At 58.0% G+C, this 52,952-nt stretch carries 70 protein-coding genes and 2 tRNA genes (2 of these 72 running past the window's edge); 18 read left to right on the forward strand and 54 right to left on the reverse strand.

Annotated elements, in window-relative coordinates:
- The 27 genes from LJX92_RS17080 to LJX92_RS17205 all read right to left on the reverse strand — a co-directional run.
- A protein-coding gene (locus tag LJX92_RS17080; protein ID WP_228308681.1) for a hypothetical protein crosses the window boundary here: on the reverse strand, nucleotides 1-1,582 show its 5' portion. The gene continues 761 nt to the left of window position 1, outside the view; the window shows 1,582 of its 2,343 coding nt (coding positions 1-1,582); the start codon lies at nucleotides 1,580-1,582; its stop codon lies off the left edge, out of view.
- Entirely contained in the window at nucleotides 1,579-2,178 is a 600-nt protein-coding gene (locus tag LJX92_RS17085; RefSeq protein ID WP_228308682.1) for a hypothetical protein, read from the reverse strand. Before LJX92_RS17085 ends, LJX92_RS17080 begins: the two co-directional genes overlap by 4 nt.
- A gap of 59 nt (nucleotides 2,179-2,237) precedes the next feature.
- A complete protein-coding gene (locus LJX92_RS17090; RefSeq protein ID WP_228308683.1) occupies nucleotides 2,238-2,624 on the reverse strand; it encodes a hypothetical protein in 387 nt (128 codons plus the stop codon).
- 9 nt (nucleotides 2,625-2,633) lie between these two features.
- Nucleotides 2,634-3,074, reverse strand: coding sequence for a Bbp16 family capsid cement protein (locus LJX92_RS17095; RefSeq protein ID WP_228308685.1), 441 nt, complete (start codon nucleotides 3,072-3,074; stop codon nucleotides 2,634-2,636).
- 35 nt (nucleotides 3,075-3,109) lie between these two features.
- A complete protein-coding gene (locus tag LJX92_RS17100; RefSeq protein WP_228308687.1) occupies nucleotides 3,110-4,102 on the reverse strand; it encodes a major capsid protein in 993 nt (330 codons plus the stop codon).
- Between the two features lie 18 nt (nucleotides 4,103-4,120).
- Nucleotides 4,121-4,843, reverse strand: coding sequence for a hypothetical protein (locus LJX92_RS17105; protein ID WP_228308689.1), 723 nt, complete (start codon nucleotides 4,841-4,843; stop codon nucleotides 4,121-4,123).
- On the reverse strand, nucleotides 4,840-5,136 hold the full coding sequence (locus LJX92_RS17110; protein WP_228308690.1) for a hypothetical protein: 297 nt from the start codon (nucleotides 5,134-5,136) through the stop codon (nucleotides 4,840-4,842). The genes LJX92_RS17105 and LJX92_RS17110 overlap by 4 nt, the downstream gene beginning before the upstream one ends.
- Nucleotides 5,136-6,830 carry a portal protein gene (locus LJX92_RS17115; RefSeq protein WP_228308691.1) on the reverse strand — a complete coding sequence of 565 codons (1,695 nt, stop codon included), beginning with the start codon at nucleotides 6,828-6,830 and terminating at the stop codon, nucleotides 5,136-5,138. The genes LJX92_RS17110 and LJX92_RS17115 overlap by 1 nt, the downstream gene beginning before the upstream one ends.
- Before the next feature lies 1 nt (nucleotide 6,831).
- Complete coding sequence (locus LJX92_RS17120; RefSeq protein WP_157717971.1) at nucleotides 6,832-7,158, reverse strand: hypothetical protein; 327 nt, start codon at nucleotides 7,156-7,158, stop codon at nucleotides 6,832-6,834.
- Nucleotides 7,159-7,187: 29 nt separating this feature from the next.
- Nucleotides 7,188-8,699, reverse strand: coding sequence for a hypothetical protein (locus LJX92_RS17125; protein ID WP_060772907.1), 1,512 nt, complete (start codon nucleotides 8,697-8,699; stop codon nucleotides 7,188-7,190).
- Complete coding sequence (locus LJX92_RS17130) at nucleotides 8,677-9,210, reverse strand: terminase small subunit (protein ID WP_228308693.1); 534 nt, start codon at nucleotides 9,208-9,210, stop codon at nucleotides 8,677-8,679. The genes LJX92_RS17125 and LJX92_RS17130 overlap by 23 nt, the downstream gene beginning before the upstream one ends.
- 142 nt (nucleotides 9,211-9,352) lie before the next feature.
- Nucleotides 9,353-9,829: a DUF2514 family protein gene (locus LJX92_RS17135; RefSeq protein ID WP_228308694.1), complete on the reverse strand. Its 477-nt coding sequence runs from the start codon at nucleotides 9,827-9,829 to the stop codon at nucleotides 9,353-9,355.
- Complete coding sequence (locus tag LJX92_RS17140; protein WP_228308696.1) at nucleotides 9,826-10,341, reverse strand: glycoside hydrolase family protein; 516 nt, start codon at nucleotides 10,339-10,341, stop codon at nucleotides 9,826-9,828. The genes LJX92_RS17135 and LJX92_RS17140 overlap by 4 nt, the downstream gene beginning before the upstream one ends.
- Nucleotides 10,338-10,589 (reverse strand): holin, encoded by a 252-nt coding sequence (locus LJX92_RS17145; RefSeq protein ID WP_228308698.1) that lies wholly within the window; start codon nucleotides 10,587-10,589, stop codon nucleotides 10,338-10,340. The genes LJX92_RS17140 and LJX92_RS17145 overlap by 4 nt, the downstream gene beginning before the upstream one ends.
- Before the next feature lie 342 nt (nucleotides 10,590-10,931).
- The gene (locus tag LJX92_RS17150; protein ID WP_228308699.1) at nucleotides 10,932-11,798 is read right to left on the reverse strand and encodes a hypothetical protein; all 867 of its coding nucleotides are present in this window, start codon (nucleotides 11,796-11,798) and stop codon (nucleotides 10,932-10,934) included.
- 286 nt (nucleotides 11,799-12,084) lie between these two features.
- Nucleotides 12,085-12,471 (reverse strand): antiterminator Q family protein, encoded by a 387-nt coding sequence (locus tag LJX92_RS17155; protein ID WP_228308701.1) that lies wholly within the window; start codon nucleotides 12,469-12,471, stop codon nucleotides 12,085-12,087.
- A complete protein-coding gene (locus LJX92_RS17160) occupies nucleotides 12,468-12,755 on the reverse strand; it encodes a hypothetical protein (RefSeq protein WP_228308702.1) in 288 nt (95 codons plus the stop codon). The genes LJX92_RS17155 and LJX92_RS17160 overlap by 4 nt, the downstream gene beginning before the upstream one ends.
- Nucleotides 12,748-14,145 carry a replicative DNA helicase gene (locus LJX92_RS17165; protein ID WP_228308704.1) on the reverse strand — a complete coding sequence of 466 codons (1,398 nt, stop codon included), beginning with the start codon at nucleotides 14,143-14,145 and terminating at the stop codon, nucleotides 12,748-12,750. Before LJX92_RS17165 ends, LJX92_RS17160 begins: the two co-directional genes overlap by 8 nt.
- Nucleotides 14,142-14,939, reverse strand: a complete 798-nt coding sequence (locus LJX92_RS17170) for an ATP-binding protein (protein WP_228308706.1) — start codon at nucleotides 14,937-14,939, stop codon at nucleotides 14,142-14,144. The genes LJX92_RS17165 and LJX92_RS17170 overlap by 4 nt, the downstream gene beginning before the upstream one ends.
- Complete coding sequence (locus LJX92_RS17175) at nucleotides 14,923-15,726, reverse strand: helix-turn-helix domain-containing protein (RefSeq protein WP_228308708.1); 804 nt, start codon at nucleotides 15,724-15,726, stop codon at nucleotides 14,923-14,925. The genes LJX92_RS17170 and LJX92_RS17175 overlap by 17 nt, the downstream gene beginning before the upstream one ends.
- On the reverse strand, nucleotides 15,723-15,959 hold the full coding sequence (locus LJX92_RS17180; RefSeq protein ID WP_228308709.1) for a hypothetical protein: 237 nt from the start codon (nucleotides 15,957-15,959) through the stop codon (nucleotides 15,723-15,725). The genes LJX92_RS17175 and LJX92_RS17180 overlap by 4 nt, the downstream gene beginning before the upstream one ends.
- Nucleotides 15,956-16,333: a hypothetical protein gene (locus LJX92_RS17185; RefSeq protein WP_228308710.1), complete on the reverse strand. Its 378-nt coding sequence runs from the start codon at nucleotides 16,331-16,333 to the stop codon at nucleotides 15,956-15,958. The genes LJX92_RS17180 and LJX92_RS17185 overlap by 4 nt, the downstream gene beginning before the upstream one ends.
- On the reverse strand, nucleotides 16,330-17,079 hold the full coding sequence (locus tag LJX92_RS17190) for a Rha family transcriptional regulator (RefSeq protein WP_228308711.1): 750 nt from the start codon (nucleotides 17,077-17,079) through the stop codon (nucleotides 16,330-16,332). The genes LJX92_RS17185 and LJX92_RS17190 overlap by 4 nt, the downstream gene beginning before the upstream one ends.
- Nucleotides 17,072-17,626: a hypothetical protein gene (locus LJX92_RS17195; protein WP_228308712.1), complete on the reverse strand. Its 555-nt coding sequence runs from the start codon at nucleotides 17,624-17,626 to the stop codon at nucleotides 17,072-17,074. The genes LJX92_RS17190 and LJX92_RS17195 overlap by 8 nt, the downstream gene beginning before the upstream one ends.
- Entirely contained in the window at nucleotides 17,623-17,937 is a 315-nt protein-coding gene (locus tag LJX92_RS17200; RefSeq protein ID WP_228308713.1) for a DUF3077 domain-containing protein, read from the reverse strand. The genes LJX92_RS17195 and LJX92_RS17200 overlap by 4 nt, the downstream gene beginning before the upstream one ends.
- 276 nt (nucleotides 17,938-18,213) lie before the next feature.
- A complete protein-coding gene (locus LJX92_RS27135) occupies nucleotides 18,214-18,408 on the reverse strand; it encodes a Cro/CI family transcriptional regulator (RefSeq protein ID WP_416309122.1) in 195 nt (64 codons plus the stop codon).
- Nucleotides 18,405-18,740, reverse strand: coding sequence for a transcriptional regulator (locus LJX92_RS17205; RefSeq protein WP_228308714.1), 336 nt, complete (start codon nucleotides 18,738-18,740; stop codon nucleotides 18,405-18,407). Before LJX92_RS17205 ends, LJX92_RS27135 begins: the two co-directional genes overlap by 4 nt.
- Nucleotides 18,741-18,839: 99 nt before the next feature.
- Between LJX92_RS17205 and LJX92_RS17210 the strand changes: the two genes are divergently transcribed.
- The 6 genes from LJX92_RS17210 to LJX92_RS17235 all read left to right on the forward strand — a co-directional run bounded on the left by LJX92_RS17210 (nucleotide 18,840) and on the right by LJX92_RS17235 (nucleotide 21,893).
- Nucleotides 18,840-19,565, forward strand: a complete 726-nt coding sequence (locus tag LJX92_RS17210; protein WP_228308715.1) for a S24 family peptidase — start codon at nucleotides 18,840-18,842, stop codon at nucleotides 19,563-19,565.
- A gap of 113 nt (nucleotides 19,566-19,678) precedes the next feature.
- Complete coding sequence (locus LJX92_RS17215) at nucleotides 19,679-20,002, forward strand: helix-turn-helix domain-containing protein (RefSeq protein WP_228308716.1); 324 nt, start codon at nucleotides 19,679-19,681, stop codon at nucleotides 20,000-20,002.
- A gap of 68 nt (nucleotides 20,003-20,070) precedes the next feature.
- The gene (locus LJX92_RS17220) at nucleotides 20,071-20,373 is read left to right on the forward strand and encodes a hypothetical protein (RefSeq protein ID WP_228308717.1); all 303 of its coding nucleotides are present in this window, start codon (nucleotides 20,071-20,073) and stop codon (nucleotides 20,371-20,373) included.
- Nucleotides 20,370-20,537, forward strand: a complete 168-nt coding sequence (locus LJX92_RS17225) for a hypothetical protein (RefSeq protein ID WP_228308718.1) — start codon at nucleotides 20,370-20,372, stop codon at nucleotides 20,535-20,537. The genes LJX92_RS17220 and LJX92_RS17225 overlap by 4 nt, the downstream gene beginning before the upstream one ends.
- Before the next feature lie 31 nt (nucleotides 20,538-20,568).
- Complete coding sequence (locus tag LJX92_RS17230; protein WP_228308719.1) at nucleotides 20,569-20,781, forward strand: hypothetical protein; 213 nt, start codon at nucleotides 20,569-20,571, stop codon at nucleotides 20,779-20,781.
- On the forward strand, nucleotides 20,781-21,893 hold the full coding sequence (locus tag LJX92_RS17235; protein WP_228309918.1) for a tyrosine-type recombinase/integrase: 1,113 nt from the start codon (nucleotides 20,781-20,783) through the stop codon (nucleotides 21,891-21,893). Before LJX92_RS17230 ends, LJX92_RS17235 begins: the two co-directional genes overlap by 1 nt.
- A gap of 89 nt (nucleotides 21,894-21,982) precedes the next feature.
- Here the strand turns inward: LJX92_RS17235 and LJX92_RS17240 are convergent.
- The 9 genes from LJX92_RS17240 to thrS all read right to left on the reverse strand — a co-directional run bounded on the left by LJX92_RS17240 (nucleotide 21,983) and on the right by thrS (nucleotide 29,439).
- Nucleotides 21,983-22,059 (reverse strand) — tRNA-Pro (locus LJX92_RS17240).
- A 90-nt stretch (nucleotides 22,060-22,149) separates the two neighbouring features.
- Nucleotides 22,150-22,506, reverse strand: a complete 357-nt coding sequence (locus LJX92_RS17245; protein ID WP_003174972.1) for a MerR family transcriptional regulator — start codon at nucleotides 22,504-22,506, stop codon at nucleotides 22,150-22,152.
- Entirely contained in the window at nucleotides 22,487-22,789 is a 303-nt protein-coding gene (ihfA, locus tag LJX92_RS17250) for an integration host factor subunit alpha (protein WP_002553164.1), read from the reverse strand. The genes LJX92_RS17245 and ihfA overlap by 20 nt, the downstream gene beginning before the upstream one ends.
- 3 nt (nucleotides 22,790-22,792) lie before the next feature.
- Complete coding sequence (gene pheT, locus LJX92_RS17255) at nucleotides 22,793-25,171, reverse strand: phenylalanine--tRNA ligase subunit beta (protein ID WP_032880291.1); 2,379 nt, start codon at nucleotides 25,169-25,171, stop codon at nucleotides 22,793-22,795.
- A 26-nt stretch (nucleotides 25,172-25,197) separates the two neighbouring features.
- Entirely contained in the window at nucleotides 25,198-26,214 is a 1,017-nt protein-coding gene (gene pheS, locus LJX92_RS17260; protein ID WP_003192486.1) for a phenylalanine--tRNA ligase subunit alpha, read from the reverse strand.
- Nucleotides 26,215-26,323: 109 nt separating this feature from the next.
- Entirely contained in the window at nucleotides 26,324-26,680 is a 357-nt protein-coding gene (gene rplT / locus LJX92_RS17265) for a 50S ribosomal protein L20 (protein WP_005789679.1), read from the reverse strand.
- Between the two features lie 30 nt (nucleotides 26,681-26,710).
- Nucleotides 26,711-26,905, reverse strand: a complete 195-nt coding sequence (rpmI, locus tag LJX92_RS17270; RefSeq protein ID WP_002553160.1) for a 50S ribosomal protein L35 — start codon at nucleotides 26,903-26,905, stop codon at nucleotides 26,711-26,713.
- 60 nt (nucleotides 26,906-26,965) lie between these two features.
- Complete coding sequence (gene infC / locus LJX92_RS17275) at nucleotides 26,966-27,517, reverse strand: translation initiation factor IF-3 (protein ID WP_169851780.1); 552 nt, start codon at nucleotides 27,515-27,517, stop codon at nucleotides 26,966-26,968.
- Nucleotides 27,517-29,439, reverse strand: coding sequence for a threonine--tRNA ligase (thrS, locus tag LJX92_RS17280; protein WP_005789682.1), 1,923 nt, complete (start codon nucleotides 29,437-29,439; stop codon nucleotides 27,517-27,519). The genes infC and thrS overlap by 1 nt, the downstream gene beginning before the upstream one ends.
- A gap of 366 nt (nucleotides 29,440-29,805) precedes the next feature.
- Between thrS and LJX92_RS17285 the strand changes: the two genes are divergently transcribed.
- Together LJX92_RS17285 and LJX92_RS17290 are read left to right on the forward strand one after the other, a co-directional pair.
- Nucleotides 29,806-30,120, forward strand: a complete 315-nt coding sequence (locus LJX92_RS17285) for a hypothetical protein (RefSeq protein WP_078821838.1) — start codon at nucleotides 29,806-29,808, stop codon at nucleotides 30,118-30,120.
- 289 nt (nucleotides 30,121-30,409) lie between these two features.
- Nucleotides 30,410-30,622, forward strand: coding sequence for a cold-shock protein (locus LJX92_RS17290; protein WP_003234260.1), 213 nt, complete (start codon nucleotides 30,410-30,412; stop codon nucleotides 30,620-30,622).
- A 72-nt stretch (nucleotides 30,623-30,694) separates the two neighbouring features.
- On the opposite strand, the gene LJX92_RS17295 is transcribed toward LJX92_RS17290, so the two are convergent.
- Nucleotides 30,695-31,015 (reverse strand): I78 family peptidase inhibitor, encoded by a 321-nt coding sequence (locus LJX92_RS17295; protein WP_032880290.1) that lies wholly within the window; start codon nucleotides 31,013-31,015, stop codon nucleotides 30,695-30,697.
- Between the two features lie 144 nt (nucleotides 31,016-31,159).
- Entirely contained in the window at nucleotides 31,160-31,465 is a 306-nt protein-coding gene (locus tag LJX92_RS17300; RefSeq protein ID WP_032880289.1) for a hypothetical protein, read from the reverse strand.
- 153 nt (nucleotides 31,466-31,618) lie between these two features.
- Between LJX92_RS17300 and LJX92_RS17305 the strand changes: the two genes are divergently transcribed.
- Nucleotides 31,619-31,819: a hypothetical protein gene (locus LJX92_RS17305; RefSeq protein ID WP_032880288.1), complete on the forward strand. Its 201-nt coding sequence runs from the start codon at nucleotides 31,619-31,621 to the stop codon at nucleotides 31,817-31,819.
- Between the two features lie 34 nt (nucleotides 31,820-31,853).
- Here LJX92_RS17305 and LJX92_RS17310 read toward each other — a convergent pair whose 3' ends face one another.
- From LJX92_RS17310 to LJX92_RS17340, 7 genes are read right to left on the reverse strand one after another with little or no spacing between them, the layout of a single operon-like run.
- On the reverse strand, nucleotides 31,854-32,882 hold the full coding sequence (locus LJX92_RS17310; protein ID WP_032880287.1) for a nucleoside hydrolase: 1,029 nt from the start codon (nucleotides 32,880-32,882) through the stop codon (nucleotides 31,854-31,856).
- Nucleotides 32,883-32,909: 27 nt separating this feature from the next.
- Entirely contained in the window at nucleotides 32,910-33,314 is a 405-nt protein-coding gene (gene rbsD / locus LJX92_RS17315) for a D-ribose pyranase (protein ID WP_005789692.1), read from the reverse strand.
- Entirely contained in the window at nucleotides 33,311-34,228 is a 918-nt protein-coding gene (rbsK, locus tag LJX92_RS17320; RefSeq protein WP_005789694.1) for a ribokinase, read from the reverse strand. The genes rbsD and rbsK overlap by 4 nt, the downstream gene beginning before the upstream one ends.
- 23 nt (nucleotides 34,229-34,251) lie before the next feature.
- Nucleotides 34,252-35,274, reverse strand: coding sequence for a LacI family DNA-binding transcriptional regulator (locus tag LJX92_RS17325; protein WP_032880284.1), 1,023 nt, complete (start codon nucleotides 35,272-35,274; stop codon nucleotides 34,252-34,254).
- Nucleotides 35,275-35,277: 3 nt separating this feature from the next.
- Nucleotides 35,278-36,255 (reverse strand): ABC transporter permease, encoded by a 978-nt coding sequence (locus LJX92_RS17330; protein WP_032880283.1) that lies wholly within the window; start codon nucleotides 36,253-36,255, stop codon nucleotides 35,278-35,280.
- The gene (locus LJX92_RS17335; RefSeq protein ID WP_005789698.1) at nucleotides 36,252-37,805 is read right to left on the reverse strand and encodes a sugar ABC transporter ATP-binding protein; all 1,554 of its coding nucleotides are present in this window, start codon (nucleotides 37,803-37,805) and stop codon (nucleotides 36,252-36,254) included. Before LJX92_RS17335 ends, LJX92_RS17330 begins: the two co-directional genes overlap by 4 nt.
- A gap of 57 nt (nucleotides 37,806-37,862) precedes the next feature.
- On the reverse strand, nucleotides 37,863-38,819 hold the full coding sequence (locus tag LJX92_RS17340) for a sugar ABC transporter substrate-binding protein (protein WP_223018989.1): 957 nt from the start codon (nucleotides 38,817-38,819) through the stop codon (nucleotides 37,863-37,865).
- A gap of 554 nt (nucleotides 38,820-39,373) precedes the next feature.
- Here LJX92_RS17340 and LJX92_RS17345 point away from each other — a divergent pair.
- The 3 genes from LJX92_RS17345 (at nucleotide 39,374) to LJX92_RS17355 (ending at nucleotide 41,574) form a co-directional block, all read left to right on the forward strand.
- Nucleotides 39,374-40,462, forward strand: a complete 1,089-nt coding sequence (locus tag LJX92_RS17345; protein WP_005789702.1) for an asparaginase — start codon at nucleotides 39,374-39,376, stop codon at nucleotides 40,460-40,462.
- A 168-nt stretch (nucleotides 40,463-40,630) separates the two neighbouring features.
- Entirely contained in the window at nucleotides 40,631-40,882 is a 252-nt protein-coding gene (locus LJX92_RS17350) for a DUF1654 domain-containing protein (protein WP_005789704.1), read from the forward strand.
- A gap of 2 nt (nucleotides 40,883-40,884) precedes the next feature.
- The gene (locus tag LJX92_RS17355) at nucleotides 40,885-41,574 is read left to right on the forward strand and encodes an endonuclease (protein WP_005789706.1); all 690 of its coding nucleotides are present in this window, start codon (nucleotides 40,885-40,887) and stop codon (nucleotides 41,572-41,574) included.
- 31 nt (nucleotides 41,575-41,605) lie between these two features.
- On the opposite strand, the gene LJX92_RS17360 is transcribed toward LJX92_RS17355, so the two are convergent.
- On the reverse strand, nucleotides 41,606-41,971 hold the full coding sequence (locus LJX92_RS17360) for an SPOR domain-containing protein (protein ID WP_223019013.1): 366 nt from the start codon (nucleotides 41,969-41,971) through the stop codon (nucleotides 41,606-41,608).
- Nucleotides 41,972-42,232: 261 nt separating this feature from the next.
- On the opposite strand from LJX92_RS17360, the gene csrA reads away from it, so the two are divergent.
- Both csrA and LJX92_RS17370 read left to right on the forward strand, forming a co-directional pair.
- Complete coding sequence (csrA, locus tag LJX92_RS17365) at nucleotides 42,233-42,427, forward strand: carbon storage regulator CsrA (RefSeq protein ID WP_003192511.1); 195 nt, start codon at nucleotides 42,233-42,235, stop codon at nucleotides 42,425-42,427.
- A gap of 210 nt (nucleotides 42,428-42,637) precedes the next feature.
- Nucleotides 42,638-42,898 (forward strand): hypothetical protein, encoded by a 261-nt coding sequence (locus LJX92_RS17370; protein ID WP_223018990.1) that lies wholly within the window; start codon nucleotides 42,638-42,640, stop codon nucleotides 42,896-42,898.
- A gap of 14 nt (nucleotides 42,899-42,912) precedes the next feature.
- On the opposite strand, the gene LJX92_RS17375 is transcribed toward LJX92_RS17370, so the two are convergent.
- On the reverse strand, nucleotides 42,913-43,533 hold the full coding sequence (locus tag LJX92_RS17375; RefSeq protein WP_262416947.1) for an HAD-IA family hydrolase: 621 nt from the start codon (nucleotides 43,531-43,533) through the stop codon (nucleotides 42,913-42,915).
- 273 nt (nucleotides 43,534-43,806) lie between these two features.
- Here LJX92_RS17375 and LJX92_RS17380 point away from each other — a divergent pair, with 273 nt between their 5' ends.
- From LJX92_RS17380 to LJX92_RS17390, 3 genes are read left to right on the forward strand one after another with little or no spacing between them, the layout of a single operon-like run.
- Nucleotides 43,807-44,067 carry a DUF2790 domain-containing protein gene (locus LJX92_RS17380; protein ID WP_032880274.1) on the forward strand — a complete coding sequence of 87 codons (261 nt, stop codon included), beginning with the start codon at nucleotides 43,807-43,809 and terminating at the stop codon, nucleotides 44,065-44,067.
- 42 nt (nucleotides 44,068-44,109) lie between these two features.
- The gene (locus LJX92_RS17385; protein WP_122734617.1) at nucleotides 44,110-44,781 is read left to right on the forward strand and encodes a heavy metal response regulator transcription factor; all 672 of its coding nucleotides are present in this window, start codon (nucleotides 44,110-44,112) and stop codon (nucleotides 44,779-44,781) included.
- Entirely contained in the window at nucleotides 44,778-46,178 is a 1,401-nt protein-coding gene (locus LJX92_RS17390; RefSeq protein WP_223018991.1) for a heavy metal sensor histidine kinase, read from the forward strand. Before LJX92_RS17385 ends, LJX92_RS17390 begins: the two co-directional genes overlap by 4 nt.
- 12 nt (nucleotides 46,179-46,190) lie before the next feature.
- On the opposite strand, the gene LJX92_RS17395 is transcribed toward LJX92_RS17390, so the two are convergent.
- From LJX92_RS17395 to LJX92_RS17415, 5 genes are all read right to left on the reverse strand, one after another.
- Complete coding sequence (locus tag LJX92_RS17395) at nucleotides 46,191-46,688, reverse strand: anti-virulence regulator CigR family protein (protein WP_223018992.1); 498 nt, start codon at nucleotides 46,686-46,688, stop codon at nucleotides 46,191-46,193.
- 78 nt (nucleotides 46,689-46,766) lie between these two features.
- A complete protein-coding gene (gene pcp / locus LJX92_RS17400; protein WP_228308720.1) occupies nucleotides 46,767-47,381 on the reverse strand; it encodes a pyroglutamyl-peptidase I in 615 nt (204 codons plus the stop codon).
- 7 nt (nucleotides 47,382-47,388) lie between these two features.
- Entirely contained in the window at nucleotides 47,389-48,339 is a 951-nt protein-coding gene (locus tag LJX92_RS17405; protein WP_032880266.1) for a DUF979 domain-containing protein, read from the reverse strand.
- Entirely contained in the window at nucleotides 48,336-49,052 is a 717-nt protein-coding gene (locus tag LJX92_RS17410) for a DUF969 domain-containing protein (RefSeq protein ID WP_005789724.1), read from the reverse strand. The genes LJX92_RS17405 and LJX92_RS17410 overlap by 4 nt, the downstream gene beginning before the upstream one ends.
- A 638-nt stretch (nucleotides 49,053-49,690) precedes the next feature.
- Nucleotides 49,691-49,767, reverse strand: a tRNA-Val gene (locus LJX92_RS17415).
- Between the two features lie 184 nt (nucleotides 49,768-49,951).
- Here LJX92_RS17415 and LJX92_RS17420 point away from each other — a divergent pair.
- Entirely contained in the window at nucleotides 49,952-51,235 is a 1,284-nt protein-coding gene (locus LJX92_RS17420; protein ID WP_032880262.1) for an NAD(P)/FAD-dependent oxidoreductase, read from the forward strand.
- A gap of 63 nt (nucleotides 51,236-51,298) precedes the next feature.
- Here LJX92_RS17420 and LJX92_RS17425 read toward each other — a convergent pair whose 3' ends face one another.
- Nucleotides 51,299-52,534: a c-type cytochrome gene (locus LJX92_RS17425; protein ID WP_223018995.1), complete on the reverse strand. Its 1,236-nt coding sequence runs from the start codon at nucleotides 52,532-52,534 to the stop codon at nucleotides 51,299-51,301.
- A gap of 2 nt (nucleotides 52,535-52,536) precedes the next feature.
- Nucleotides 52,537-52,952: the 3' portion of a (2Fe-2S)-binding protein gene (locus LJX92_RS17430; RefSeq protein WP_005789732.1), read on the reverse strand. The gene runs 124 nt beyond the window's last position; only the last 416 of its 540 coding nucleotides appear in the window; its start codon lies off the right edge, out of view; the stop codon is at nucleotides 52,537-52,539.

Genomic DNA, 52,952 nt, shown 5'->3' on the forward strand with positions numbered 1-52,952 from the left:
CATAGGTCAGGCCGCAATCAACAAAGAAAGCGTCTTCGATGCTGGTTATCTGCCGGCTTTCCATGCGCTCTATGTAGCGCTTCTGCACGCCGTTGATGTTGCGGCGCACCACCATGTACAGCACATCTTCCTGGCCTTCCGGGATGCAGGCGATCGACTCGACGAAGCCGTCAGTGTCGTGCCAGTGCCAGCCCACCAATTGCTGTTCGGGAACGTAGGTCAGGCCCAGCAGCACACCGTCATCGCGCACATACCAGACAATCGAATCGGGCACCTTCTGGTAAGCAACGTTCGTCAGTTCCTTGCCCTTGAACAGGTGAGCGCTGAATAGCGTTAGGTCGTCAGCGGCGAACCCGTCGGCATTCAGCGAGTAACCGAACGATGAAACCCGGTTACCCCGTGCCTGGACATACACGGCGCTGTTGCCCACTACCACGGGCGGAACAATGGCTGTGCCGTCGTAGCCCTCTGGAACGGCCTGCACGGTCTTTGCCGACAAACCTGTGTCACCGCCCGAAATGGTGAACTCTGCGCCCGTGGTGAGCGCCAGCAGCTTACGCAGCCCCAGCAGATGGCGAACCCGGTTCACCTTGTTGCTGCTCAAGGTGAAGGTAATAGCGTCATCATCCTTGTTGGGGACGGAATAGCCGAAGTTCTTGAAAAGGCCGGTCTTGCTCGTCCACACAGTCTGTGGCTGCAAATTGCTACCGGCGAATATCAGGCGCTGCTGGTAATACACCACGGCGCCCGGGAAGTTACCGGCGCCGACAAAGGGGTCGTTGCCGTTCGGTGGTGTGTCGGTCTTGACGGCCGTGATGTTCTGGTCCGTGAAGGTGGTACCGGTGGCACGCCCGATGAATCCGTAGATCCCGGCGCCGGCGTTGTCCTTGTAGATGATGTAGTACGTCGCACCGGTAACGGCGGGCCAGGTGATGGTTGCTGACGCAACGTCTGTGTGGGTCGTGACGGGGTTGGACGTGGCAGGCAGGGACTCATCCAAGGTGTTGCCGTCATCCAGCACAGCGGTGACCTGGTAGCGCCAGGTTTGCGCCGTGCCAGTGCCCCCACCACCTACCGCCGTGGCAGATGCCGGAGCGGCAATGCGCGGGGCCAGGTTGATATCGGCGGTGGTCCAGTTGTCGTGGGCCAAGCGGTTTAGTTCACGCGGCTTGTATCCTGGCTGCGCGAACGTCATCACGTCAGCAGACTGGGTGTAATTCAGGGATGCCAGGTCATATTGCGTGTACGGCATGGCCAGTTCGAAGGGCGTACCGATGCTGGGGCCGGCGCTGTACAGCACCTGTCCACCGTCCTTGATAACCCGCATGTTCAAGTCGCCAAACGCCAGGATGTAGGTCTGCACGTCGTTGAACTGGAACGGGACCAGGCGGCAAAGCTTGGTCGAATCCTTTACCTCGGCCACAAGGCGCGTGCCGGCACGGTTACGCACGCCACCGTAGGGCATGACCATGAAGTTGCGGCACAGCTTGAGGCCCGTGTAGTAGCGGGCAATGTCGGTACGCGCACTGGCAGACGGCGAAAGCTCACCCGCCGCGAAGGTCGGTTGAAGTATCCCGCTCATGCTCGCACCGTAATGAATTCAGATTCAGGCTCGGGATCGTCCTGGGATTCCTCAAAAGCGGTGCCCTCAGCAAGGGTCAGCGCCATTTGGTATTGCTGGGCAGCGAATTGCTGGAGGTCCGGCTTTGAACTGAGCGGTAAGGCCAAGTCCATGGCCAGGCGCCAAGCCAGCACGTCGACAAATTGAGGGTCGAAGAACGTTGAATCCTCGACCTTGAAGGTGAATCGGCACGCAGCCTCTGGCTGGTCGGTATGAATCACCCGACCGCCAGCGTCGTACCCAACCCCGTAGGGAATTTCCATATCGCTGGTGAGCGAGCGGCGGAACCCTGGCTGTACGATGCCGCGAACTTTCAGGCAGTTGGCCGGGTACCGATACCGGAACGCCCAACCAGGCGCAGGACTGCCCAGGCTTGCCAGTGCAACTACGGATTCCGCGAATGGCCAGGGAAACGCCTGCAACACCAATTCACGAAGCGGGGCGTAGAACACACGGCACAGTTCGGCCGCTTTGCTCTTTTCCGTGAACGAAACTATCGGTTGCGTGTGTGCAACCCGCGACAGCGCCATGTTGCAAATCTCTACGTCGCTGGACATTCGGGAACCTCAGAAAAAGAAAAGGGCCCCGAAGGGCCCGTAAGGTGTGTTGCTGGTTATCAGGCGTCTGGCAGTCCGTTGCCGTCGGTGTTGTCCGTATCGTCTCCATCACCACCCAGGTCATTGCCGCCCGCATCCTGCTGGCCCAGGTGTTCCGGCTTGGTGATGTCGCCACCTGCATTCAGGCGAGCCGCTTCCGCTTCGGCATCTGCCTTATTGCCGGTGAAGGTGCCAACCATCTGGCCCGCCGCGTCCTTGACGACGAACTTGCCGGCCGCGCCGCGCGCAGCCACGTAGCCGGTGTACTTCTGCGCCATCACCTCGGACAGTTCCTTACCTGGTTGCATCCAGCTACCCAGGTGTTCCGGTTTGGTGATGTTGAAGGTTTCGCCAACCTCCTTAATGCTTCCGCCGTAGAAGCCTTTTTCTTTTGCTGTAACTTCCATGACGCCCCCTTACAGAATCGCGAAGCCGCTGGCGTACTTGATGTCGTCCTGTACGTCTTTGACCAAGCCAGCCCAGAATCGACCAGCGGTGAGTGGTCCGGTGCCAATCACGTAGTTCACGCGCAGGTAGCGACGAACGCCACGCGGAACGGCGACCTGTACCGGGCGGGTGCCAGCGGTCAGGCTGGACAATCCCAGCGAGCCAGAATCGAACAGCGTCACCCAAGTGGCGTTATCGTCGCTGGTCTGCAACTGGATGTTGGTGGTGGCGGCGCCGGCGGCAGCGGCGGCAATCAGGGTTGCTACCACCAGGTAGATAGGCTCGCCGGCGCCGATATCGCGGCGGGTGTTGCCATGGGTCAGCGGGCCCAGGTCAAGTACATCAGTCGATGCAGCCGAAGCGGTAACGTCTTGAGCGGCGCTGAACGTGTTCAGTTTGTCGGTGATCATGTTTCGGTCTCCAATGAGCCAGGGGACCAGCAGTCTTAGACTACTGGCGCCTCGGTGTTGAGAAGGGCATCGACGGTACGGAAAGGCACGCCGCGCAAGCTGGTGCGGAACTCACCGTCGTATTCGTCGATCTTGAGTTGGACGTTTTTCTTGTTCATCGCCTGAATGTCCAGGCACTCACGAATGGTGCGGTTCATGTAGAACGCAGCACGACCCATTTTCAGGTTAGGGATGCGGTGAACAGCGCGGATCATGTTCTCGATCAGCTTGACTACAGACCCATCGGTATCGGCCAGCAGGTCGGACAGATCGATGTTGCAAATGCGTACGGCATAGCGCCAGTCACGCAACGCAACACCGTTGTCCCAACCGTAGTGGTCGCGGAATGCGCGGAATTTCTTACCGGTACCGTCGTCAACCAGTTCAATGCCCATGTCCTGGTGGTCCAGACCCGCCTTGGACCCCTTCGGATAGATGCCGTGCACGGTTTGGTCACCCCAAACAACCAGCCAGATCGACGTGTTGTCTGAACCGGAACCGCCCATCTTGATGATGTTTTGGCCGTTCTTCGCTGTACTGTCGCTGTAGCGCGGCGCCAGGCCGAGCGGCTGCGATGGGTTCAAAGCGCTGTTGCTGTAGAACACAGCCGACGCCATGGTCTGATTCATACCCTCAACGAAGGCGGCGTTTTCGGAAAGACGGAAAGCGGCGGTGTTGCCGTTCAGCATTGCCAGCTTTTCGTCCACAGTGCCGAGCGCTTCCAGCATTGCGCAGGTTTCATCTACCTGGGCGGTGGTCGACTTTTCGGAAGGGATACCGGCGTTCAATGCACGCCAAGCACCAGTCGGCAGACCAGTACGCACAGTGGTGCGGTGACCGGTCGGCAGGTTGCCCTCGATCCAAAGCATGTCGGTTAGAATTTCGTTGGTCTGCGTCAGCATCTCAACTATTCGGGCTTGTTTCTGGTCCGGGTCTTGACGCTTTGCCCAGTCGGCAAGGGTCAGCGCGGTAGTGGCAATAATGGCCATGCAGTAATACTCCGTTGGTTAGTTGCTGTTGCCGTAGAACACCTCTTCGTTCGACTTACGGCCGGTGGTGGTTTGGCTGCCAGGCAAGACAAACTTGTCTTCCGAGATAGCCGCGCTGATGCGATGGCAGAACTTGAACAGCGCCGGGTGGTTGCCCAGCCCGGAGGTATTCAGCAACTCGGTCAATGCCGGGTCACCGAAGGACTGAATGACCTTGATAGCGCTGGCTACGCTCTTGTCGTAGTTCTCACCGCCAATTTCAGGGTCGTTCTTGATTTCAGCGGCCCAGTCCTGGGCCTGCTTGGTGACGGCGGCTTGGTATGCCTCGGCCTGCTTGCTCGCCAGTTGCGATTGGAAGTCGATGAGTTGCTGGGCCTTGGCCTGCGGGATGTTCAGTTCCTTGGCCAGGTTCTTGAACTCGCCCAGGATTTCCACATCCATCTCCATGCCTTCTGGGAGGGTGAAGTCCTCATAGGCTTCCGGGGCGCCTGTTGGCTTGTCCTTGCCATCAGCATCCTTGCTTTCGTCCTTGGGCTTGTCCGCGTCTTCGGGCTGGGCGTCATCCGGCTTCGGTGCTGGAGCATCTGTAGGAGCGGGCGGGGTCAGTACCGAGCTTTCAGCTGCTGGGGCCGGGGCTTCAACTGTGGGAGCGGGAGCCGATACATCACCACCACCGCCACCACCTGCATCAACCTCGCTCATGTACACGCGGCCAAGCAGCTTCATCATCAAAGGGCTCATTCATCTGTCTCCTGGGGTTGTTCAGCAATCGGCTTTGGCGCGTTCTCGGCAGCCATGACCGCGTACAGCGATGGGGTCAGGTCGTTGACCTGGCTCAAAAGAAGAAGGCCAACATTGCGTTGGCCTTCGTTGAAGTTCGTGATTGCGTCGGTGGGGCCTATTGAGCCTTGGAAAATCCTGCAACGGCCCATGGTTCGCCACATGAAGCGGCGCCCTCGGCTGTCGTCCATCAACCACTTGAAGTCGGCGATATCCTGCAATTCCTGCTCGGTTGGCTCCTGTCGATCGGTCATCACATCGCCCCTACAAGTGCGGTCAGGGCGTTATCCCCTCCCGTGTCGGTCTGGCTAAGCGCTTGGGCGCCCTGGATGACGCTTCCCAGCTCCTGCTGCATCTGCTGGCTTTGTTGCGCCTGGGCACGCTGCTCGCGGATCTGAGCAACCATGTCATCAGCCCGTACCAGCGTTGGGGGCACGCCGATCAGTTCGAAGTACTGGCGCATTGCTTCGTCGGAGTCGAGCAGGTCCAGCGCTTCAGTACTTTGGGTGACGGTGGCCACGGTGCCGGCGAACCCAATAGCGCGTTCAATGCTGGATACGCCGATGGCCTTCTGTGCCTGGGCCAGGATGCTGGTGAACTCGATGCGCAGATCCATGTTCGCCAGTTCTTTCGGTGGCGGCGGCAACAGTGGCGTACCCGGCAACATGCCGGTCCAGCGCGGAATCGACTGCTCCAGCATCTGGTTGAAGTACATATCAACCAGCGGGTCTAACAGGTCATCGGTCTGGCGTTCCAGCACTGGGCCGAGCATCAGCAACTTTTCTTCCTTGCGGGTGGCAATCTCGTACGCGGTGCGCACGCTGTCCATTTGGCTGATCATCAGGAACAGATCGACGAAGAACGCGGTGTCGATGATCGAGCTGTCAGCGGCAATCTCACCACGCAATTGGCCGAGCCAGGCAGGCTGAACCTCATACAGCGGCGCGAACTTGGCCCCAACCTGCATATCGTTCAGGTAGGTGATGCTGCCCGGCAGGATCGAGGCGCGTTGATTCTTGAGGCTGGCCGGCGCACCCATTGGCGGGCGCACGCCCTTCTCCAGCAGTTCGGCCTTACGGCGCTCCATCAGCTGGATGGCCTTGGTGGTGCCGATACACATAGAGCCGGGGCCGGAGCCATACACATCCTCGCCCAGCACGTCCCAGCGCGGCGCCATGACCGGGAACACCTTGAACCCGGATTCGCGCAGCATCGAATCCTTGTCGCCGCTTTTCTCCCAGTACACAGACCGGAACGGCATGTTGGTGTTGTCCTTGCGCCCTTTCTCGCGGGTGTCGTTGGGTTCGATGCCGTGGCATATATCAACCCAGGCGTCCGGCTTACTGCTCAGCAGGTTGCGCGCCGTGGTGCTCATCTTGTCTTTGCCGAACTGCTGTTCCATCTGGCGGGCAGTCATGCGGAAGTCGCGGTAGAGGGTGTCCACCTGGTTGCGGCTGTTGTTGGCGAGCATGTAACTGCCGATAGCCAGGGGGTACGAGCGCAACAAATCGCTGTCGTCCGGCATCACCACCATAGGCGCGGTGCCGAAAATGCCTTCTTCGCTGTAGCGGTTGGGCAGAACGCTGTACAGGTTCGACCTGGCCATGACTTCGCGCATGGACGTCTCGGCGGCGTAAAGCCAAGCCTTGACCGGTCCATAAGCCATCAGGCCAGGATCAGGCGTGCCGAACTTCACCCAGGGCGATGCAGGGTTGGTCATGCCGGTGTGCATACCGGCGCCAAGCGTGCGGGCCGCAAACGTCGCTTGCGGGTTGATGATCTTCTGATCGCGGCGCTTGCCGTCGTTGGTGTCGGTGTTGTTCCAGCGGCCAGAACGCGGGCTGATGAAGTCGCCCAGCTCTTTCCAGTCGGGCAGCCAGTTGCTGTCGCGCTCGCTCTTGAGAGCGGTGTAGCGCTTCTCGCAGCGTTCGCGCAGGGAGTCGGCCAACTTACACCCCCAACAGCGTTTTCTGGCTGGTGTTGGCACCGCCAAGCACGCCAGACGAGCCGGTCAAGATGGTACCGTTCTGGCCGGATTGGGCCAGGCGGCGCTTGCGTTCAGCTTCTACAGCGGCCTGCACTGAGTCGCTGGAGGTGGTTGGTGCAGCGCCAGGGGACGTTGAGCCCGCCGCTTCGGCCGCTGCCTTTGCCGCTGCCTTCTCGCGCTCGGCCTTGTTGAACATGCCGGTGTTCTCGCCAAACATGTTCGGCAAGCCCATACCTTCAAGCAGGACGTCACCGCCGCGCAATGGGTCGAGCTTGACCACCTTGTTCACAAGTTTTTTGATTCCGCTTCCACACATGGTCAGTTACTCGCGTAAGGGTCGTATTCGGATTCAAGGCCGTTGTTGCTGGCCCCGGAACCGCCGTATTCGTTGTATTGGCTTTTCATCACCGGCATGGCGTACGTAAGCGCCAAGGCGTCACCGTCGTCCGGGGAGATACCCAGGCGCTTCTTGATGTCGTCCTTCTTCTCCAGGGCGATCTGGTCGCTGGAGTTGTGCGTGTACATCGGCGAGGTCAGCTCGGCTTCAAGCTCTTCGTTGCTGTCAATGGCCAGGCCCGCACGTAATGCTTCGCGCATCTGCCACCACATGTAGGTGCGCATGTTCGCGTAGTGCCGGTCTGGCGCCCTGCTGGCGAAGTTGACGTCAATGATTACGATGCCGGGCAACAGGCGACGCAATTGGTCGGCAACTGGACCGCCAACGCCGGTAGCGTCAACGAACACCGCATCCGGCCGATGCTCCATCACCACCGTGCACACCTTGGCGATGAACACCGTGGTGTTGCGGGTTTCGCTGCCGGGGATCTTGATTGGCTTGATGGACTTCGCGTCCAGGCCTCGCCGGAACCTGATCACGTTGTTGTCAGCACCGCCCCGGGCGATGTCGATACCGCAAACCAGGGCGTCGTCCATGCCGTAGACCGCTTCACGCTTCATCGCGTCAGCAACCCAGTCAGTCGGGATCAGTTGCAATTCGGAAGCCCTCGGGAACATGCCGCGTACACGGATGCGGAAAAAGTCGCTGTCCTCGCCGTAGTCCTGCTGCCACTTGGCGATTTGCGTTTTGTTGGTGCCTTCAACCGTGCGGCTATCAACCTGGCGGTGTCCCCAGCGGTGTTTGTACCGTGTGAAGCAAGCCCGGAAGCGGCCGGTGGTTTTGGTCGGGTTACCGAAGGCCGCCCAAATGATTTCGGTGTTCTCGTCGGTAAGCGCACCTTCGGCCACTTCCCACACAAGGTCAGCAATGGCTGATGCCTCGTCGAATACCAGCAGAAGGCGCTTGCCCTCGTTGTGCAGGCCGGCGAATGCCTCGGTGTTGCTCTCCGACCAGGGCACCGCGTCCACACGCCAGTTCTTTTCATGCTCCGGGTCAGTGCTGATCAGCGCCGTGGCCGTGATGCGGAACCAATGCGAGGTGATGGAAAGCCGGTTCCACTTCGCCACCTCGGGCCAGGTCTTGGTCCTGAGCTGGGTTTCCGTGTTGGCAGTGACAACGCCGCGTGCATCGACGCAGGTGTCAACGCACCACTTGATCAGCCAGGACACCAGGGCAGACTTGCCGATCCCGTGGCCGCTGGCAGTGGCTTCGTGGATTACCTCGCCCAGGTCCTTGGCACCGGCGCGTAACTTCTTGCCGATGGAGTCGAGGACTTCAATCTGCCAATCACGCGGGCCGGTCTTGTTCGCCAGCTCGGTGCCTGGCTCGCCCCATGGGAAGGCGTACCAGACATATCCAAGCGGGTCTTGAGCAAACGAAAGTATGTCCTCGACCAACTGCTGCTCAAGGTCAACCGTTGCTGGCTCGCTCACGTGCTTTAGCCATCCGCTCAGAAAGGGTGTGGGTTACGTTTACTTCCACCTGTTCACGGAAGGCGCTGACTGCTACGTGCTTGCCGAGCAGTTCAAGATTCTTGACCTTGTCCGGCCACTTGATCTTTTTCATCAGGCCGACCATCGATCGATCTTCGCCCGAACCTTCGAACATCTCGGCGATATCGAAGCCCACTAGGTACTGGCGCCAGCCCTTCGGCCACTCCGACAACGGCTTAAAGCTCATGTCATCGCGCAGGATGTCCAGCACGTCGAGTTGATCAATCTCGACCAGGCGATTCAGTACGTAGTCAGCATTGATCTGCACACGCTGGCTGCGAGAATCCATCGCTTCCTTGATGGCCTGGGCAATTTGAGGTTTTTTCAGGTTCTCATCGCCTATCTGACCGGCCGTCCTTTTGCTGTACCCCGCCCTGATAGCGGCCTGGGTTGCATTGAGGTCAATCAGGTACTCATCAACGAATAGGCGCTGTTTTTGTGTCAGTGCCATGGGAATACTTACTCGCCAGCCAGTTCAGGCTTTTCAGTAGAGGGATCACCCTCCACGACTGGAGCAGTCACAACAGGGACAACCTTGAGCCAATCGAATGAACCGAAGATGGCTACAACTGCGGACTTGATGTGGTACTTAATCATTGGGATGCCCTCATGGAGTCGTAGGAGCGTTCGCAGGCGAAACCGGCCCGGCGACTTGCGTCAAGCGCTGCTGCCAGTTCGCCCGCATGGTTGTCAGCTTCTGTGCGCAGCTGGGCGAGCAAATCGGTAAGGTCGTCGATTGTCTTGCCTCTTGCGGTAAGGCGGGCACGGAGGGTGGCGCGGTCGGAAAGAAGGCTGGTTTGTTGCTCGCGCAGGCTGACACCCACAGCAAGAAGCTCAGCAACGTGAGCGTCATCGCTGATCTTTTGATTGGCTGCATCGGTGCGTACCTGGTCAATGTCTCGTTGGTGTTTCTGTTCGGTCTGGCGGGCCTTCTCGCTGGCTTCCTGGGCCTGGGTAGCGATGCTGGCCACGTAGTCCGCGTGATCGGTCTGCGCATTGTCCAGGCGGTGCGTCTGGATGCCCGCCACGATCACCAGCAACGCAACGGCGGCGATCAGGTAGCGAGTCATTGCACAGCCATGCACTTAGCGTGACGCTCAAGCTGTCGGTTCCAGACGCCGGCACAGCGCTTGTTGCCCGGGGTGGAGCAGTCGAAGCCCGCGGCGAAACGGTACTTGAGCAGGTCGTGGCACGCCTGGGCATAGTTGCCGGCCAGCAGGTCACGGCGCGGCGAACCCTTGAGCCAGGTGCCAATGCCGTACTGGCCCACGAAATCCATGTACACATCGAATTCGGCCTGGTGCAGCTTCACGCCCGGTAGCGACGCAGCGAATTGCTTCTCTGCCTGGCTGTTAAGGTTTCGGGCCAGGACTTCGGCGCGGGCCGGGGTGATGGTATCGCCCATGCGGACTGGCTGGCCGCTCTCGTAGCGTGTCGAGCCGTGGCCGATAGTGGGCACGTCGCCCTTGGTGGGGATCACAGCTACCGGGGTGTAGCCCTCGCTCGCCTGCCAGGTGGCGAAGCCGGCAGCGCTCAGGCTCAACACTGTTACGGCGATGCGCTGACGAATGACGGGATTCATGCCCGTGCCCGCTCTTTCAGGGCTTCCAGGCGCGCAGCGCTTTCGATGGACTCGCGGCGATCCTTGCGGACCTGGAAGAACAGATTGATCAGCAGGCCCACCACCGCGACCACCACACCGGCAATACCTATCCAGTTGACTTGCGACAGCCAGCCAACCATGCCAGCAGCACCACCAACCAACATGCCCTTATTGGCCACTGACGCACCCACCACCTCTACGATGCTCTCGGGCGTCGGGTTGGCCATGTTTCTACTCCTGTCCGGGGCTGCCATACGGGCCTCCAGATACGAAAAAGCCCCGCACAGTGGCGAGGCTTGGAATGGGTGCGGGTTATGTAGGTCCAGTTACGTCCCTTGGTTTCCCGCGCTGCAGATGACCGGTGCTGATTTTCGGTTTTACGGCTTTAGAACTGTCGGCTCGATGTCCGATGGTCAGTATCCTGAACGCCTACTAAGAACTGCGCATCAGCCTGCGCATTCACCTACATAGAGCTTTCCAGCCAACAAAAACCCCAACTTGGTGGGTCCGTATAGGGCTTGACGTAAACTTACAACGTGTAACCCCTGACAAAACCGCACAAAAAAACATCAATCACATAGGTGATTTGTATCCAGACTCATCTTATCGCAGATGTACTCCGCCATGTCTATCTTAAAAGGAAACCTAGCTTTTATTAGTTGAACTTTCTTTATCATATGCTCACTTGCTTGAGGCTCCCCCTTGAGCCGCATCAAGGCAATATGAAGAGAAAATTTCGATTTCTCCTCATCTGATAGAGTATTCCAAAACAATCTAGCATCATTCATTTTTGAGAAAGCATCTCGCAAATCAGATTTACTCTCATCGCTTCCGCGAACAAATCCAACCACGCAAAATGAGAAAAGAGACTCTACCACCCCATCAAACTTAACATTAGGAAGCTGTTTAGGCTCAACGTCCTCATGATATGCCCCATGACACAAACGAGATAGCCTGCTGAGAATTCGCCTTTTAGAGACTTTCAGTAGATATTTTTCAGAAATACGAGTTCTTTTATCATCGTCCGTTTCCATATTACCAATCGGGGATTCGAAAGGATCCGGAGTTAACGACTCACTCTCGGTAGTATGAGATTCTTGCTCTACGTCTTTAGCAGCAAAAACTTCAACTTCTGATGAGATTTCAGAAAATGGTATATCTACCTCACCCTCACTATAATTCTTAAAATGCGCCTGCATAAAACTCTCATCCTTCTGAAAGTCGGACGGCGCATAGAGAACAGTATGATCTCGCCAAAGAGTTTTATAAAAAAGATAAATCATCAACACAGGGAAACCCATCAAAAACCAAACGTACACTTCTTGAATAGGCTTTTCTAGGAATGGCAAAACTACGGTTCCGCTCAACTCCGCGATCCCCGCAAACATTGCGATAACAGTTAGAGGGTTTTTAATATGTCCAATCTTTTCGAGCATCGTCACTCCCTTGGCAAGTCGATGGCACAAGGCCGGCATTATGCCGTCCCTTCGCAGACTCTCCTAGAAATACTTCTCGAATAGCAATGAAACTTCACACAACCTCTGGCCGTCTTGCCGTCCAAGAAATATGAAAGATCAATTCACGAATCAGCCCCAATGACAACAAAAAGCCCGGAAAAGCATTTCTGCGACCGGGCTTTTGTTGAGTCTGACTAGGTGTCGCGCTGGAACAGCCAAACACGGTGCCATGAAAACAGGTCGGCATCCGGCATGAAAGAACTTTTTACGCAGCCTCACTCATTCCATGCAAATACCCGTCAATGAAACCAACGCCAGCCTTGATGATCTCCCTTGCTGAACGCTCAGAAATCCCAGCCGACTCCCCTACCCGCACCATCGTCCACTTGGCGCCGAAGTAGAGCCAGAGGAACAGGCCCATCTGTCCATTGCGCTGTGTGAGCTTGGCCATAGCCGAGTCCACCGCAAGCGCCTGATCGTCAGTAATCACGTAGCTAGCGGTACTCGGCATTTGGACATTGTCCCGCATGAGCGCCAGTAGCGGTGACACGTACCGAGGCACGCCCATCCCATCCATCCGCCACCAGCCCCATTGCTCCAACAGGTATTCCATATCGCCCAGCGGCTTGTCGACATACGTGCGCTTCTTCATGCGGCTTTCCTCGGATCTGGATCACTCAGGCCAAACAGGTCGCGCAGCAACCGGTCGGCGGTTTTGTTCTTTGCATTGCCCTCTATCAGCCAGCGCTGCCCGAAGTCATGGAAGCCGATCTGTGCGCGACTGCCGTGCCAACTGGCGACCATATCCAATAGGTATGCCAGTGCGCTTGGCCCACCGACTTTGACGTTGGCCAGCTCTTCACCAGCGATTTTCAGAAAGCGCCGCTCTAGGTCGCTCATGCTTTTCCGAGGCAATGCCGCTGTGACGTTACCCATGATTCTTTTTCCCCTTGTACTGGTCGGCGAAGGGGCGGCCGATCTCCACCTCTTCCTGGGTGGGCTCGCGGCCCGCAAAGTTAACGAATCGGCCGAATTGCCCCTGGCGCTGTACCAGGCAAGTGCCGGCCTCGGCTTGTCGGCCCTTGTCGAGAATCAGCTCTGTGACGCCCTGTTGACCCATTTCAGAATCCCGGTCGTAATGCACCAGGATCACCGCGTCGGCGTCCTGCTCAATCTGGCCGCTCTCCTTGAGGTCACTGGCTTGGGGCTTCTTGTTGGGTCGATTGGCCGGGCCACGGTTAAGCTGCGCAAGCACCAGGATCGGAATCGCGAGCTCACGGCTTAGGTTCATGATGGCGATCGATACCTTGGCCACCGCATCCGCACGGTTCTGCGATTTTCCGTCAGTACCGACAATCTGCACGTAGTCGATCATCAGGATGTCGAGCCCGACCTCCCGCTGGAGCTTCAGCGCCTCGGCGCGAATCGCTGGCATGGTCAGGCCTGGCGTGTCGAGCAGGTAAAGTTCGGCCTCTTTGATCTTCCCCGCTGCGAGGCCGATCCGATTCCACTCCTCCTGCTCCAGGCACTTGACCTCATCCATGCGGCGCAGATCCACGCCGCCCAGGCTTGCGATAGTCCGCAGCGTCAACTGCTCGCCCGGCATCTCAAGACTTACGACAAGGCCGACGCCCCTGCCCCGAGTAGCAACGTGATTCATGATCTGCAGGCCGAGCATCGTTTTCCCGCTACCCGGCCTACCGCCGATGACCACCATCGACTTCTGGCGCAGGAAGCCAATCAGCTTGTCGAGGTCCGCCAAGCCCGTGGAGAGTTTCGGCGGTGCCTTGTCATTGAGCACGTCATCCATGTGATCCAACACCAGCGGAAGTACGTCGCTCATCCGCTTGTAGCCGGCCTTGCCAGATGCCTTCAGGTCTCGCAGGTCTGCCAGCGCGAGATCACACTGGTCAAGGATCTCATCTGCTGGAAGATCGTCATAAACACCGCTGTCCACGATTCGCCCAAGATCACGAAACTGACGCACGAGCGCCCACTTTCTGACCTGCTGGGCGTAGCTCTTCCAATTAGCCGCAGATGGGACGCCTCTGCAAAGGTCGATGGTGTATTGCAGGGTGGATGTTCCGCTGGGCAGGTAGCGCTGGATTGCACCGAGCGTCACTGCATCAACGGGCATCCGCTGCGCGTGACAGTCGCAAATCACATCGAACAGTGCAGCGTTGTCCTGGTGCCAGAAGTCGCCTGACTTCATCTGCGAGATGATCTCGTCCAACATTCCTGCGCTTTCGTTGAGCGAGGCGATCATGATCGCACCCAGTACGCCCTGCTCGGATTCGAGGCGGTAATACTTATCCTCGTGGTTCATTTGCGCCCCCGTTCCGATTCCCAGGTGAAGCCGACCAGAAGCGCTTTGTTCTCGCGCAGACGGTCAAGGGCTCGCTCGCCGATGTAATGGCCCAGGTCCTTGGCATTGAGATTGGACACCACCACCGTCGGGCGGATCCGGTTGTAACGGCGGTCCAGTACCTCATGCAGGACCGACAGTTCGTAGTGAGTGCCCGCCTGGGCGCCGACCTCATCAATCACAAGCAGGTCGAAGGACGCCAGTTCGTCGATCACATCGCCCTCGGTATAACCGGCGTTGCGATCCATTGAGCGCTTGAACACGCGGATGATCTCGGCGGCAGTGGTGATCACGGCCACGGCCCGGTGCTGACGAATGACGTGCTGGACGATGCCGCTGGCCAGGTGCGTCTTGCCGTTACCGACATTCCCGCATAGCAGCAGGTTGCGACCGGCCTGGAAGTGTTCGCCGAAGTTGTCGGCATAGCCCTGGCAAGTTTCCAGCGCCAGTGTCATGGCTAGGGTCGTGGAGCGGTAGGTCGCGAAGGTGCTTTCGGCAAACCGAGGCGTGATGCCAGAGCCTACAAGCGCGCTGTTGACGCTTTCGGCTTGCAGGTTGGTCAGCGCCTGCGAATGTTCGTCGCTGTCCCGTGGCGCTACGCGCAGACCGTGGTACTGACACTGCTTGCATGGGCGGACAGCCATAGAGCCGTCGAACAGCTCAACCTCGGATCGATCAACCGCGCCGTGGACCGGGCACTCGCCAGCGAAGGTGCGCTGCTCAGGCTGGCGGCGGAAATTAGAACGCTGGGCCATTTTCGCCTCCTTGGTACATATCCGGGGTGTGGTTGGGCAGGTTGTTGAAAGCCGACGGTTTACCGTTCTTGGTGCCAGCACCAGGCAGCACCGATTCTGGGTAAATGTCCGACCAACTGCTGGTGGTGGACTTATCCAGCACCGCGTCGGGCTCTGGATGGTTGGCCAGCTTCTTGGCGATCAACTCACAGGCTCGCAGGGTCAGTGGTGCGCGCTTTGCCTTCCGCATTTCGCAGAAGTCAGCCCATGCCTGATCCGATGCATTTACTGGTTTGGCAGTCAGCGGGTCGAACTTCTGAGCCTTGCCCTTCCCAACCTTATCCGGTGCCTTGGCGCCTTCTTTTTGGTTAAGGATGGTTAATGGGTGGTTAGAGGATGGATTGGGTGCACGGTGTGCACCCCGTTCGGTCGTGCTGTGCACCCCGTCCTGTTCTGGCGTGCACCCCGTTGCGTCCTGGCGTGCACCCCGCTCTACACGGGGTGCATCCTGTGCACCCCGTGAAAGGTCGAGGTCGTAGCACACTGGAACACGATCTCGCTGGGTGATGTAGGCTGCGGCGACGGCCTGATTACCGCGCTTGATCAGCCCAATCGCCTCCAGCTCACGAAGGCGATATTGCACAGTGCGCGGCGCCAAGCCCGTATCAAGCGCTAGGCTCGATACCGCCGGGAATGCCGCCCTACCGATCTGGTCTGCGTAGTTGGCCAGGCACAGCAGGACATGCCGTGTATGCGACTCCGTGACAACCTGTTGCGTCAGGGCCCAGGACATAGCTTGAACACTCATATGTTCAGCTCCCGCGTTACCCGGCGAACGAATTCGTCATAGCTCTCGTCCATGACAATGCCCCTTTCTTCCAGGGCTTCACAGCCAGCTTTGGCAAGCCCGTAGATCTCCCATCGCTCGCGCTCCGGCAGGTGGCGGCAATTGGAATAGTTGGGCCAGGGGCCGGCGACCACTTCGGCGGTTGCTGCCTCACTTACGGGGATTACCGGAGTTAATTCGACAGGGCTGGTCATTGGAGTGTCTCCCCATAGATGTTGGCGCGAGCTACAAATGGCTTCTTGGGCACTTGCACTGTGTCGCCAGAAAACGCCATCAGCGCGCGCACGGCAGTCTCCAGGCGGCGCTTGGCATTGTTCTTCTGGCGTTGAGCATCGACCAGGCGCTCATAGGCCGGATTCGTGAAGTTGACTACGCCTTCATAGGCCGGGTCATCGGGCTTGATCCGGTGGTGATTGGGCTCTGGTTCACCGTTAACCTGGAAGTAGCGGCGATACTCATCGTTGAGCTGGGCTCTGCGTGCTTTGGCAATAGCCTGGGCTCTGTACCACTCAATGGAGAGATGAGCAACGCGACCGACGAGTTGGTGATTGGAGGGTTTCTTGTTCATGCTTGCTCTCCATAGGCGCCAAACAGTTCAGCCAGGTCAATGTGGTAAACGGCTGCCCAGGCAGCAGCAGGCCAGGATCGAACCCAGCCATAACGCGGATCGTGGACTTTCGGGGCTTGAATACCGTTTTCAGCGCACCAATTCTTCAGCGGTCGGAAACCCTGCTTGCCGAACTTGCGCTTGGCGATCTTCTCCACCGCGGCGACGGTGGCTTGCCGCAGTCCGCGCCCAAGTTCTTCCTTGAGCTGGTTGGCCTGCCGAACTGCCGCCGAAGCGGTAGCCATCGCAGTCGCTTCGCGCCGTGAACCGATCTCGGCCTTGGTTTCGATGGCGTAGTCACGCTGCTGGGTGACGCGCTTGTTTTCAGCGATCAGGGCAAGCTGCTTTGTTGCGAGCCCTTGGATCACCAGAAGCTTGCCTTCGTCGGTGTCGAGTGAAACGTCGGCTTGCTGCGCCTCCAGTTTTTGCCAACGATCTACCAGCGCGCCAGTGAACTCTGGACTGAGTTGGGCGACCACGACGAGGCTGTCGCGCTTACCCTTCTCACCAGAGAACAGGTACTCAGTGGCCGGTCGGCCGAGGCCGTCGAGGTATTCCACCATTGGTGGAGAACCAATTACTTTTCGCTCGGCCAGCCTTTCGATGGTGCGTTTCACGCTATCGTGGCGAGACTCGACCAATTCGGCGATCTCGCGGGAGGACATCGTGACGGAATCGCCGCGTTGATTGATGATTGAGTTATTCATGGGGAATATCCAATTCGCTGGCCAGCTCATGCATGTCGCGACGGGACATATCCGAAATAAGCTTGATGGCGGTCTGAATACCTTCCTCACGCAGCAAATCAATCTGAGGCGGGTGATCTCCGCCGGCCGCCCCATTTTTGTAGGTGCCGTTGTTGATCAGTGTTTCGGATAAAGACTTGATGGCCTGCAGTGACTTGTCCAAACGATTGGTCAGCGTGATGGCGAACCTGGAAGCCTTTGCTGGGGTTGAATCTCGCGCCACGGTTTCCACACTATCAAATCGTGGCGCGGGCTCTTCGGGTTCTACGCTGGGGACAATGCTTTCCAGCAGCGCAAGCACACTATTAGTTGCGAAATGAAGCAGCGTCGCTTGAGTTGAGACAGAGTTTTCCTGCATCAGGTCTGCCAGACCATCAACTACCGAGGAAAGAAGGTCCGTGGCCGCGTCAAGCGACTCATGAACCGGGACGCCGCCCTCGGCGCTGAACACGGCATGATTGAGTTGCACATGAAATTCATGCGCCACGGTGAGGATAGGAGTTTTCATTCTGCACCCCCGCGGTTACCAAACTCGACGGGAGAAGTGCTGGCATCGATCAAGGCCTTGGCGGCGCCGATCACAAAGCGGATCAGATAGATTTCATTTGCATCGAGGTGGCCGTCCTGGAGCTTGCTGGCCACGCTATCAACGGCACCCAAGAGGGTGCTTGCTTCGTTGAGCGCGTCAGAGAGCAGAACGCCTGTCGTGACGGCGAAAAAACGCTCGCCACCAGTTGACGTTTCCAGAAAATCAGCCGACTGCGTAACAAGTTGGCCTTGCAGGGTTGCTGCTGTGATGGTATTTTTTGCTTGCAACATAATCTCGTCCTCTAGACGAAGAAGTACAAAGCGCTTGCGTCAACAAGTGCTGATTGAGAACCCGCTGCCAGGCGGGTTTTCTGCTTTCTGGGCTACGCCAAAAACAGAATTTGAAGCAGGCGCACTATCAGGGCGGTCCTGTTGTTTGTTGCTCTGGTGCGTCTGCGTGCTTCATTCTTTAATTCCTTCTACTGGGTGTATATCCAGTTCGCATAGGTTACCAATGGTATCCAACCAAAGGGCGGCCAGACCTGCGTATCCGAGGAACACACCTCATTAGCGAATTGGAAATTTGCTGATTTCTGTTGCCGATGACGATCCATCTGCCGCTACCTTCACAAAAATTGTCCTACTCGCTGCGATAGCTTTAGATAAAGCAGGTCCAGTGCAACCCAGATCTATCGCAGCCCTATTTCTACCCCTGCGCTTGATGAAATCCTCAAGTGGAATGCTGCTCGATATGGGGGTCATTGGGCTGCCTGCTTAGCACTGGATGGATTTACAGCATCTGTAGTGGACTGCGCTGATGATGAAATTGGGCGTAGATTTGGGTCCAAGGTCGCAGCAACATGTGGTCCTTTTTTCTCAGGACGCCTTGATGTTGCCCACTGAATATCTGGGCGAAGCTCTTCTCGACCGACCAACCCTGCAGTCGCCTCTTCGAGTTGTATCGCTCTTTCAGCAGTAATCGAACGATCGCCCGAAATCAGTCGAGACAGGTAAGAAGCACTTACGCCGAGCCGAATCGCGAAGAGCTTTTTACCGCCTCTAGGCAACTGCTCCATATAATTTTCCAACTTCATGGAAGTTTACCCATTGGTACATTTGATGCCTAGATTACCCTTAAAAAATACCATTTCAAGGTAATTTTCCAGATGGGAAATAAAAGGTAAAATTTTGGTATGGATATCAAAGAAATACGCCGATTCAGGCTCAGAAAATTAATTCGCACTAGATTCTCTGGAGTCAGCGCGCGCTTTGCCGAACATATCGGCAAGCAGCCGTCGTACATCGCTCGGATTTTTTCCGACAACCCACAACACTCTAGGAACATCGGGGAAAGCCTTGCCCGAGAAATTGAAAGAGCGTGCGATCTCGAGGCGGGATATTTGGACCAGCCTCCAACCAGTACCGAAGGAGAAGGATTCTTCGATCATGAAATCAATCCCGCCTACGCCAATCTAGCTCCTGCGGGCTCATTCATAAAAATCCCTTTGCTTGATCTGCCGAACAAGCTCCATGCTGCTGGCGATCGGGAGAGCTACAGCGAAGGATCAACCATCAGCTCGATTAGCCTGGACTCAAAATGGATCCAAGCAACCTTACGCGTTAGCGACCTCGAGAATATGAGAGTGTTTTCTGCGCGCGAGGAAAGCATGTCTCCAACGATCAAACGTGGCGACTTAGTAATGGTGGATGTCGGCGTAACCAATGTCGCGGATGATGGCGTCTTTATTTTGTATCTCGGCGATCAGCTCGTGGTTAAGAGGATTCAGAGAGCACTGGATGGCTTACGCTTGATTTCTGACAATGACCACTACCCAGAGCTTCTCATTCCGAACGAATTAGAGCCTAGGATCAGTGTGCGAGGTCGGGTGCTGTACATATGGAGTGGCGCCCAGGTCTGAGCATCCGGGAGATGCCTCATCGGCCCGCCTGGAAAAATTACCAAAATAGATTGACCATTATTTACCATTTGGTACTCTTACCTCCATCGCACCCCGCCATGGAGCTTCTGAGCATGAACGCAGCAAACACAATCACAGCGCACGGCCTAACCGGTTTCCTCGGTCGTGGCGCAGCTCAGCGGGAGATGGAGTGTTTGTTGGCTGTCGCTGGGGGCGCCACTGGCAAGGAGGCTGCTCGAGCGCTCGGCGTAACCGAAGACACCATCAAGAAACGCCTCCTATCTCTGACGACAAAGCTTGGTGTCACTCGCCGGGCAGCACTCGTAGCGAAGGCTTTCTCTCTTGGCCTGATTCAAGTGTCCGGTGTAATCGCTCCGAATCCTGGCCCTCAGGATCAACGCGATATCGACCAGTTCCAGGGCATCTTTATCGCTTAACCCAAACCGATTTTCGCGAAAGCCAACAACGCGGCCGGGATTCGTTCGGCCTGGAGAAAGTGAAGCCCATGAATCGACACGAGTTGAATCGTGCAATGCTGCAAGCGTTAGTCCTACTAGTGTTCACCGGCCAAGCCACCGCCAGCGACCAAATCATCAGCGTCCAGCACGACAGAGCCCGCGGCGCCACCTGCTGGATCTTGAACAACACCGGTATAAGTTGCTTGCCGGACAGCTCGCTCCCGCAGAAGCCGGCCAACAGCACCATAGACGAGGCTCAGGAAGCATCGCCGGTACAGGCAAAATCCATGTGCCGAAACGATCAATTGCCCTCCGCCCAGCTCCTACTCGACGAGAAGTTCCAGCTATGAACCGCCATAACGGAACCAAAGGCCAACGACTGATCGAGCTGCTCAACGCCCTGCAGCACAGCGAAACTACTTTTGGCCAGATCTACGCCATGTCGGCCTCGTGCGGCATTGATGCTCGCCAGATGCTGGTAGATCAGTTCCTACGAGGTTCTCGCCATGGGTAAGAATGAGAACGCAGACCGGAGGGAGGTAGGCATGCGAAAAGAACTCATCAAAATCAGCGAATTCCAGCGTCGTCGCTGGGGTGAGAACGGCACCCCACCCTGCTCCCAGGCAATTCGGAACTACATCCGAAACGGCATGGTACCGGGCGAACAAATCGGGAAACTCTGGTACGTCGACTGGACCGCGTTCACCCGGTCGAACGGAAACGACTTGGTCGCGATGGTATTGAAAGGAGCTGCATGATGGTGCCTAGGCCGCGGAACAAGGCGAATAAGAGCCTCCCGCAGAACCTGTACTTCGATGCGAGACGGTCGACATATCGCTACCGCCGGCCTACCGACGGCAAGTGGTTCCAGTTCGGCGGCGACCGCATCAAAGCGATCGATGCCGCCAAACAGCTGAACCTGGAGTTTATGCGCGGCGCTGACCTGGTCGGCGCTGTGCTCTCCGCATCGTCGGAGTCGTTCGCTACCTTCCTTGATACGTATGAGCGGGACGTACTTCCCCCGCGCGAGCTGGCAAAAGGGACCCTAGGCCTTTATGCCGTGCACTTCCGCCGTTTCCGGAAGCAGTTCGAAGGTAAAGCGGTCGACCAGATCACGATCCGCATGATCGCGGAAATGCTGGACGCCATAACTCCGCGCTCGGCAAACCAGTCTAGGGCGCTGCTAATCGACATTTTCAACCATGCGGCAGCCAAAGGCTTATGCCCTGACAACCCTGCAGCCAGCACCATCAATCGGATCGAGAAAAAACAGCGCAAACGGCACACCGTCGAGGGACTGAAAGCGATCAGGGAAAAGTCGCCAGCCTGGCTACGGAATGCAATCGACCTGGCGCTGATTACCGCTCAACGGCGCACGGACATCCTGGACATGCGTTTTGATGGCGTTCGGGAGGGATTCCTGTATGTCGTGCAGAAGAAGACGGCCAAGGCGACAGACGCGGCTTGGATTCGATTCCGGGTCACGCCAGAGCTGCAGGCTGTCATCAGCCGGTGCCGCGACGATGTCGTGTCGCCGTATCTGGTACACCGCAAACCGAATCGACTGAAACAGAAGCAGGCACAGACAAAGGACCACTGGACGAAGGTTGAAGAGCGGTATTTGACGCGAGCATTCAAGGAAGCCAGAGAGTCGGCAAACTGTTACGCGGGGTGGAAGGAAGAAGAGATGCCAGGATTCCATGAAGTGCGAGCACTGTCGCTGCACCTGTACAAGAAAGCCGGTAAAGACGGGCAGAAAATTGCAGGCCATGCGAGCGAGGGCATGACCAGGAATTACCAGCGAGACCACGAGGAAATCATCTGGTCCGAGGCAATTCCGGACCTGAATATCAGCGAAATCACCGGGTAGTTTTGCGCAAGTTTTGCGCGGGTTTTGCGCAGGCACAAAAAAGCCGATCTAGCTGATCGGCTTAAGTGTCTGATTTTACTCAGGAATAATGGTCGGGACGGAGTGATTCGAACACTCGACCCCTAGCACCCCATGCTAGTGCGCTACCGGACTGCGCTACGCCCCGACTAGGCGTGTTACTGGGTTCGCTTCTTAACGAAGCGAACCGGAATATACCGCAAGCTTTTGAAATGTGGAAGTATTTTTAAAGCTTGAATCATTTCTTCAGCACCACCAGCACATCTTCCAGTTCGGAGATCATCTGGCGGATCAGTTGCTTGTATTGGGTGGTGTCGTCTTTGGCTTCATCACCGGACATACGCTGGCGTGCGCCGCTGATGGTGAACCCCTGGTCGTACAGCAATGCACGGATCTGTCGGATCATCAGCACGTCCTGGCGCTGATAATACCGACGGTTCCCGGTGCGTTTGACGGGGTTAAGTTGAGGAAACTCCTGCTCCCAATAGCGCAGCACGTGCGGTTTTACGGCACACAGCTCGCTGACTTCACCAATGGTGAAGTAGCGTTTGCCTGGGATGACGGGTAGTTCGTCGTTATGACTTGGTTCCAGCATAAGCCTCAACTCGGGCCTTCAACTTCTGCCCTGGACGAAAGGTGACCACACGGCGAGCCGTGATCGGGATTTCTTCTCCCGTTTTTGGATTGCGGCCAGGCCGCTGGCGTTTGTCCCGCAGGTCAAAATTGCCGAAACCGGACAATTTGACCTGTTCGTTGTCTTCCAGAGCGTGGCGGATCTCTTCAAAAAACAGCTCGACCAATTCCTTGGCCTCGCGCTTGTTCAGACCCAACTCTTCGTACAGACGTTCCGCCATCTCAGCTTTCGTCAAAGCCCCCATACGTCACTTCCTTAACGTGGCGTTCAACCTTTGTTCGAGCGAGGTGAGGATATTTTGCGTCGTGGTATTCACCTCATCATCATTAAGAGTGCGCGATGGATGCTGCCAGGTCAAGCCGACTGCGAGGCTTTTTCTATGCGGATCAATGCCTTTACCCTGATAGACGTCAAATAGCCTGAGGTCTGTCAGCCATTCCCCTGCATTTTCACGGATTACATCCAGAACGGCAGTGGCGGCGACGTCACGGTCGGCGATCAGCGCCAGGTCGCGACGCACTTCAGGAAAGCGCGACAACTCGCTGAATTTAGGCATCTTGCCCGACGCCACTTCAGCCAAGACTAGCTCAAACACGAAGACTGGACGGTCCAGCCCCAACGTTTTCGACAGTTCCGGGTGAATGGCGCCCACAAAACCTACCAGGCGACCTTCGCGCTCGATACGCGCAGTCTGGCCTGGATGCAAGGCTGGGTGACTGCCCGGCACAAACGTAAAGGCATCCAGCGCGCCGGCAAAGCCCAGTACCGCTTCCACGTCAGCCTTGACGTCGAAGAAGTCTACGACGTCGCGGCCCTGCGCCCAGCCTTCCGGCAGGCGGCTACCGCAGACCACGCCAGCCAGCATCGGCTCTTGCTTGAGGCCATCGAGCTGACCCACGAAACGCAGGCCGCTTTCGAACAGGCGCACGCGGTCTTGCTGGCGGTTCAGGTTGTGGGAAAGCGCTTTCACCAGGCCCGGCCACAGCGACGAACGCATGGCGGCCATGTCGTTGGAGATCGGGTTGGCCAACAACAGCGGCTCAACACCCGGGTTGAACAGCTCAAATTGTTTTGGATCGATGAAGCTATACGTCACGGCTTCCTGGTAACCACGAGCAACCAGCAGGCGGCGCAGCTCAGGCAGGTGCGCACGCGCTTCGGCCTTGGGTTGCGGCGCGAGGCGCGCTTGCGGGTAGCGAACCGGCAGGCGGTTGTAGCCATACAGACGTGCCAGCTCTTCGATCAGGTCGACTTCCAGGCTGATGTCGAAGCGATGGCTAGGAACTGCAACCTGCCACTGCCCTTCCCCATTCGAGGAAATACCCAGGCCGAGGGCGGACAGCAGTTGCTCGATTTCAGCCGGCACAATGACCAGCCCGAGCATTTGCTCAACGCTTTTGGCACGCAGGGTGATCGGCGCAATCGACGGCAGGTGCTGCTCGCTGACGGTTTCGGTGATCGGACCCGCTTCGCCACCGGTGATTTCCAGCAGCAGGCCGGTGGCGCGCTCCATGGCTTCACGGGCGAGATTCCAGTCCACGCCACGCTCATAGCGGTGCGAAGCATCGGTGTGCAGGCCATAGGAACGGGCCTTGCCTGCGATGGCGATCTGGTCGAAGAACGCGCTTTCAAGGAATACGTCACGAGTGGTCGCGGATACACCGCTGTGCTCGCCCCCCATCACGCCGGCAATTGCCAGGGCGCGAGAGTGGTCGGCGATAACCAGGGTGTCGGCACGCAGGCTGACTTCCTGACCGTCGAGCAGCACCAGCTTTTCGCCTTCCTCGGCCATGCGCACGCGGATGCCACCGTTGATTTCGGCGAGATCGAAGGCGTGCAGCGGCTGACCCAGCTCCAACATCACATAGTTGGTGATGTCGACCGCGGCGTCGATGCTGCGCACGTCGGCGCGACGCAGGCGCTCGACCATCCACAGCGGGGTCGGCTTGGACAGGTCGACGTTACGGACCACACGCCCCAGGTAACGTGGGCAGGCGTTCGGCGCGAGCACTTCGATGGAGCGAACTTCGTCATGCACCGGCGGCACAACAGCAACCGTAGGACGGGTGACGGGAGCGTTGTACAGCGCGCCCACTTCACGGGCCAGACCGGCCAGGGACAGGCAGTCGCCGCGGTTCGGGGTCAGGTCGACCTCGATGCTGGCGTCTTCCAGTTCCAGGTAAACCCGGATGTCCTGACCCACAGGCGCGTCTGCCGGCAGCTCCATCAGGCCATCATTGCCCTCGCCTACCTGCAACTCAGCCTGAGAGCACAACATGCCGTTGGACTCGACACCACGCAGCTTGGCCTTCTTGATCTTGAAGTCGCCAGGCAGTTGGGCACCGATCATGGCAAACGGGATCTTCAGGCCCGGGCGCACATTAGGCGCTCCGCACACGACCTGAAAGGTTTCCGAACCGTTACTGACCTGGCACACACGCAATTTATCGGCATCAGGGTGTTGCTCGGTGCTCAGCACCTCGCCCACTACCACGCCGCTGAAAACACCGGCGGCCGGGGTAACGCTATCGACCTCAAGACCGGCCATCGACAGACGCGCAACCAGCGCGTCGCGATCTACCTGCGGGCTTACCCAGCCACGCAGCCATTGTTCACTGAATTTCATCCTGCTCTCCTAAAGATTCGTTACGACTAGCGAAATTGCGCGAGGAACCGCAAGTCGTTGTCGAAGAACAGACGCAAGTCGTTCACGCCGTAACGCAGCATGGCCAGACGCTCAACGCCCATGCCGAAGGCAAAGCCCGAGAACTCTTCCGGATCGATCCCGGACATGCGCAGCACGTTAGGGTGGACCATGCCGCAACCCATGACTTCCAGCCAACCGGTCTGCTTGCAGACGCGGCAACCTTTACCGCTACACATCACGCATTCCATGTCGACTTCAGCGGACGGCTCGGTGAACGGGAAGAACGATGGACGGAAACGCACGGCCAGCTCTTTCTCGAAGAACACCCGCAGGAATTCTTCGATGGTGCCCTTGAGGTCGGCAAAATTGATATCGCGATCCACCAGCAGGCCTTCGACCTGGTGGAACATCGGCGAGTGGGTGATATCCGAGTCGCTACGGTACACACGGCCTGGGCAGACAATGCGGATCGGCGGCTTGTTCGCTTCCATGGTGCGGACCTGTACCGGCGAGGTATGGGTGCGCAACAGCATGTTCGCGTTGAAATAGAAGGTGTCGTGCATCGACCGGGCCGGGTGATGGCCTGGGATGTTGAGCGCCTCGAAGTTGTGATAATCGTCTTCTACCTCAGGGCCTTCGGCAATGCCGTAGCCGATGTGGGTGAAGAACTGCTCGATACGTTCCAGAGTCCGGGTAATCGGATGCAGGCCGCCCGAGGCCTGACCACGGCCAGGCAAGGTCACGTCAATGGACTCGGCGGCGAGCTTGGCCGCTAGATCGGCCTCCTCGAGCGACGCCTTGCGCGCATTGAGCACCTCTGTGACACGTTCCTTGGCAACGTTGATCAACGCACCGACTTGCGGACGTTCTTCAGCGGGCAAATTTCCCAGGGTCTTCATCACCTGAGTCAATTCACCTTTCTTGCCAAGGTAGTGAACCCGGATTTGCTCCAGGGCATTTACATCTTCAGCGCTTTGCACGGCCTCAAGGGCTTGGGCAACGAGCGCGTCCAGGTTTTCCATGTACAGACTCCAGATACAAAATAGGGGAAGAGCTTGAAGGCTCTTCCCCTATTTATGACGTTTACCACCTTGGGCTACAGGAGTAACCCAGGATGACTGTCGGGGGTACTTAAGCCAAGGAGGCTTTAGCTTTCTCGACAATCGCAGCAAACACCGCTTTTTCGTTCACGGCCAGTTCAGCCAGAACCTTACGGTCGATTTCGATGGACGCTTTCTTCAGGCCAGCGATGAAACGGCTGTAGGACAGACCGTTAACACGTGCACCAGCGTTGATACGAGCGATCCACAGAGCGCGGAACTGACGTTTTTTCTGACGACGGTCACGGTAGGCGTACTGGCCTGCCTTGATTACCGCTTGCTTGGCAACACGGAATACGCGTGAACGCGCGCCGTAGTAGCCTTTAGCAAGTTTCAGAATTTTTTTGTGACGTTTACGGGCAATGACGCCACGCTTTACACGAGCCATGAGTTACTTCCTCTAGTCTTGATCCAAAAATTAACGAAGGCGCAGCATGCGCTCGACTTTTGCCACGTCAGACGGATGCAGCAAGCTGCTACCGCGCAGTTGACGCTTACGCTTGGTCGACATTTTGGTCAGGATGTGGCTCTTGAAAGCGTGCTTGTGCTTGATACCGTTAGCAGTTTTCAGAAACCGCTTAGCAGCACCACTTTTAGTCTTCATCTTTGGCATGTTCGGATACTCCGCATTCAGTTGATAAACATAATCAGAAGGCCTGCCGTGCCCTGTTGATTACTTCTTCTTTTTCGGGGCGATGACCATGATCAGTTGGCGTCCTTCCATCTTAGGATGCTGTTCGACCGAACCGTACTCGAGCAGGTCAGCTTCAACCCGCTTGAGGAGTTCCATCCCCAGCTCCTGGTGGGCCATCTCACGGCCGCGGAATCGCAAGGATACCTTGGCCCTGTCCCCATCACTCAGGAAACGTACCAGGTTGCGCAGTTTTACCTGGTAATCCCCTTCCTCCGTCCCTGGACGAAACTTGATTTCTTTAACCTGGATCTGCTTCTGGTTTTTCTTGGCTGCGGCAATCTGCTTCTTCTTCTCGAAGATCGATTTGCCGTAGTCCATCAGCTTGCAGACAGGCGGTACAGCATCGGCGGAAATTTCCACCAAATCGAGCTTGGCTTCTTCAGCCTTAAGAAGCGCGTCTTCAATTGACACAATCCCAAGCTGCTCACCCTCAGCCCCAATTAACCGAACCTCGCGTGCCGAGATATTCTCGTTGATCGGGGCTTTCGGTGCAGCTCGTTTATCTTGTCTCATTTCACGCTTAATAATAATTACTCCGAATCTGGGCGACCACGCCGGGAAACCGCTTGCGCGAGGAACTCAGCGAACTGGGCGACGGGCATCGAGCCCAGGTCAGCACCTTCACGAGTACGCACAGCGACAGTCTGCATCTCGACTTCCCGATCTCCGATAACCAAAAGATAGGGAACCTTGAGCAAAGTATGCTCGCGGATTTTAAAGCCGATCTTTTCATTTCTCAAGTCGGACTTGGCACGAAATCCGCTTTCGTTGAGAGTTTTTTCAACTTCGGCGGCAAAATCTGCCTGTTTATCAGTGATATTCATGATCACTGCCTGGGTCGGAGCCAGCCACGCAGGGAACGCTCCCTCGTAGTGCTCGATCAGGATACCGACGAACCGCTCGAACGAACCGAGGATCGCCCGGTGCAGCATAACCGGGTGTTTACGGCTGTTGTCTTCGGAGACGTATTCGGCTCCCAGACGGATCGGCAGGTTAAAATCGAGCTGCAGGGTACCACACTGCCAGACACGGCCAAGGCAATCTTTGAGCGAGAACTCGATCTTCGGACCGTAGAACGCGCCCTCCCCCGGCTGCAGGTCGTACGCAAGGCCCGCACTGTCGAGTGCTGCGGCCAGTGCCGCTTCGGCGCGATCCCACAGCTCGTCGGAACCAACGCGTTTTTCCGGACGAGTGGACAGCTTCATTTCAACTTCGGTAAACCCGAAATCGCGATAAACGTCCATGGTCAGCTTGATGAACGCGGCGGATTCAGCCTGCATCTGCTCTTCGGTGCAGAAGATGTGGGCGTCGTCCTGAGTAAAACCGCGCACACGCATGATGCCGTGCAGTGCACCGGATGGCTCGTTGCGGTGGCAGGCACCGAACTCGGCCAGGCGCATCGGCAACTCGCGGTAGCTCTTCAGGCCTTGATTGAACACCTGCACGTGGCATGGGCAGTTCATCGGCTTGATGGCGTAGTCGCGGTTTTCCGACTGAGTGGTGAACATGTTGTCGGCGTAGTTGGCCCAGTGCCCGGATTTCTCCCACAGGCTGCGATCAACGACCTGCGGGGTCTTGATCTCCAGGTAACCGTTGTCGCGCTGAACCTTGCGCATGTACTGCTCAAGCACCTGGTACAGGGTCCAGCCATTCGGGTGCCAGAACACCATGCCCGGCGCTTCTTCCTGAAGGTGGAACAGGTTCAGGCGCTTGCCGATCTTGCGGTGGTCGCGCTTTTCAGCTTCTTCAATGCGCTGGATGTAGGCGGCCAGCTGTTTCTTGTCAGCCCAGGCCGTGCCGTAGATCCGTTGCAGCTGTTCGTTCTTGGCATCACCGCGCCAGTAGGCACCGGACAGCTTGGTCAGCTTGAACGACTTGAGGAAACGCGTGTTCGGCACGTGTGGGCCACGGCACATGTCGACGTATTCTTCGTGGTAGTACAAGCCCATGGCCTGCTCGTCCGGCATGTCTTCCACCAGGCGCAGCTTGTAATCTTCACCACGCGCGGTAAACACGTCGATCACTTCGGCACGCGGGGTGACTTTCTTGATGACGTCGTAATCTTTTTCAATCAGCGCGTGCATGCGCTGCTCGATGGCCGCCAAGTCGTCCGGTGTAAAAGGACGCTCATAGGCGATGTCGTAATAGAAGCCTTCTTCGATTACCGGGCCGATCACCATCTTGGCGGTTGGGTACAGCTGCTTGACCGCATGGCCAATCAGGTGCGCGCAAGAGTGGCGAATGATCTCCAGCCCCTCTTGATCCTTGGGCGTGATGATTTGCAGGCTGGCATCGCAAGTGATCAGGTCACTGGCGTCGACCAGTTTGCCGTCGACCTTGCCGGCCACGGTGGCCTTGGCCAAGCCTGCACCAATGGATGCGGCGACTTCGGCTACGGAAACCGAATGATCGAATGAACGTTGACTGCCGTCGGGTAGAGTAATAGTTGGCATGGCGCCTCCTCTCCTAGTGGTGACCCCTACCAAAGGTCACGTGGGTTGGGATGAGCCAGTACAAGATCCAACACCAGGCCGTTCAGTGATGAACGCCTGCCTTACAGCGGCAGGAGCCTTTCGGCCAACCGATAATCGAACCAGAGTGACTGGATTGAGCTAAAAAGAAACATGGCAAGGCGGTAATTGACGCGCCTGAAACTAGCCAAGCCCACGATGCTAGCACAGATGAACGGTCATCGCGCCGACGAAGCTTTGTGTATAGCGCAATTCAAGGCTTTATAGCTGCAAAGTGAACTTGAGCTGTACGTCGGGCCTCCAACCCACTGAGAATCGCCGTTCGTCCTCGACCCAAAGGAGCATCCCATGATGCGTTTCACCTCTACCCTCGCTGTCGCCGCTACCCTGAGCCTCCTTTCCCTTGGCGCGCAGGCTGCAGCCCCTTCCAACTGGCCAGCCGGCGCCCGTGACAGCTTTGTGAGCGACTGCAGTGCCGCCGCGAGTCAGAACGTAGACGCCAAAACTGCCAAAGCTCACTGCGAATGTGGTGCTGACAAGATCAATGCCGAATTGAGCACTGCCGAGATCAAGGAACTGATGACCAATCAGAACGCCAGCCCTGAGCTTAAGAACAAAGCGGTAGCGGCTATTTCGTCCTGCAAAGTCGTGAAGAAAAAGTAAGATTGACCACTGATCTGACGACCATATCGCTGGAAAAATGGCCTGAAAACTGCCATTTCACACAAATTATGCAGGTTTTACGGCTTTTTTTAACAGTTGATATTTCAGCGCAAAGCCCCGTAGATCGCGGCTTTGCGCCGATCCAGGGATCAGATGCAACGCGATTGATTAGCAAACAATGCCTTGGGGGGGCTCCCAAGTCGAACATTTCGACTATGATAGCCCAGTGTGCCCAGTTGGCCTGAGCAGCACAGCACTACTGAAAATATATGTTTCTTGGAGATACACCATGTCTAATCGCCAAACCGGCACCGTTAAATGGTTCAACGATGAAAAAGGCTTCGGCTTCATCACTCCTCAAGGTGGCGGTGACGACCTGTTCGTACACTTCAAAGCTATCGAAAGCGACGGTTTCAAAAGCCTGAAAGAAGGCCAAACCGTTTCCTTCGTGGCTGAGAAAGGCCAAAAGGGTATGCAAGCTGCACAGGTTCGCGGCGAGTAATTCTCCGCTGAGCTAAAAAAAACCCCGTCCATGTGACGGGGTTTTTTATGGGCGATGCAAAAGCCGAAGCTGTCAGCCGCAATTGACCCGCGTGATCACCAGGTTGTTGTCAGTGTTGAGGTTCAGGCGGTCAGAACGATATTCCAGGGTAATCATATCGTTGGGCTTGAGGATGCGTGCATTCTGCGCGCCAGCACGGGTACGAGCCTGCTCCAGCAACTGCGGCGAGGCTTTCTGGCCGATTGCGAACTCGGCGGCCTTAGACTCACAGCGGCTATGACCGGCATCGGTCACGGTGGCGTCTTTGCCTGGCTCAGAGGCACCCGGGGTGCTGCAACCCGCCAATGCGAGTGCTGCCAACAAAGTACCGAATGAAGCGAGCTTCCAAGGCATGAAGCCTCCTATGATAAAAAATGGACAGAGATCGTGCGACAGCGATATGAACGATTGGTTTCAAGACGTTAATCGCCTGCGCGCAAGTCTGCCTGACTCGCGCGGGGCAATCGCCCAGTCAATCGTGACTAGATATGAACGCACTCAGTAGATGTCGATGTAGTCAGATGGTGGGTATGGCCAGTTCTGTTTCAGCGCGTTGAAGATCTGCATGACCCAGACCTCATCGCTGGCCGCCACAATACCGACATAGCCAGAACCCTTGGCCCAGGTCTCCAGACGAAACAGCAGGCCATCTATCTGAGCTCCACCGACTACGCCGGAAGAAATATAGGCAATACCAGCCCTGGTTACCCGAAGCTGGGTATGTACGTCGTCACTGGCGTGGGCAAGCAGTTGGCGCACGGCATCCAGCGTCAGGTTCTCAGGCTTGTTCAGATCGATCTGCACGCGGTGTTTCCCGGCTGTTAAACAAGCCAACAGTGTCGCATACCCCCTCCTTCATGCCTAAGTAGCAGTGCCAAAAGCCGCGCAAAATGGTTAACTGCGCCGCTGGAACCGCGTTCCAGCGCATTGCCCAGTACTTTCAGCCGTGAGATTTCCATGACCACCGTAACGCTCCAAGCCGATATCAAAGCCAAGTGGCCCCAGGGGCAAAGCTCCTATAGCCCCGGCAGCCCCGAAGAACTGGCGATCATTGGTATCGATCTGTTGGTCAAGGAACTGGGAACCCAGGCGGCACAAGCGTTCATCGGCCAGGTATTCGAGAAATACCCGGCCGACTACATGGGCGCACAAGAATAAGAACCGGCCGACGAACGCCGACCGGTAAAACGTATTACTTCAAACGCGCCAGACGCTCGGTCAGCAGATCGAAGAAGCCCTGGGCGTCGCCGTTCTCGACCCAGAACACATTCTTCTCCTGCTTGAGGCCGTCGTACCAATCGACGATGGTCTGGCCAAAGGTTGGGCCTTCGCGGCTGTCAACGACCATATTGGCCTGACGACCGCTGAACAGCGATGGTTTGAGCAGGTAGGCAACCACGGTAGCGTCGTGGACCGGGCCACCCGGAATGCCGTAATGCTCCATGTCGCCTTTGACGTACTCATTCAGAATACTGCTGACGACCTTGCTCGCGTTGTTGTTCAGGTCCGCAATCTTCTTCAGGCGGGCGTCGCTGGTGAGGACTTTATGGGTCACGTCCAACGGCAGGTAGGTCAACTTCACTCCACTTTTGAGCACAATCTCAGCGGCCACCGGATCGGCGAACAGGTTGAACTCGGCCACGGGCGTGATATTACCGCCATTGAAGTGCGCACCACCCATCACCACCACTTCCTTGATGCCCTGGGTGATTTCCGGCGCCTGGGTCAGTGCCAGCGCGAGGTTGGTCTGCGGACCGAGCATGGCGATGGTGATGCTGTGCGGTTTGGCGGTGCTCAGCGTCTTGATCAGGTAGTCAACGGCATTACCTTCGGCCAGGCCTTTTTTCGGCTCGTGCACGGTGACGCCGGAGATGCCCTCTTTGCCATGGATATTCTCGGCGTAGATCGGCTTGCGCAACAGAGGCGCCGGCGCACCTGCGTACACCGGAATGTCCTCACGCCCTGCCCACTCGCGCGCCAGACGCGCATTGCGGGAGGTCTTGTCCAGGCGCACATTACCGGCGACGGTGGTCAGCGCACGAATGCTCAGCTCCTCCGGCGAGGCCATGGCGAACAGCAGCGCCACCACGTCATCGGCCCCAGGGTCGGTATCGATGATCAGGTCGATTTTTTCCGCCGCCTGGGCGCTTGCAGCTGTGAGTGCGGACAAAAGCAGAACACTCCGGAACAGGTTTTTCAGGATGGGTAGACCACGTTGCATAAAGCACTCCTTGTCATTGGGGGGACGCTAAAACGTTACGCCGGATACCAGCGCGATATTGCAGTAAGGCTGGCACTCGCCGGTACGCACAACCGCGCGTGCTGTGCGGCTCAGTTGCTTGAATTCTTCATGGCTGAGCAGCCGCCGCTCACCCAGCGCTGCCTGCTCTGTCAGCGCATTGAGCGCGCTCAGCGCCGGCGGTTGCTTGAGCAGGATTTCTTCCGCGAGCACGTGGCTTTCAACCTGCATCTCACTGAGCACAATGCGCAACGTGCTGATGAAATCCGGAATGCCCTGGGTCAGTGCCAGGTCGATCAACTCCACGCCGGGCGGCACCGGCAAGCCGGCATCGCCGATGACCAGCACATCACCATGGCCCAGGGATGCGATCACGCGTGACAGGGCGATATTGAGCAAAGGTGTCTTTTTCATGAGGGCACAAAACCTTGTACGTCGTGCAGCGTAGGAATGGAAGGCTGAGCGCCGGCGCGGGTCACAGACAACGCCGCCGCTACCTGGCCAAAACGGATCGCCTCGGCTTCGCTCTTGCCCGCGGCCAGTGCAGCGGCAAAGCCACCGACGAAGGTATCGCCAGCGGCTGTGGTGTCCACCGCCTTGACCTTCGGCGCCAACAGATGCTCGAAGCTGCTACCGTCGGCAAACAGTGCCCCCTGGGCGCCAAGCGTAATGATGACTTTACCCGCCCCCGCCTTGATCAGCGCTGTTGCGGCGACCTTGGCGCTGTCGAGCGAGTCGACGGTGACGCCGCTCAGGGCGGTGGCTTCACTTTCATTGGGGATCAGGTAATCGATCGAGGCATACCACTGAGCGGGCAAAGGCCCACTCGCGGGCGCCGGATTGAGGATGACTGTCTTGCCCAGTTCGCGGCCGCGCTTGAGCGCATGACCAACGGTGTCCATCGGCACTTCAAGCTGGCAGATGATCACGTCTGCCGCCTGCAGCACAGCGTCGCACGCTTGCAGAGACGCGGGCGTCAACTCACCGTTGCTGCCGGCCACAATGACAATCGCATTCTGGCTGCTGTCATCCACCACGATCAATGCCACACCACTGGAGCCCTCTACGGTGCTGACCGCCTGGCAATCGATCCCTTCCACCAGCAGTGCATCACGCAATTGACTGCCATAGGCATCGGTGCCCACGCATCCGATCATCGCAACACTGGCCCCCAGCCGCGCCGATGCCACCGCCTGGTTGGCGCCCTTGCCACCCGCAACGGTGGAAAAGCTCTGGCCGATCAAGGTCTCACCGGCACGCGGCAAGCGACTGGCCCGGGTGACCAGGTCCATGTTCAAGCTGCCTACTACCACTACTTTTGCTGGCATACATCAGTACTCATCAATTCGGTTCAGCGGTATTGGGCGAACACACCGGCCAATGGCGCCGTCGACTCACGCAAAACGATACTTGGCGTCACGATGCGTTGATCGATCGACCGTTGGGGTGTTGCTATTCGTTGCAATAATAATTCGGCCGCCGTCTCGCCCAATTGCAGGATCGACTGCCCAACCGTGGTCAGCGCAGGATAGACGTAGCGTCCCATCTGAATGTCATCGAAACCGATCACCGACAACTCGGCCGGCACGCGGATGCTGCGTTCTGCGGCTGCGCGCAGCACGCCGAAACCAATCATATCGTTGCTGGCGAAAATCGCGCTGGGCGGGTTTTGCGCTAACAATTGCACGGCTGCGGCATGCCCCCCCGTGCTGGTGAAATCGCTTTCCAGGATCCGGCTGGCCAACACCTCGACACCCGCCTCGCGCAATGCACGCTGGTAACCCGCCAGGCGCATTTGTGCCACGCGGGTATGCCCCGGGCCGCCGATACAGGCGATATCCCGATGGCCCAACTCCAGCAAGTGCCGGGTCGCGAGGTAGGCGCCCTGTTCGTGGTCGATGCGCACCAGGTCGACATCGATTCCATCCAGGGCCCTGTCGACAATCACCATGGGCGTGCGCACTGCACTCAAGCCCGCCGCCAAGCCGCTGTCATCGCCGCCCACCGACGTCACGATCAAGCCGTCGACGCGTTTTTCGAGCAACACGCGCAAATAACTGCGCTGTTTTTCTGCGTCGTCGTCGGAGTTGCAGAGGATCACGCAGTAGCCATTACGCTCGCAATAATCCTCGATGCCCCGCGCAAGCTCGGCAAAATACGGGTTGAGGCTATTGGGCACCAACAGGCCAATGGTGGCCGTGGTCTTGGCCTTGAGCGAACGCGCCACGGCGCTGGGCACGTAGTCCAGCTGTTTGATCGCCGCCTCGACCTTGATGCGGACCGGCTCGCTGACCGGACGCGTCTTGTTCACCACATGGGACACGGTGGTGTAGGAAATACCTGCAAGCGCTGCCACATCCTTGATCGTTGCCATGACTCAGCCCCGCCGACTGGCGCGCTGGCTGCGGTAAGTATCGAGGACCACGGCGATCACGATCACAGCACCGGTAATGATGCGTTTGGTGGGTTCCGTAGCGCCGATCTGCGCAAGCCCCGCCGCCAATACCGAAATGATCAATACACCGAAGAACGTACTGATGACCGAACCGCGCCCGCCCATCAGGCTGGTGCCGCCGATTACCACCGCGGCGATTACCTGCAGCTCCAGGCCTGAACCTGCATTCGGGTCTGCCGCCTCCAGGCGCGAGATCTGGAACAGCGCAGCTACACCGGCCAACAGGCCCATCAGGCTGAACACCAGAATCTTGTATGGCTTGGGATTAATGCCAGCCAGGCGCACTGCTTCTTCGTTAGTGCCGATGCCGATCAGGTAGCGCCCGAAGACAGTGCGGGTCAGCACCAACTGAGCCGCAATGATCACCAGCAGCGCAATGATGAACGACGGGGAAATACCGAAAGCAATCGGGTTGGACAGCCAGGCAAACGAGTCACCGATATAAGCGGTGCGCGAGCCCGTCATTTGATAGGCCACGCCCCGGGCCATCTCCAGCACACCCAAAGACACGATAAATGACGGGATACGCCAGGCCACGGTGATGGAGCCGGTGATGGTCCCGGCCAATGCAGCGCAGCCCATGCCCAGTAGCGCAGCCGGCAACACGCTCCAGCCCCAGCCCAGGATTGCCACGCTGACCGCCGATGCCGCCAATGCCAGCACCGAACCTACCGACAGGTCGATACCGCCGATGATCAGGATGAAGGTCATGCCCACCGCCAGCACCATCAGGTCCGGAATCTGGTTGGCCAGGGTGCTGAAGGTGTCGTAGGACAGGAAGTGGTCGCTGAGTACCGAGAACAGCGCAATCATCGCCAGCAAGGCACCCGCCAGCCCCAGGTAAGTACCCAGGCCATAGAAGTTGCCGCCAGTTTTACCGGAGGAAATGCTTGTTTTCATGGGGTATTCCTAGGCGCTGCCTCATTGAGCAGCGCATCACGTTTCTGATAGCCGGCAAAGGCGGCGGCGAGCAATTCGTCCTGGGTCCAGCTGTCACGCTCGAAGGTCTCGATCAGGCGCCCCGCGGACAACACCCCGATGCGATCACAGATCAGCATCAGTTCACGCAGGTCGCTCGACACCACCACCAAGGCTTTGCCCTGGCGAGTCAGTTCGCCAAGCAACGCATAGATGTCGAACTTGGCGCCGACGTCGATGCCTCGGGTGGGCTCATCGAACAGCATCACCGCGCAATCGCGCTCCAGCCAGCGGCCAATCACTACTTTTTGCTGGTTGCCGCCCGACAACTCGGACACCAATTGCCCCGGGCTGGAACTGCGGATACGCATGGCGTCGATCTGGCGTTTGGCCAGAGCGGTTTCGTTGCGGCTATTGACGACGCCACCGCCGGAAATTTCCGGCATGTTTCCCAAGGCTATATTGGCGCTGATCGATTGGGTCAGCAGCAGGCCCTCGCCCTTGCGGTCCTCGGTGATCAGGGCAATACCATGACCAACCGCATCCACTGGCGAGCGAATACTGACCACCCTGGCCGGCGATCCCAGGGCCACGGTGCCGCTGTCGGCCTGGTCGGCACCGAAGATCAGGCGCAGCAACTCAGTGCGGCCGGCGCCGATCAGTCCGGAAATACCGTAGATCTCACCGGCGCGCACTTCAAAGGACACGTCGCGAACCTTGTCCGAACGGCTCAGGCCCTTCACCGTCAGGGCCGGTTCGCCGATGGTGCGCGGGCCCAGGTCAATGTGTTCGCCCAGCTCGCGACCGACCATCAAGGTCACCAGTTGCTCACTGTTGTAATTGGCCATCGGCTCGACGCAGACCAGCTTGCCGTCGCGCAGTACCGCAATGCGCTGGGCGACACGGGCCAGTTCTTCCAGCCGGTGTGAAATATAAATGATCGCCACGCCCCGGGCCTGCAGACGGGTAATTTGCTCAAACAGCATCTCGACTTCACGGGCGGTGAGCATGGCCGTGGGTTCGTCGAGAATCAGGACGTGGCAGTCGCCGATCAGGTTGCGCGCAATCTCGACCATTTGCTGGTGGCCAATGCCCAGGCTGCCAACCAACGTGTCGGGGTCGATCGCATCCAGGCCAACTTGAGCCATGGCCTCGATCGCGGCTTTGCGCAGTTGCTTGCGGCTGATCCAGCCACAGTTGCTCGGCAGGTTATCCAGAAACAGGTTTTCAGCCACCGTCAGGGTCGGCAGCAGGTTGAGTTCCTGCATGACCATGCGCACGCCCAAGGCTTCGGCCTGGGTGCGGCTGGCGGGGCAGTACTCCTGACCGTTGAACTGCATGTGCCCGGTAGTCGGTGTGACCAGGCCGCCGATGATCTTCGACAAGGTACTTTTGCCTGCGCCGTTCTCACCGGTCAGCGCGAGCACTTCCCCGCGATTGAGCGTCAGGGTGATGTCGGACAGAACCGGCTGAGCATAGGTCTTGCCGATACCGCTGACCGAGAGGACAGCGTTCGGGGCGGAAGATGACATAGGAAAATCTCCAGGCGCCCGCTCAGGACGAGCGAGCGCTGTTGGGTACTGCCGGGATTACTGCTTGATGACGAGTTCGACCGGGGTTTCGATCACGCCATCTTTGGCATCGACCTTCTCACCCTTGACCAGCTTCAGTGCGTTCTGGATACCGAATACCGCTTGTTGCGCGGCAGCCTGGTCAGCGGTGGCCAACACACGACCATCCTTGAGCATTGGCTTGATCGCATCAATGTTGTCGTAGCCCACCACCAATACCTTGCCGGCCTTGCCTGCCGCACGCACGGCGGAGACAGCGCCCAGGGCCATGTTGTCGTTACCGGCCAGCAGAGCCTTGATATCCGGCGTTTCGCTCAGCATCGCTGCAGCAATCTTGTTGCCCTGGTCGATTTCCCAGTTGCCGGATTGGGTGGAAACAATCTTCATGCCTGCTGCGTCCATCGCATCCTTGAAGCCTGCGGTGCGCTGCTGGGCGTTAGTCGTGGTGGGTACGCCTTCGATGATGCCAACCTTGTCACCCGCGGCCAGTTGCTTGGCCAGGTATTCGCCCACCAGCTTGGAGCCTTTGCGGTTGTCCGGACCTACGAACGGGATATCGAGGTTTTTGCTTTTGAGTACCTCCGGGTCCAGGCGATTGTCGATGTTAACGACCTTGATACCGGCATCAGAAGCCTTCTTCAGCACACTGGCGAGTGCCTTGGAGTCGGCGGGAGCAATGACAAGCGCGTCTACCTTGGAGTTGATCATCTCGTTGACGATGGCGATCTGCGCACTGGTGTCTGTTTCGTTCTTGATCCCGTTGGAGATCAGCTTGAACTCTGCCGGGTGCGCTTTCTGGTAGTCCTTGGCACCGTCGGTCATGGTGACGAAGAACTCATTGGCCAGGGACTTCATGACCAAACCAACAGTAGGTGTTTTGGCAGCGTCATCAGCAAGTGCAGAAGAGAGAGGCAAAGCAGCGGATGCGGCAAGCACAGCGACAGCAAGAAGACGTCCAGCGAATGGCAGCTTCATGGGTTCACTCCGATCTTATGATTATTGTGAGCAACGCTTGCACCGAAGACCTCTTCGGCGGCCCTCCCACCCGGGCGGCTGATGCGAGCTGTCACGATACTCCTGGAGCGCTCGTGAAACATCTCGCAAACGTTTGCGTTGAGCAAACTATGAGAACCTTGTCGGGATTTGTCAACGGTAGAAACTGGCCTTTCAATCCCATGCCCTCGGCCTGGTCCAACCAACCTTGGGGCCTGAAACGTTTAAGGCCACCTCTTTCTCGCACTCTCTAAAACGACAGGTGTTGACGCTAATCGCACTCGAATTTTGTGACAGCGCTGTCGGACAACCGAACACACTACCCCTCAACCGTTCGGAAAGCCGGACGCCACTCACTCAAAACAAGTTTAAAAAATCTCATAAGTTGTTTTAAATCAATACGTTAATTTAAGAAGAACCACACACTCGGCCTGGTACAAATCCTGCTTTTCCCCTGCACCTCGCGGCGTTCAGAACCGCCCGGGTGTTCTAGATGAACCGGCTACAGCACTCATCAAAAACCAGAGAGAAAAATAATGAAATCTGCATTGAAGAACTTTGTCCCGGGCGCCATGGCCCTGCTGCTGCTGTTCCCCCTTGCCGCACAGGCAAAAGAAGTCGAAAACAAAACCAAACTGTCCAACGTAGTGATCCTTGCCACAGGCGGCACCATTGCTGGCGCCGGCGCCAGTGCAGCCAACAGTGCTACGTACCAGGCAGCCAAAGTCGGCATCGAACAACTGATCGCCGGCGTTCCTGAGCTTAGCCAGATCGCCAACGTACGCGGCGAACAAGTGATGCAAATTGCTTCGGAAAGCATCAACAACGAAAACCTGCTGCAACTGGGTCGCCGCGTCGCAGAACTGGCTGACAGCAAAGACGTGGATGGCATCGTGATCACTCACGGCACCGACACCCTTGAAGAAACTGCCTACTTCCTGAACCTGGTAGAAAAAACCGACAAGCCTATCGTCGTGGTCGGCTCCATGCGTCCAGGTACCGCCATGTCGGCTGACGGTATGCTCAACCTGTATAACGCAGTCGCTGTCGCAGGTAGCAAGGATGCGCGGGGCAAAGGCGTGCTGGTGACCATGAACGACGAAATCCAATCGGGTCGCGACGTCAGCAAGATGATCAACATCAAGACCGAGGCATTCAAGAGCCCGTGGGGCCCGCTGGGCATGGTCGTTGAAGGCAAATCCTACTGGTTCCGCCTGCCGGCCAAGCGTCACACCATGGATTCGGAATTCGACATCAAGACCATCAAGAGCCTGCCTGACGTTGAAATTGCCTACGGCTATGGCAACGTGAGCGACACTGCCTACAAAGCACTGGCCCAAGCTGGCGCCAAGGCCATCATCCACGCCGGTACCGGTAACGGTTCGGTATCCTCGAAAGTCGTTCCCGCGCTGGTCGAATTGCGCAAGCAAGGCGTACAGATCATTCGCTCCTCCCACGTCAACGCCGGCGGTATGGTTCTGCGTAACGCTGAACAACCAGACGACAAATACGACTGGGTTGCGGCTCTGGACCTGAACCCGCAGAAAGCTCGCATCCTGGCCATGGTAGCCCTGACCAAGACCCAGGACAGCAAAGAACTGCAACGCATGTTCTGGGAATACTGATTACTGCTGATCGACCTGTGGGAGCGAGCTTGCTCGCTCCCACAATTGCTCCCCCTTCTCAACAAACTTCCCGAATCGCTGTCAGACGAACTTCTTGAAATTTAAGCAGTTGCGAAATCGCCTACAGTTAAATACTGTATGTGCGTACAGCAAATTAAGGAATGCTCCGTGGCAAAGCCCTCTTCCGCAGCACCTGCAGCGCCTGACGCCTATCAGCGCCTGGCTATTCGCGTGCAAAAGATCATCAATTCGACCAACGCACAGAAAGCCAAAGCAGCCTTGCTCTTCCGTTTACCCGATGAGCCGGAAGACGTGTGGCAACGTCTACTGGAAGAAATTGCAGAAAACGACAACGTCACCCTCGCCTATCGGGATGACGGTGGCGTGCAGATTTTTTGGGTTGTGCCGAAGGAAGATTGATTGTGAGTGCCCGTTTTATTGCTGTGTGCTGTCTGTTTTTAAGCGTAACCGCCAACGCCCAAGCCCCTCGGACCTTTAGCGAAGCCAAGAAAATCGCCTGGAAGCTTTACGCCCCCCAATCGACCGAATTCTATTGCGGCTGCAAATACACCGGTAACCGCGTGAATTTGAAAGCCTGCGGTTACATCCCGCGCAAAAACGCCAATCGCGCCGCGCGCATCGAGTGGGAACACATCGTGCCGGCCTGGCAAATCGGGCATCAGCGCCAATGCTGGCAAAACGGCGGGCGAAAGAACTGCACGCGCCACGACGATGTGTTCAAGCGCGCCGAGGCGGACCTGCACAATCTGGTGCCGAGCATCGGCGAAGTGAATGGCGACCGTAACAACTTCAGCTTTGGCTGGCTGCCCGTGCAAAGTGGGCAGTACGGCTCGTGCCTGACCCAAGTGGATTTCAAGGCCAAGAAGGTCATGCCACGCCCGTCCATTCGCGGCATGATCGCACGCACGTATTTTTATATGAGCAAGCAATACGGCCTGCGCCTGTCGAAGCAGGATCGACAGCTGTATGAAGCCTGGAACAAGACTTACCCGGTGCAAACCTGGGAGCGCCAGCGCAACCAGACCGTGGCTTGCGTGATGGGACGGGGCAACGAGTTTGTCGGCCCGGTGAATCTCAAAGCCTGCGGTTGAACGTGGGCGGGGTTGCCGCCCACTTGGCACGTCACTGCGCGGCGTTGTGTTCGATAATTTCAGACACGGTGTCGGTTTTCTTCGCGCGGGCCATCTTTTCGTTGAGCAAGGCTTGTTTGGCCTCGGCCTCGGCCTTGGTTGCGAACGGACCCAACAGCACCTCATCCTTGCCGTCGGCCTTCACGATATAAAAATTGAAACCATGCTCCAGCAACCAGGCGGTCAGGTCGGTGATCGCCTGCAGCTTGTGGTCTGGCGGGCCGACGCGCACATCCCATTCCTGAGCGGCAATCGCGCCGGTTTGTGGCAGGCTTTCGGTCACGGCAGGCTTGGCCTTGGGTGCATCGACCGATTTACCTTCACCGCATCCGGCCAACGCCAACACCACAATTGCCATCGCTACTTTACGCACTGCCCTGCTCCTTTGAGGATAAAGAGGCGACTTTACCATTCACTGTCTATTCTGGCCGTCATAAACGTTGGCTTAAACAATGCGAATGATGTATCGCGACCTGTATGATGCCGCCATGGGAATTAATGTCGCCTCTATGCGTCCTAAAAGAGGCAGCCACAGGGAAGCGCTTCGCAGTAAGCTACACACATCCGACACCTGCCCTGTCTGACACATGTGTCCTTAAAAGTAATCAAGGAGAAGTCCATGCTTATACTCACCCGCAAAGTTGGTGAAAGCATAAACATCGGTGATGACATTACGATCACCATTCTGGGCGTTAGCGGCCAGCAAGTACGAATCGGCATCAACGCACCCAAGGACGTTGCCGTGCATCGCGAGGAGATTTACCAGCGCATCCAGGCCGGCCTGACTGCACCCGACAAAAACCAGACGCCTTGAAACGCCTCCAGTAGCCAGCCCTTTCGTTCACTGTAATGGCTGGCGAAAACCCAATCGGCCTGCTCGCGTCTTCCAGCCTGACCAGTGCGCTTTGAGCATGCCCCTTCGCTGCAAGATGAAACTGTCTGGGCATCTGGAACTTGTTGAAGTATTCGCAGCCCAATTTCTGACACTTTATCCTGCCATCCGTGTGCATTCAGGAATACGTCGATGAGGCCAGTCGCGACGCCACCTCTTGTTTCCAGATCCTGGATGATCGCCCTGCTGATCGGGCTGGCCTTCCTGGCGCTTGGGTATGGGCTGAGAGTCGAAGTCGAGGGCGCCGATCCCGACGCCCATTCCTGGCTGGACCTGGCGCTCCTTCTCTGCGGCTACCTGCTGGTGTTCTGCCTCAAACCCATCCAAAAAGTTATCTTGCGCAAGCTATGCCAGCGCGCAGCGCATCGTGCCCATCAGAAAACCACACGCTGAGGACCTGCTGCGTATCACGGCGCCAGCTTGCGCAAAGACAACAAGCCATCAGCGCCATGCTCGGTGCATAAATCGCCATAGTCGTTGATGCAAGCGTGTGCAGTCACCATGGGCTCCAAGTGTGCCGAGGTGACAACCACAACATCCGCCCCCGCTGCTTCACCCGCTCGAATGCCCACCGCGGCGTCTTCGAACACCAGGCTGTCCTCAACCGACACCCCCAGGCGTTTCGCGCCCAATAAATAGCACGCAGGGTCGGGTTTACCGTTGGCCACATCTTCGGCCGTCACCCACACGGCCGGCACGGGAATGCCTGCCGCTTGCAGTCGACGTAACGCCAGCGCCTTGGGGGCAGACGTGACCAGTGCCCATTGATCCGCGGGCACGCCTTTCAAAAACGCCACTGCGCCGGGAATCGCTACAACGCCGTCGACATCGTTGAGCTCCGCGTCGGTAATCCACTGGGCTTCAACTTCTGGATCGACACCCGGCAACGCCTGGCGGGTGATCGTATCAATCGCGCGCGCGCCATGAATGGTAGGCAGAAACGCTTCCACATCCAGACCATGGCGCTCGGCCCAGATGCTCCATACACGTTCGGCCGCAGCGATGGAGTTGAGCAGGGTCCCATCCATATCGAACAGGAAAGCGCGGTAACGCCGGTTGAACACGGATGAAGTTGAGATGGACACTGCGCGGCTTCCTCATGAGCTGGACCCCTGCAATCTACGGATCACCTCGGCACTTGTAAACGTAGAGCCTCCTCGACCGGACACTCATTGCCCACGCGCCAGGCTCGAACCAAGAATGACGAACTTGTCATGATCCTGTTGGTTGGCTGTTGGGGTCGCCTGGTTACTGTGAACTCACTGCCAACCCGGCAGCCCCCAGCCACGAGAGAGACCGTCATGAAACTGTTCGCCCTGGGCTTTGCCGCCTTGCTCGCCACCGGTACTGCCTTCGCTGCCGACGTAACGTCTGCCAGCGATGTCATCCACGACAAAACCGGCTTCTTCCTACACCTGGATGTCGACAAGGTGCTATCGAGCACCGACATCTCTGGCCAATGCGGGATTGTCCCCGCGCACTTGCGCTACCTGGACCATCAGGGCCGCGAACACCTACTCGATTACCAAGTCCAGGGCGTCGGTTGCGCCAGTGACAATTGATCGGGCTACACTTGCGCCACTTATTGAAGCAGGACACTTTCCATGAACATCCTCGTAGTCGAAGACGAACCCAAGGCCGGCAATTACCTGCTCAATGGCTTGCAGGAGCTGGGCCACTCGGTGAGCCTGGCGCGCGACGGCGTAGAGGGTTTGCACCTGGCCCTGGAAACACCATACGACGTGATCGTGCTGGACGTGATGATGCCGAAAATGGATGGCTGGGAAGTGCTGCGTCGCCTGCGCAAAGAGGCCGATACACCGGTGCTGTTCCTCACCGCTCGCGATGACATCGCCGACCGCATCAAGGGCCTTGAACTGGGCGCCGACGACTACCTGATCAAACCCTTCTCCTTCGCCGAACTGGTTGCACGCCTGCGCACCCTCAACCGACGTGGCCCGAGCCGCGAAGAAGAACAGCTGCACATCGCCGACCTGCACATTGACGTGCTCAAGCGCCGTGTGACCCGCGCCGGTACGCGCATTACCCTGACCAACAAGGAATTCGCCTTGCTGCACCTGTTCGCCACCCACCAGGACCAGGTGCTGTCGCGCTCGCTGATCGCTTCACGCGTATGGGACATGAACTTCGACAGCGACACCAATGTGGTCGATGTTGCCGTACGCCGCCTACGCCTGAAGATCGATGACCCGTTCCAGCTCAAACTGATCCACAGCGTGCGGGGCATTGGCTACCGCTTCGATACCCAACCATGAAGCGCGATCGCCATTATTCCCTGACCCTGCGCCTGGCATTGATCTTTGCCCTGCTCGCCTTCGCCCTGCTGGCCACCCTGGGCGTGACGCTATACCACGAGCTGGAGCGTGAGCTGATCAAGCGTGACGACGCCGCGCTGATCTCGCGCGCCAACCAACTGCGCAACGTGCTCAATGACGGCAATACCCGCGAGCTGATCAAGACCAAGCCCCAGCTGTTCCAGAACATGCTGGGCAACAGTGAGTCGGTACTGAGCATCGCTGCACCTGGGCAGACTCCGTTATTGCTCGTCAACCCGGGCAACATTCAAATACCGGCCGTGCCGGCCGTGGCAAAAGACCACGACCTTGGACTCGCCGACGTACACCATTTGCCCGGCGTAGATGGCGTGCCCTTCGCCACCGTGGCGGCTTTCATCGACACCGGTGACCTGGGGAGCCTGCAAGTCACCGTCGGGCGCCTGATGGCTGAACGCACAGCCATGCTTGCCAGTTATCGCTTGAGTGTTTTTATCCTGGCCAGCATCGCGGCGGTCATTCTCGCCTTGGTTGGTTATGTGCTGGTACACCGTGGGCTGGTGCCCTTGCGGCGCCTGGCCGGACACGCACAGGGCATCGGCGTGAACAACCTGGCCGAGCGCCTGGGCAGCCAAGGCGCGCCCAAGGAGCTGCTGCCGATGATTGACGCCTTCAACACCATGCTTGAACGGCTGGCCAAAGGTTTTATTCAACTGGGCCAGGTGTCCACCGATATGGCCCATGAACTGCGCACCCCCATCAATAACTTGCTCGGTGAAACCCAGGTCGCGCTGCAACAGAGCCGCACTATTGAAGACTATCAGCAACTGCTGGCCTCAAACGTTGAAGAGCTTGAACGCCTGGCACGGATGCTCGACAACATGCTGTTCCTGGCCCGCACCGACCCCGCCAGCGCCCTGCGTCAGCGCCAGGCGCTGGACGCAGCCGATGAAGTGGAGCGCATCGCCGATTATTTCGAGGGCCTGGCCGGTGATGTGGGTATGCACATCGTTGGCGTGGGCGAAGGTGTGATCTGGGCGGAACCGATGCTGCTGCGCCGGGCCCTGGCGAACCTGTGCGCCAATGCCATCAAGTATGGCGCGCCGAACACCGAGCTGAGCATCCGGGCCGTCCCGACAGTCGAGGGCACTTGCATCAAGGTCAGCAACCAGGGTGCAACCATTGCCGCGGAGCATTTGCCCAGGCTGTTCGAACGCTTTTACCGGGTGGATGAATCCCGTGAATGTTCATCCCAGTCCAATGGACTGGGATTGTCGATTGTGGCGACCATCATGCAGCTGCATAACGGTCGGTATGGCGTCAGCAGTGAAGACGGCGTGACGTGCTTTGAATTGTTTTTCCCCGCGCAGGAGACGTGAGGGTTTTTCCGTTCAATCAAAGGCGCCATTAAGTACTTCGTAGATGATGCCGCTGGCGATGGCGACCAGAATCAAATCGGTTCCCACTTGCTGCCATTCATAACCGTCGTAGTGAGGCAGCCGCCCCAGCAGGCGACCATCGAGTTTCTTGGCGATACCGGGTGGCAGCGGCTTGCCGCGCGCCAGGTTCTTCTGGATCCCCGGCGGCAATGCAGGCCCTGGGCTCCAGTAATCGCGATAACCGCCGAGCACATTCAATACGCTCCCTCGGTCAACGCTGGGGCCGGGACCACCTGAGCCGCCCTTGCCCTTGGGCTTGTCGTAGGCCTGCCCTGCGGGGTTATTGCCTTTGTTATTGCCCTGCCCCTGACCGCCCTTGTTACCCTGGCCCTGCCCCCCTTGGTTATTACCCTGCCCCTTGCCATTACCGGGATCGGCCAAGGCAAGACCGCTACCCGCAAACAGCGCGAGGGACAACACGACAGATACGAACTTCGGGTACTTGATCATGATGGTTTTCCAAGGTGGATACACCTGTGAACTATAGTCGAAGTTGCCCCACGAATGACTCCATTCACAGCCCGACCGTCAGCTCACCTGCCCGCCTGTTTCCCGCACATCCGTTTCGGTTAGCCAGGCCGTCGAGACCGCCAGTCGCAAGGCCTCAACCAAAGGCGGCTGGTCGGCCGGCGGCGCGCTCGGCACATGGATAAACCCACTGCGCACCCCGGCCTCGACCAGCCGGTGCTGCAAAAGGTAGAACACCTGATTGCACACGAACGTGCCCGCCGTTTGCGAAACGGCAGCCGCCACCCCCGCGTCACGCAGCGCCTTGACCATGGCCTTCATCGGCAATGTCGAGAAGTATGCAGCCGGGCCACCGGCTACCACTGGCGTATCAACCGGTTGCTGCCCGAGGTTGTCGGGGATGCGTGCGTCATTGATATTGATCGCTACACGCTCGATAGACATCTCGCTGCGCCCGGGCGCCAGGCCGGTGGCAATCACCATTGCCGGATTCAACTCACTGATCAATCGGGCCAGGTGTTCACCCGCCGTGGCAAATGCACAGGGCAGGCAATGCGCGACAATGCGTGCACCCTCGCCCAGTTGCACGCCATCCAACTGGCGCGCAGCCTCCCATGACGGGTTCACCAGGTCGTTATCAAAGGGCTCGAACCCCGTCAGCAGTACAGTTTGCATAGTGACCTCACATCAACAGGTAAAGCAGCACGATATTGACCACCAGCATCATCAGCGCCGTGGGGATCTGCGCCTTGATCACCGCGTTCTTGTCGGGCAACTCCAGCAACGCCGCCGGCACGATATTGAAGTTGGCCGCCATCGGCGTCATCAACGTGCCGCAGTAACCGGAAAACATACCGATCGCCGCCATCACCGCAGGGTTGCCGCCATAAATCCCTACCAGCACCGGCACGCCGACGCCGCCAGTCATCACAGGGAAAGCCGCAAAACCATTGCCCATGATCACCGTAAACAGGGCCATGCCCAGTACATAGACCATCACCGCCACCAGCTTGTAGTCCAGGTTGATGTAGGTGGTGGTGACGTGGGCGACTGCCGTGCCCACCCCGGCCTCGTTGAACAACAATCCGAGCATCGCCAGCATCTGCGGCAACACCATGGCCCAGCCCAGGGCTTCAGTCAGGCGACGGGATTCGCGCAGGGCTTGTACCGGCGTATCGCGGGTCAGCCAGCAGGCCAGGCCCAGAGCAATCAGGCAGCCGATGCCGAGGGAGACGAAGGTGGTGTTCTTCGGGTCCAGCAACGGTACACCGCCGATTTCGGTGTGCTTGAGCAATACCGAGCCAATCACCGTAGTCAACGGAATCGCCAAGGCCGGGATAAACAACTTGTGGCCCAGGCGCCCGGCGCTGGCGCGGGACGCCTTGACGTGCAATTCGGCGTGCTGGCCGCGACCAACGCCACCCAAGCCGGCGATCAACGCCATCACCACCACACCGATGCCGATGGCCACCGAGGGCAGACGCTCCCCCACCAGGAACGGAATGGCGAACAACAACCAGAACAGCGCGCTGGACCAGCGTTTGGGATGGGTGCGATCGAGCAGGATCATGCCCGCAGTGATCAGCAACAGAACACCGGCGAGCCAATAAAGGTATTGAATGGAAATAATCATTGAGCAGCCTCCACGGACGTGGTGGCCGGGCTCATTTCGCGGGTCAATCGTCGATCAAAGCGATGCAGGCGGATCGCATGAATGATGAACGCACAAATCGCCGTCGGAATGCCCCACACCGCGATGTGCAGCGGCTCCACATCAATGCCCGAGCCCAACAGGAAGGTGTGCATCAACGCAATAGCACCGAAGGCGACAAAGATATCCTCACCAAAAAACAGCCCGACGTTATCGGTGGCCGCACACATGGCCAAGACCTTGTGGCGCAGCTTGTCTGGCAGCTTGCCGTAGCGTTTTTCCGCGGCACCTTCGGCCATCGGCGCCAACAGTGGCCGCACCATTTGCGGATGCCCACCCAGGCTGGTCAGCCCCATGGCCGCCGTGGACTCACGCACAAACAGATAAATGATCAACAAGCGCCCGACCGTTGCCCGCTCAAAGCGCGCGATCCAGTTCTGCGCATGCAGGCGCAAGCCATGACGCTCCAACAGGCCAATCACCGCCAGCGGCAATAAAAGAATCAATTGCAGGGCACGAGTCTGAAGGAAACCATCGCCCATGGTGGCGAGAATTTTTTCCAGCGGGAACTGGGCAGCAAGCCCGGTGGCGATGGCGGCGGCGGTGACCACCAACAGCGGATTGAAGCGCAATACAAAGCCGACCACGATGACAAGCACGCCGATCAGCGGCCATAGGTTCACAACTGTTTGCATGGCACAGAGGTCCTTTAGTGCGCGCTGCGGCGCCATAACAGCAGGATGTGGGCAAAGGGCTCACAGCTTGGAAGTGGCGTGCAGTCGGCTCGGTTTTTTTATTGTTGACCCGGAAGGTCGAGCGTCAGTGGCGGCAACTTTGCTGTCTGGAGACCGGGAGTGTCCAACAAGAAAAATTGTTGCTGCACACCAATAAATTTTGTGGGGGGATGGCGCCGACGGTCGGGCGCTATCAGGAGAAAGCGTCCAGGCCTCAAGGGGAAAGTCGCGCAGCCAACCTGATGAGGAGCTCAAAATCGTTCAACCGTGTAGATTCTCAATCAGAACCTATACTCCATCATGCAGCTGTGTGTACCTGCAGTTCGTTCACGGTGTTATACCGACAATGAGGGCTCGCGCTATGTATGCCGGACAAATGAGTGATATGGCGACCACGTTTGGCGAAATACGCTGCCAGGTGTTCGTCCAGATAATTTGCCTGCTGTCGGTGGCTACGCTGTTCTGCTGATCGAGCGTTCAAACCCCTGAATACACGCCTTGAGCCGTGTAGGGATGGCTATTGCCCAAATTCCAGACAACAAAAAAGGGCCCACCTTTCGGTGAGCCCTTCCAGACCGCCCAGCAGAGCGGATTTTGTTTGGTAGGCGCGATTGGACTCGAACCAACGACCCCCACCATGTCAAGGTGGTGCTCTAACCAACTGAGCTACGTGCCTGCTGTGAGGCGGCATTCTACGGAATTCCGGAGGGGTGTCAACATCTTTTTTGCAGCTAAGCCTATGAATATGCGAATTTTTTATTTATGCCGGGTACACCTGGGATTTCCGGGTGGCTGGCAGGCAATTTTCAACTCAGGTAGGATCGCCGCACTCGTAAAAAATATAAAACAGAGGTTCCAGGATGGCGAACACCCCCTACCCCCAGTCCTATTACGCCGCTTCCGCGAATGCAGCCCCACCTCGCCCGACGCTGCAAGGTGAGGTCGAAACCGATGTCTGTGTGATTGGTGCCGGCTATACCGGGCTTTCCAGCGCGCTGTTTTTGCTGGAGAACGGCTTTCGCGTCACGGTACTGGAAGCCGCCAAGGTGGGTTTTGGTGCCTCGGGTCGTAATGGCGGGCAGATCGTCAATAGCTACAGCCGTGATATCGATGTGATCGAGCGCAGTGTCGGGCCCAGACAGGCTCAGTTGCTGGGGCAGATGGCCTTTGAAGGCGGCAAGATCATTCGTGAGCGCGTGGCTAAATACCAGATCCAGTGCGACTTGAAGGACGGCGGTGTATTTGCCGCACTCAACAGCAAGCACATGGGTCATCTGGAATCGCAGAAGCGCCTGTGGGAGCGCTACGGCCATACGCAGCTTGAGTTGCTCGACGAGCGCCGCATCCGCGAAGTGGTGGCCTGTGACAACTATGTGGGCGGTTTGCTGGACATGAGCGGCGGGCATATCCACCCGCTCAACCTGGCACTGGGCGAAGCGGCGGCCGTGGAATCCCTGGGCGGTACGATTTATGAGCAATCGGCAGCGGTGCGCATCGAGCGCGGCGCCAACCCTGTGGTACACACCGCCGAAGGCAGGGTCCGGGCCAAATTCATTATCGTTGCCGGTAACGCTTACCTGGGCAACCTGGTGCCGGAGCTGGCGGCCAAGTCGATGCCATGCGGTACCCAAGTGATCACCACCGCACCCCTTGGCGATGAATTGGCCAAGACGCTGTTGCCGCAGGACTACTGTGTCGAAGACTGCAACTACCTGCTCGACTACTACCGCCTCACCAGTGACAAGCGCCTGATCTTCGGCGGCGGCGTGGTGTATGGCGCGCGGGACCCGGCGAATATCGAGGCAATCATCCGGCCAAAAATGCTCAAGGCATTCCCGCAACTCAAAGACGTGAAGATCGACTACGCCTGGACCGGCAATTTCCTGCTGACCCTGTCGCGCCTGCCCCAGGTCGGCCGCCTTGGCGACAACATCTATTACTCACAGGGCTGTAGCGGCCATGGCGTGACGTACACGCACCTGGCAGGCAAAGTACTGGCGGAGGCATTGCGCGGGCAGGCTGAGCGTTTTGATGCGTTTGCGGACTTGCCGCATTACCCGTTCCCGGGCGGGCAGATGTTGCGCACGCCGTTTGCAGCGCTGGGGGCTTGGTACTACGGGTTGCGCGATAAATTCGGAATGTAAACACATCCGGTGTGAGAGCGACTTGCTCACTCCCACACCGGCTGTACGCTTCATACGCTGCCGTCAATGCGCCTTGTGTTCGACGGAAGGCGCCTCGGCTTGCAGCTTCTGCACATCGCCTACGGCCAGCTCAGCCGATTGGCCGCCCCAACCTTGACGCAGGTAATTGAGCAGATCAGTCAGCTGTTGCGCACTGAGCTTCTCGGAAAACCCCGGCATCGGTTGCATGTGCTCGAATCCGGAAAATTTCTGCTCGCCAATACCGTCCTCAATCACACGCAGCAGGTTGCGCGGGTCTTCCAGTCGCAACGTGGTGTTGCCGCGCATGGCCACCGCGATGTGCGGCTTGCCTTCGCCACCCGCGGCGTGGCAACCGGCGCAGACGTTCAGGTATTCCTGGCGGCCGCGCTGAGCGCTCTGGGTGAGTTTATCCACCGGCACGTCGACCAGCGCTTTGGCGGCTGGCGGGTTATCACCCAGCAGGAACGTGGCCATCGCGGCCAGATCCTGATCGCTCAGGCCCTGGGTGCTGTTGTGGAACACCGGGAACATCTCGTTGAACATCGTGCCCTGGGCGCTCATGCCGTGCTTGAGGAATGTGGCCAAGTCCTGTTCATTCCAGCCGCGCGCAGCCAGGTCAGTGGCGAGCAGGCTGGGCGCCAGATAACCATTGAGGATGCCGCCGGTCAGGCGCTTGTCCAGCTCCATCGCGCCCGGCAGGCCGCGTGGCGTGTGGCATTCGCCGCAGTGACCAAGCACTTCGACCATGTACTGGCCGCGTTTCCAGGCTTCGCTTTTACCTTCGGCCGGCTCCAGTTTCAGCGCTTTGCCGTACAGCACATTCCAGCCCATCAGGCCCAGGCGCACGTTGAACGGAAAGCTCAGGCTCGTCACCGGCCCTGCACGTTCGATCGGCTCGATGGTTTTGAGGTACGCATGAATCGCATCCGAATCTTCGCGCGGCATCAGGTGGTAGGAGGTGTACGGCATCGCCGGGTACAGATTCGCCCCATCGCGACGCTTGCCTTGCGTCAGCGCAGCGAAGAACTCGTCATCGTTGTACAAGCCGATGCCGTGCTCTTTGCTCGGCGTGATGTTGGTGCCGTAGATCGTGCCGAACGGCGAGACGATCGGCAGCCCGCCCGCAAACGGCGCGCCGCCCGCCGCAGTGTGGCACGCCATGCAGTCGGCGGCGCGGGCCAGGTATTCGCCGCGCTTGACCTGATCATCGGCATGAGCAAACAGCACCGGCGCAGCCAGGCCGACCGCCAGGGTCATTCGGGTCAGAAAAAGCTTCATGCTCAACCCTCCTTGACCAGGCCGAGATCGGTCAGCACGTTGCGGGTAGCGTTGTAATAACGCACGTATCCAGTGCAACGGCAGACGTGATGCCCAAGGCTGTCCTCGATGACTTGTTCCAGTTTGCTGTGTACGGTCGGCTGACGTTGCAGCTTTTCCACCAGCACGGTCGCTGCGTTGACGAAGCCCGGCGCGCAGTAGCTGCACTGGAACGCAAACTCATCCACGAAGCGCTGCTGGATCGGGTTCAGTTCGATAACCTGCCCCGACTCATCGCGCTTGGCGTGGGATTCGATGGTGCGCACTCGCTTGCCTTCAAAGTAATGCGCGCCGGTGATGCAAGTGCGCACTTCTTCGCTGGTGCCGTCCGGGTTGTCGACGATGACCACGCAAGCGTGGCAAATACCCTGGCCGCAGC

This window comes from Pseudomonas sp. HN8-3 (assembly GCF_020790195.1).
In the GTDB taxonomy this organism is placed as follows: domain Bacteria; phylum Pseudomonadota; class Gammaproteobacteria; order Pseudomonadales; family Pseudomonadaceae; genus Aquipseudomonas; species Aquipseudomonas synxantha_A.

Bases quoted from the DNA above. Each gene is read 5' to 3' on its own strand.
- LJX92_RS17085 (WP_228308682.1), bottom strand. From the start codon at position 2,178: ATGTCCAGCGACGTAGAGATTTGCAACATGGCGCTGTCGCGGGTTGCA.
- LJX92_RS17090 (WP_228308683.1), bottom strand. From the start codon at position 2,624: ATGGAAGTTACAGCAAAAGAAAAAGGCTTCTACGGCGGAAGCATTAAG.
- LJX92_RS17095 (WP_228308685.1), bottom strand. From the start codon at position 3,074: ATGATCACCGACAAACTGAACACGTTCAGCGCCGCTCAAGACGTTACC.
- LJX92_RS17100 (WP_228308687.1), bottom strand. From the start codon at position 4,102: ATGGCCATTATTGCCACTACCGCGCTGACCCTTGCCGACTGGGCAAAG.
- LJX92_RS17105 (WP_228308689.1), bottom strand. From the start codon at position 4,843: ATGAGCCCTTTGATGATGAAGCTGCTTGGCCGCGTGTACATGAGCGAG.
- LJX92_RS17110 (WP_228308690.1), bottom strand. From the start codon at position 5,136: ATGACCGATCGACAGGAGCCAACCGAGCAGGAATTGCAGGATATCGCC.
- LJX92_RS17130 (WP_228308693.1), bottom strand. From the start codon at position 9,210: ATGGCACTGACACAAAAACAGCGCCTATTCGTTGATGAGTACCTGATT.
- LJX92_RS17135 (WP_228308694.1), bottom strand. From the start codon at position 9,829: ATGACTCGCTACCTGATCGCCGCCGTTGCGTTGCTGGTGATCGTGGCG.
- LJX92_RS17140 (WP_228308696.1), bottom strand. From the start codon at position 10,341: ATGAATCCCGTCATTCGTCAGCGCATCGCCGTAACAGTGTTGAGCCTG.
- LJX92_RS17145 (WP_228308698.1), bottom strand. From the start codon at position 10,589: ATGGCCAACCCGACGCCCGAGAGCATCGTAGAGGTGGTGGGTGCGTCA.
- LJX92_RS17150 (WP_228308699.1), bottom strand. From the start codon at position 11,798: ATGCTCGAAAAGATTGGACATATTAAAAACCCTCTAACTGTTATCGCA.
- LJX92_RS17155 (WP_228308701.1), bottom strand. From the start codon at position 12,471: ATGAAGAAGCGCACGTATGTCGACAAGCCGCTGGGCGATATGGAATAC.
- LJX92_RS17160 (WP_228308702.1), bottom strand. From the start codon at position 12,755: ATGGGTAACGTCACAGCGGCATTGCCTCGGAAAAGCATGAGCGACCTA.
- LJX92_RS17165 (WP_228308704.1), bottom strand. From the start codon at position 14,145: ATGAACCACGAGGATAAGTATTACCGCCTCGAATCCGAGCAGGGCGTA.
- LJX92_RS17170 (WP_228308706.1), bottom strand. From the start codon at position 14,939: ATGGCCCAGCGTTCTAATTTCCGCCGCCAGCCTGAGCAGCGCACCTTC.
- LJX92_RS17175 (WP_228308708.1), bottom strand. From the start codon at position 15,726: ATGAGTGTTCAAGCTATGTCCTGGGCCCTGACGCAACAGGTTGTCACG.
- LJX92_RS17180 (WP_228308709.1), bottom strand. From the start codon at position 15,959: ATGACCAGCCCTGTCGAATTAACTCCGGTAATCCCCGTAAGTGAGGCA.
- LJX92_RS17185 (WP_228308710.1), bottom strand. From the start codon at position 16,333: ATGAACAAGAAACCCTCCAATCACCAACTCGTCGGTCGCGTTGCTCAT.
- LJX92_RS17190 (WP_228308711.1), bottom strand. From the start codon at position 17,079: ATGAATAACTCAATCATCAATCAACGCGGCGATTCCGTCACGATGTCC.
- LJX92_RS17195 (WP_228308712.1), bottom strand. From the start codon at position 17,626: ATGAAAACTCCTATCCTCACCGTGGCGCATGAATTTCATGTGCAACTC.
- LJX92_RS17200 (WP_228308713.1), bottom strand. From the start codon at position 17,937: ATGTTGCAAGCAAAAAATACCATCACAGCAGCAACCCTGCAAGGCCAA.
- LJX92_RS27135 (WP_416309122.1), bottom strand. From the start codon at position 18,408: ATGACCCCCATATCGAGCAGCATTCCACTTGAGGATTTCATCAAGCGC.
- LJX92_RS17205 (WP_228308714.1), bottom strand. From the start codon at position 18,740: ATGAAGTTGGAAAATTATATGGAGCAGTTGCCTAGAGGCGGTAAAAAG.
- LJX92_RS17210 (WP_228308715.1), top strand. From the start codon at position 18,840: ATGGATATCAAAGAAATACGCCGATTCAGGCTCAGAAAATTAATTCGC.
- LJX92_RS17215 (WP_228308716.1), top strand. From the start codon at position 19,679: ATGAACGCAGCAAACACAATCACAGCGCACGGCCTAACCGGTTTCCTC.
- LJX92_RS17220 (WP_228308717.1), top strand. From the start codon at position 20,071: ATGAATCGACACGAGTTGAATCGTGCAATGCTGCAAGCGTTAGTCCTA.
- LJX92_RS17225 (WP_228308718.1), top strand. From the start codon at position 20,370: ATGAACCGCCATAACGGAACCAAAGGCCAACGACTGATCGAGCTGCTC.
- LJX92_RS17230 (WP_228308719.1), top strand. From the start codon at position 20,569: ATGCGAAAAGAACTCATCAAAATCAGCGAATTCCAGCGTCGTCGCTGG.
- LJX92_RS17235 (WP_228309918.1), top strand. From the start codon at position 20,781: ATGGTGCCTAGGCCGCGGAACAAGGCGAATAAGAGCCTCCCGCAGAAC.
- LJX92_RS17245 (WP_003174972.1), bottom strand. From the start codon at position 22,506: ATGCTGGAACCAAGTCATAACGACGAACTACCCGTCATCCCAGGCAAA.
- ihfA (WP_002553164.1), bottom strand. From the start codon at position 22,789: ATGGGGGCTTTGACGAAAGCTGAGATGGCGGAACGTCTGTACGAAGAG.
- pheT (WP_032880291.1), bottom strand. From the start codon at position 25,171: ATGAAATTCAGTGAACAATGGCTGCGTGGCTGGGTAAGCCCGCAGGTA.
- pheS (WP_003192486.1), bottom strand. From the start codon at position 26,214: ATGGAAAACCTGGACGCGCTCGTTGCCCAAGCCCTTGAGGCCGTGCAA.
- rplT (WP_005789679.1), bottom strand. From the start codon at position 26,680: ATGGCTCGTGTAAAGCGTGGCGTCATTGCCCGTAAACGTCACAAAAAA.
- rpmI (WP_002553160.1), bottom strand. From the start codon at position 26,905: ATGCCAAAGATGAAGACTAAAAGTGGTGCTGCTAAGCGGTTTCTGAAA.
- thrS (WP_005789682.1), bottom strand. From the start codon at position 29,439: ATGCCAACTATTACTCTACCCGACGGCAGTCAACGTTCATTCGATCAT.
- LJX92_RS17285 (WP_078821838.1), top strand. From the start codon at position 29,806: ATGATGCGTTTCACCTCTACCCTCGCTGTCGCCGCTACCCTGAGCCTC.
- LJX92_RS17290 (WP_003234260.1), top strand. From the start codon at position 30,410: ATGTCTAATCGCCAAACCGGCACCGTTAAATGGTTCAACGATGAAAAA.
- LJX92_RS17295 (WP_032880290.1), bottom strand. From the start codon at position 31,015: ATGCCTTGGAAGCTCGCTTCATTCGGTACTTTGTTGGCAGCACTCGCA.
- LJX92_RS17305 (WP_032880288.1), top strand. From the start codon at position 31,619: ATGACCACCGTAACGCTCCAAGCCGATATCAAAGCCAAGTGGCCCCAG.
- LJX92_RS17310 (WP_032880287.1), bottom strand. From the start codon at position 32,882: ATGCAACGTGGTCTACCCATCCTGAAAAACCTGTTCCGGAGTGTTCTG.
- rbsD (WP_005789692.1), bottom strand. From the start codon at position 33,314: ATGAAAAAGACACCTTTGCTCAATATCGCCCTGTCACGCGTGATCGCA.
- rbsK (WP_005789694.1), bottom strand. From the start codon at position 34,228: ATGCCAGCAAAAGTAGTGGTAGTAGGCAGCTTGAACATGGACCTGGTC.
- LJX92_RS17325 (WP_032880284.1), bottom strand. From the start codon at position 35,274: ATGGCAACGATCAAGGATGTGGCAGCGCTTGCAGGTATTTCCTACACC.
- LJX92_RS17330 (WP_032880283.1), bottom strand. From the start codon at position 36,255: ATGAAAACAAGCATTTCCTCCGGTAAAACTGGCGGCAACTTCTATGGC.
- LJX92_RS17335 (WP_005789698.1), bottom strand. From the start codon at position 37,805: ATGTCATCTTCCGCCCCGAACGCTGTCCTCTCGGTCAGCGGTATCGGC.
- LJX92_RS17340 (WP_223018989.1), bottom strand. From the start codon at position 38,819: ATGAAGCTGCCATTCGCTGGACGTCTTCTTGCTGTCGCTGTGCTTGCC.
- LJX92_RS17345 (WP_005789702.1), top strand. From the start codon at position 39,374: ATGAAATCTGCATTGAAGAACTTTGTCCCGGGCGCCATGGCCCTGCTG.
- LJX92_RS17360 (WP_223019013.1), bottom strand. From the start codon at position 41,971: ATGGCAATTGTGGTGTTGGCGTTGGCCGGATGCGGTGAAGGTAAATCG.
- csrA (WP_003192511.1), top strand. From the start codon at position 42,233: ATGCTTATACTCACCCGCAAAGTTGGTGAAAGCATAAACATCGGTGAT.
- LJX92_RS17370 (WP_223018990.1), top strand. From the start codon at position 42,638: ATGAGGCCAGTCGCGACGCCACCTCTTGTTTCCAGATCCTGGATGATC.
- LJX92_RS17375 (WP_262416947.1), bottom strand. From the start codon at position 43,533: ATGGATGGGACCCTGCTCAACTCCATCGCTGCGGCCGAACGTGTATGG.
- LJX92_RS17380 (WP_032880274.1), top strand. From the start codon at position 43,807: ATGAAACTGTTCGCCCTGGGCTTTGCCGCCTTGCTCGCCACCGGTACT.
- LJX92_RS17385 (WP_122734617.1), top strand. From the start codon at position 44,110: ATGAACATCCTCGTAGTCGAAGACGAACCCAAGGCCGGCAATTACCTG.
- LJX92_RS17390 (WP_223018991.1), top strand. From the start codon at position 44,778: ATGAAGCGCGATCGCCATTATTCCCTGACCCTGCGCCTGGCATTGATC.
- LJX92_RS17395 (WP_223018992.1), bottom strand. From the start codon at position 46,688: ATGATCAAGTACCCGAAGTTCGTATCTGTCGTGTTGTCCCTCGCGCTG.
- pcp (WP_228308720.1), bottom strand. From the start codon at position 47,381: ATGCAAACTGTACTGCTGACGGGGTTCGAGCCCTTTGATAACGACCTG.
- LJX92_RS17405 (WP_032880266.1), bottom strand. From the start codon at position 48,339: ATGATTATTTCCATTCAATACCTTTATTGGCTCGCCGGTGTTCTGTTG.
- LJX92_RS17410 (WP_005789724.1), bottom strand. From the start codon at position 49,052: ATGCAAACAGTTGTGAACCTATGGCCGCTGATCGGCGTGCTTGTCATC.
- LJX92_RS17420 (WP_032880262.1), top strand. From the start codon at position 49,952: ATGGCGAACACCCCCTACCCCCAGTCCTATTACGCCGCTTCCGCGAAT.
- LJX92_RS17425 (WP_223018995.1), bottom strand. From the start codon at position 52,534: ATGAAGCTTTTTCTGACCCGAATGACCCTGGCGGTCGGCCTGGCTGCG.